We start from the raw sequence: 54,470 nt of genomic DNA on the forward strand, positions 1-54,470 counted from the left end.
ACGGCTGGTGCCGTCGGGCATCACGCCCTTGCCCTGCGTCGCGCGGATCGCGGTGCAGAGATTGGTTTTCTGGCTGAGGCAGCTTTTGCACTGCCGGCATTCCGGCGTGTAGAGTGGGATGACGTGATCGCCCGGTTTCACCGAGGTCACGCCGGGGCCGATCTCGCGGATGATGCCGGCTCCCTCATGTCCCAGGATCGACGGGAAGATTCCCTCGCTGTCGAAGCCGTCGAGCGTGTAGGCGTCGGTATGGCAGATGCCCGTCGCCTTGATCTCGACCAGGACTTCGCCGGCCTTCGGGCCTTCCAGATCGACCTCGACGATCTCGAGCGGCTTCTTGGCTTCGAAAGCAACGGCGGCACGTGTCTTCATCGGTAGCTCCTCAAATTCTCATCAGGCGCCAAGAAGTAGTCCTGGCAGCCCTCGTAACGTTCATTTCTTGCCCATGCAGGCGTCTTCAGCCTGGGTATAGGCCTCCGTCTTCTCCTCCTTTTTCGCAGGACGCTGCCGGCCCAAGGCGTCGGTGGAGCGCGCGCGGAGATAGACGTAGAGATCGTCCATGTAGCAGGCGACGTTCGGGTTGTCGCCGAAGGCCGGCATGACGTTCTCCTGCGCGGCCGAGATGTTCTTGCGGCCGGAGGCGACCACGCCGAGGAAGTCGCCGTAGCTCATCGACTTCACGGAATCCCTCAGCGCCGGCGCGTATGTCGATCCCATGCCGTCGGGGCCGTGACACACGTGACAGTCCGAATGATAGCGGCGGTATCCGGAATAGGTGAACCAGTCCACGGTGCCGTCGGCCGAAATCTTGTAGGTCGGGTTTCCGTCCTTATCGAGCCACTTTCCGTCGTCTTCCTTCTTCACGGCGGTCGGGTCGCCCGGACCCTCTGCGACCGCGCTTCCTCCGGACACAACGAAGATCATCATCACAGCAATGACAGAGCAGATTTGACGCAAGAGATTGTTCCTCGGTCGGCATTCGGTGGAGACGAGCCGGCGCGTGGAGCGATCCACGCGCCGGAGCGATGCTGACGGGTTTAGTTCGGCAGCGAGAACACGGTCAGGGTACCGCCGAGCGCCGTGTAGTTGCTGAGGGCCGCGTAGCCGCCGACCGCACCGAGGCCTGCGGTCGGGTCGGTCAGGCCTGCCGCCAGTCCGATGCCGGCCCAGCCGCCCACGCCGGAGAGAATGGCAATGTATTGCTTGCCATTGTTCTCATAGGTGGTGACGTTGCCGATGATGCCCGAGGGAGTCTTGAACTTGTAGAGCTCCTTGCCGGTCTTGGCGTCGACCGCCTTCAGGTAGCCTTCGAGCGTGCCGTAGAACACCACGCCCCCGGCGGTTGCGAGCGCACCCGACCAGACCGAGAACTGCTCCTTGTTCGACCAGACGATCTTGCCGGTCTTGTTGTCCCAGGCGATGAAGTTGCCCATGTGGCTTTCGCCCTGCGGCGGATACATCGAGAGCGTCGCACCCACATAGGGCTGACCCGCGGTGTAGCTCACCTTGAACGGCTCATAGTCCATGCAGACGTGGTTGGTCGGAACGTAGAACAGCTGCGTGTCCGGCGAGTAGGCTGCCGGCTGCTGGTCCTTGGTGCCGAGCGCGGCCGGGCAGATGCCCTTTGTGTTCTTGTCCTCTCCGCCGTGCTCGGTCGAGTATTGTGCGACGACCTTGGGACGGCCGTAGGTCGGCGAGTTCTTGTCCATGTCGACGCCGCTGGTCCAGTTCACCTTCGGGTCGTACTTCTCGGCGACCAGCAGTTCGCCGCTCTCGCGGTCCATCGTGTAGGCGAGGCCGTTGCGGTCGAAGTGCGTCAGCAGCTTGCGGTTCTGACCGTTGATCTGCTGATCGCTGAGGATCATTTCGTTGACGCCGTCATAGTCCCATTCGTCGTGGGGCGTCATCTGGTAGACCCACTTCGCCATGCCGGTGTCGGCATCGCGGGCGAAGATCGCCATCGACCATTTGTTGTCGCCGGGACGCTGCTTCGGGTTCCAGGTCGAGGGATTGCCCGACCCGTAATAGACAAGGTTCAGAGCGGGATCGTAGGAGAGCCAGCCCCAGGTGCAGCCGCCGCCGATTTTCCACTGATCGCCCTGCCAGGACTTCAGCGAAGAGTCCGGGCCGACCGGCTTGCCGAGCGAGGTCGTCTTCGCCGGATCGACCTTGATCTGATCGTCCGGGCCCGTGGAATAGGCGCGCCAGACCTGCTTGCCGGATTTGAGGTCGTATGCGGTGACATGGCACTGCACGCCGAACTCGCCGCCGGAGATGCCGACCAGGACCTTGTCCTTGACGACCAGCGCGGCCGACGTGCCGGTCTCGCCCTTCGCGGGATTGCCGTTGGTCGCCGACCAGGCCACCTGGCCGGTCTTGGCGTCGAGCGCGACGAGGTTGGTGTCGGCCTGATGCAGGATGATCTTGCCGTCGCCATAGGACAGGCCGCGGTTGACGGTGTCGCAGCACATAACGGGGATGACGTTGGGATCCTGCTTCGGCTCGTATTTCCAAACGATCTTGTTCTCTTGCGAAAGGTCAATGGCGTAGACCTTGTTCGGGAACGGCGTATGGACGTACATCATGTTGCCGATGATCAGCGGGCCGCCTTCGTGGCCACGCAGTACGCCGGTCGAGAAGGTCCAGGCAACTTGGAGTTTCCCGACATTCTGTGCGTTGATCTGGTTTAGCTTCGAATAGCGGGTATTGGCGTAGTCGCCCGCCGGCATCACCCAGTCTTTCGGGTTTTGCGACATCTTGATCAGCTCGTCATTTGCTGAAGCGCTGCCGACGGCGAGAGCCGCCGCCGAACCAAGACAGGTCGCCAGAAGCACCTTGCGCATAGTCATTCCTCCGTTGGTCTCGTTTATTATTTCCGAAGCATTGCTCAATCGCCGGGCTTCTCGTCCGGCGTCTGCTCGTGCAGGGCGGTCACGATGGGGACCAGAAACGATGCTGTGCTGTTTCCTCCTCCTGATGAGAGCCACGGGTCCACGTGCAGGAGCGGCCCGTTCTTGTTGTTCCTGCCGCAATCCCTAACGGCTTCGCCATCGGGAAACTTGCCCAAGAGCGAAGGCGGTTTGCTCGACAGCGCACGGAGGTGAAGATTTTGATTTTGCAGTAGCGAATTCAGCGGCTTCGGTGCGCCCTCGAGGCCGGCCTCGGCGCTCAGGTTCCCCTTGACGGCGCTGCAACTAAGGCGGAGGATTAAGTTTCAAGAGTGGCAATGGAACGATGGCGCTCGTTGCAAGAGACCGCTCAAATGCGAGGTAAACGTCACGCAATCACGGCTGAGGGCTCCGGCAGCGCTGGTTGCGATTCGCGCCGAACCTCCGGATCAAATCAGTGGCTGGATTAATGTCCGACACCATTCACACGCTCTCGACGACCGGAATGACGCCGAAGCGGCAGATCCAGAGCTGGATCGACGGGCTCACGAGCCTGTGCGGGCATTTCGACGTCGATCCGCTGGAAGCGTCCTCGCTCGAAGGTCGCATCGATTACACCACGGTCTCGCGCCTGAAGCTCTGCCAGATCGAGGTCAGCCAGCATCGCATCGCGCACACGCTGGCGCGCGCCAAGGCCAATGAACACCCGTACATAAAAATCCACTTCCAGACCTACGGCGTGTCTTATTTCGAACAAGAAGGCCGTCACATCGAGATCAATCCGGGCGACATCATCGCCTATGACGTCTCCTGTCCACATTCGATCATCAGTCCCGCCTTTACCCGTCACGACGTGGTGATCGTGCCGAAGGCGCTGCTGCGCGACCGCGGATTCCCGTCGCAGCGGATGCCGGCGTGCAAATTGACGGCGAAGACGGGGACCGGGCGGATCGCCCACGATTTCGTCCATGCCACCTTCGACGAGGCGGCAAAGCTGTCGGCCAACAGCGCGGTCGGCGTCGCCGATTCGCTGATCGACCTGTTGCTGCTGCCGCTGCGCGAAGCCGACACGATGTTCGATCGTGTCGGGCCCGAAGCGATGTATGTGCGCGCGCAGTTCTTCATCCGGGAGCACTTGCGCGACCCGGATCTGTGCATCGACCAGATCTCGGCCGAGCTCGGTTGCTCCAAGCGCTATCTGCACATGCTGTTCTCGGAGCGCGGCACCACAGTGAGCGACTACATCTGGCAGGCGCGGTTGCAGAACTGCCGCCAGGAGCTCGAGGCCCACGCCGGCAAGACCATCACCGACGTCGCCTTCTCCTGGGGGTTCTCCAGCTCATCGCATTTCAGCCGGGTGTTCCGGAAATACTTCGGCGTGGTGCCGTCCTCGATCCACAAGGCACAGCAGGGCGCTGCGAGCTCGGGCGAGCATTAGACGCGGTTTTTCCAGAAGCGGCGAGGCCGTCCTTCCGATGCGCCCAACTTTCTGATCAGGCCGGCTCGAGGCCCAACGACTTCGCGCTCTCGATCCAGATCGGCAGCTCGCGCTGGTACAGCGCATTAGTCTCCTTGAAGCCGATTGCGGGCTCGAGCACGAAAGTCGAGAGAACCTCCTTCACTTTCGGATCGGTGTTGGCGGCGACGCAGAGCTCGGCCAGGCGGTCGACGACGGCTTGCGGCGTCGCCTTGGGCACGGCCCAGCCGGTAAATCCGCTCACGGTGAAGAATTTCGACGTCGCGCCCTGCTCGGGAAGGGTCTTGATCGCGGGGATCGCATCGACCTTCTTCGAATGCACGGCGAACACCGTGCCGCGGTCGCTTTGCAGGACCGACTGCGCGGCCGTGTAGCTGCCCATCGCGGCATCGAGGGTGCCTTCCAGCATTCCCGTCCACATCGGCGCCTCGCCGCGATAATGCACCGGCTCGATGTTGAGACCATACTGCTTGTTGAGCTCGTTGACGGTCATGTGCGGGGCCGAGCCCGCGCTGTAGGTGCCGAAATTCACCTTGCCGCTCTTGCGCGCGAAGGCGACGAAATCCTCCAGCGTCTTGACCCCGGTTTTCGGGTTCGCGACCAGCAACAGGCCCGCGCCGGGAATGACGCTGACGAGCGTCAGATCCTTGTCCATGTCGTAGCCGGGATTTTTCATCACCACCCGGTTCATGATGTAGGTGGTCGAGATCGAGCACAGGATGGTGTGGCCGTCGGGCTCGGCGCGGGCGACTTCCGCCGTCCCGATCGCGCCGGAGGCGCCGGGCTTGTTCTCGATGACGACGGTCTTGCCGACCTGCTTGGAGATGAACTCGCCATAGGCGCGCGCGAGCAGGTCGGTCTGGCCGCCGGCGGGATAGCTGCAGATCATGCGAATTTGCCGCGCCGGCCAGCCGCCCTGCGCCGATGCGCCGCGCGCGACGAACGGCATCGCCAGTGCACTGGTACCGGCGGCGATGAAGTGGCGGCGATCGAGCTTGGCGGACATGATTCTCTCCCTGATTTTTGCCGAACCTACTGCATCAGGCCGTCGCTGCCATGGGCCGCAGGCGAGACAGATTGGCGCATTGGCTCGCACTGCGTTCGGGCCGCGGGAGCCTCACCGCTGGATGATCTTCGTCCAGACATCGCCGAGGATCGCGGGCTCGCGCGGCGGCAGATAGGTGAGGCCGGCCTGCTTGCCGAATTCGGCGATCTTGCCCGAAGCCGTGAGCTCCGTCAGCGCCTTGTTGACGGCCGCGATCAGCGCGCCATCGCTGGCGAGCCCGACATAGCCGCGATTGGCTCCGATCGGATAATAGTAGCCGGACGCCGTGATCGCCGTGTCCGGGTGCGCGGCGCGATGGGCGTCGAAGCGGGCAAGATCGATCAGCGTCGCGTCATGGTCGCCGCGCTCGAGTCCGCCGAGGAGATCGTCGCGGCCGGGGACGAGATGGGTGATGTTGTCGATCAGGCGCCCCTTGTCGAAGGTCATCAGGATGGCGTCGCCGAGCGATCCGCTTTCGATGGCGAGACGAAGGCCGGCGAGATCGCCGATGTCGCCGACCTTGCGCCCACGGGCCTTTGGCCCCAGCACCACCGTCATCGGCGAATAGATGTAGGGCTGGCTCGGCGCGAGCACGCCGAGCGGGACGCGGCGCCGCCGATCGTCGCGCGTGGCGCCGGCGAAACCCGGCAAGCGCGCCGTCTTCATCCCGGGTGCGACAAGCGAATCCTGCGTCAGCGCGTAGCCGCCGACCAGCGAGCAGCGCCCGTCCGAGAGCAACGCATTGGCCTCGAGCTGCGGGCTCGAATCCTCATCCAGCCTGCTCTCGAACCACTGGATCTTCAGCGGGCGTCCCATCCGCTCGGCGATCGCCTGCGCCAGCAGCACGTCGAAGCCGGCATCCGGCTTGTCGTGGCGATGCACCGAGAGCGGCGGCCGGTCCTCGTCGAGACAGACCTTCAGAGGATCGTCGGCTGCGAGAGCGACCGACGCCATCGCGGACAGAACGGCCGCAACGCTCCAGGCAACGCGCCGGCCCCTCATGGCTTCCTCCGGCTGGAGACGAACGCCCAGAGGTTTCCGATCTCGTCGTCGCTGAGAATGTCGGCCCAGGGTGGCATCTTGTTGTTCTTGCCGTTCTTCACCGTGGTGACGAAGCGCGTCTTGTCGTCGGGAATGGCACGCAGATCCGGCGTGACGGTGCCGGAATTCATCAGATTGGGGCCGTGGCAGTGGGAGCATTTCGAGGCGTAGGTCGACTTACCATGGTCGATCTGCGCCTGCATGGTATTGCCGGTGGTGTCATCGGCGCGGGCGGTCGCCGCATGCGCGACCGAGAGCACCGCGACGGCGGCGATCATCGCCGCCGTCTTGTGAGAGATCACTTTCAGCATCGTACCCGTGTTTACTGCTTGACCGCAAAGACCCACAGCGAGCCGCCGGGCGGCACGTTGGCAAGCCGCTCGTCGCCGGAGAACAGCGAGTAGACGCCGCCATAGCCGCTCGTCACGGCGACATACTGCACGCCGTCCTGCTGCCAAGTCACCGGCTGTCCCTCGATGCCGGAGCCGGTCTGGAACTGCCAGAGCTTCTTGCCGGTGTCGGCGTCGAAGGCCTCGAACTCGCCGGTCAGCGCGCCAGAGAATACGACGCCTCCGGCCGTCGAGAGCACGCCGGAGAAGCGCGGAATGTCGCTCGGCGCTTCCCATTTCGATTTGCCGGTCATGGGATCGATAGCCTTGAGATGGCCGCGCGGCCCGTCGCCGTATTCCCAGAGGTCGGTCAGGTCCATGCCGAGGTACCATTCGCCCTGCTTGTAGGTGACGGGCTCGGTCTTGTACCTGCCGCCGAACGCGAGCGTGTTGGCATAGGCAAGGCCGGTCTGCGGATTGAACGACATCGGCTCCCAGTTCTTGCCGCCGAGGATCGAGGGATAGACCGTCACCTTCTTGCCCTCGCGTGCGTCCTTCGAGATGTCGGTCTCGATCGGACGTCCGGTCTTCATGTCGATGCCGGTCGCCCAATTCACCTTCACGTAAGGATTAGCCGCGAGCAGCTTCCCGTTGGTGCGGTCGAGCACGTAGAAGAAGCCGTTGCGGTTGGCATTCATCAGCGTCTTGGTCGGCTTGCCCTCGATGTTCACGTCGGCGAGCACCATCTCGGCCACGGCGTCGTAGTCGAACGGATTGTTCGGCGAGAACTGGTAGTGCCACTTGATCTTGCCGGTCTTGGGATCCAACGCCAGGACGGAGCAGGTGTAGAGATTGTCGCCGGGGCGCACCGCCGAGTTGAACGGGCCGGGATTGCCGGTGCCCCAATAGATCGTGTTCAGCTCGGGGTCATAAGAGCCGGTGATCCAGGTCGAGCCGCCGCCGAGCTTCCAGGTGTCGCCCTTCCAGGTGTCGCCGCCGGGCTCGTCCGGCGAGGGGATCGAATGGGTCCGCCAGAGATGCTTGCCCGTTGCCGGATCCCAGCCGTCGATGAAGCCCCTTGTGCCGAACTCGGCGCCGGAAATGCCGGTGATGACGACGCCGTCGGCAACGAGCGGCGCCACCGTCATCGAATAGCCTTCCTTGATGTCGGCAGCCTTCTGCCGCCACAGCTCCTTGCCGTTCTTGGCGTCGATGGCAATCACGTGGGCATCGAGCGTCGTACGGAACAGCTTGCCCTCGTGAATCGCGACGCCGCGGTTAATGATGCCGCAGCAGACGATTCGCGGCGTCTCCGCCGGATATTCGATCTTGCTCTTCCAGATCTGCTTGCCGGTCTTGGCATCGACCGCCATCGTGGCATTGTGCGAGGTGACGTAGATGACGCCCTGATAGACGATTGGCTGTGATTCCTCGCTCCGATCGTCATTGAAGCTGTAATTCCAGATTGGGACGAGATTCTTGACCGTATCCTTGTTGATCTGCTTCAGCGTCGAGAAGCGCTGGAGATTGTAGCCCATTCCGTAATTGAGAACGTTCGATGTGTCGGTCGCACCCTTGACCAGCTGCTCGGTGGTTTGTGCATTTGCACAGGTTGACGCAAGCATGACGAGGCTCGCGGCCATCGCAAAGCGTTTCATCCGTTCCTCCCAAAATGCGCGCCTTTTGACGCTGCGGCTGCAACACTCCGTCGGAAACCAAAACGCGTCAATACGAAAGTCGTAACTGCCGTGCCGATATCGTCGGCGGTCACCTGACGGAAACCTGACAAAGGCAACTCCAACTTGTGCGCAGACGCTGAGAAATTCCGCGACGCGAAGCACTATTGGGAGCAGGGCAATGCATCTCTACCGGTTGTGGCGCGCGCAAGTTGCAGGTCCGGACTTGAACCGAGAGCCGCTTGCGGGTTTATCTCGGCTCTGCCCCATTGATCTGGGGGCTATGTCAGGGAGGTCTCGATGATTTCGGCTCGCTCGATTGCCCTTGCACTTGTGATTGCACTTTCGGCCGGTCCGGCGTGGTCGGCCTCCGGCAATGCGGTCAAGTTGTTCGACACCGACAATGACGGCACGCTCGATCTTGCCGAGGTGAAGAAGGTGGCCGCCGCCTCGTTCGCAAAGCTCGATCCCGATCGCGACGGCACGCTCGATGCGCGCGAATTGCGTGGACGGTTGAGCGCGAAAGAACTCGCCGCGGCAGACCCCGACCGCGACGGGACCCTCACCCTCGACGAATATCTGTCGGTGGTCGAGCAGCGTTTCAACGCAGCCAATCCCGACAAGGATGGAACGCTGGATGCGAAGGAGCTGAATTCGCGTGCCGGGCGCGCGCTCGTACGATTGCTCCGGTGAAGCGCCGCAAGCGGAACGGGCATGACGGGCGTAACGTTTGCGATCATTCCGGCCTGACGCTCGGGAACATCGGGCTGCTCGGCCTGTTTCTCCGCATGTCCTGCCGGCGCCGGGGCTGCGCTGCGGGAGAAAAGGAGATGCAAATGAATACGAAGCGTTCCCTTCTTGCTGCCTGCGCAATCCTGACGCTGAGCGCCGGGGTTGCGGTCGCCGGTCCCTGCAACACCGGCAGCGCCAGCACCGACAAGACCGACAAGGATGCCGGTTCTGGCCCTGTCACCGTGGGCTCCGCGCAATCGCACACGTCCGGTTCGGCGAGCGATAGCAGCCAGCATCCGCCGACCAGCACGATGAACCGGGCCAGCGGTGAATCGCCGGCGTCGTCCGAGGATGCGCAGCGGCAAATGCAGAGCGAGCCGACGGCGGCTCAGCGCGCCGCGGGCGCCAAGCCGAATGCCGAAATGGCCGACAAGGACTGCTGACGGCACCGTTGTCGATTGGACGCGCGGTGCATTGCACAAGGCGGTGTCTCGCTGGTCGTGTTTGACCAGGAGGGAACTTGCTTTGTCCGAGAGAGAAATTGCGGCCGCGAAGTATCGGCACAGACGTGACGGCAGTCGAATCGAGGCTTGAACTGCACTCGACGCAGCCCTAGGTTTTTCGCCGCGCGATGTCGCGCTCAATACCTTGGGAGACCCGAATGGCTTGGAAAGCTCCGAAGATCGTGGAAGTGCCGGTCGGCATGGAAATCAACATGTACGCCTGCGCCTCGCGCAAGTAAGACCGACGACCTGCCGCGGCTTCGATGGCAAACGCCGTCGGAGCCGTGGCAGTGTCGGATCTGCGCCTCGCCGTGCTCCATGCTTTGCGGATCGCGCGAAAGCCGCACGTGGAGGGGCTTCAATTCTTTCCCCGCAAAATTTCGACCGTGCTCTGCGGCAGTGTGTTACGCTGACGCCCGGTCAGCGCTGCTGCCGCATCACAGCGGCGCGCGCCTTTGGGGCACGGGATGGGCGGCAGAGCCTGCAAGTTCTGGACGGTGATCGTGTGCGCGATCGTGCTGGCGCCGGCGCGCAGCAGCGCCGAGGCAGGTTTTGATACCGAGCACATCTTCGGCTTCATGATCGGCACCGATATCGGCAATGTCGGCGAGCGCGAATTCCAGACCCAGACGACGGGGCGCTTCGGCAAAGGCGGGGGCGCTTATCGCGCCCTTGAACATGAGGTCGAGATCGAGGTCGTGCCGCTGCCGAATTTTCGTGTCGAGGTCGGCGGCACCGCCAGCTTGCACCACATCACCGGCGTCCCTGATATAGACGACCGCCGCCAGTTCAACTTCCAGGGCATCTCGCTTGACCTGCGCTATCGCCTGCTCGACCGCGAGCGCGCACCATTCGGCTTCACGATTGCGGCCGAGCTCCACGGCGACCGCATCGACGAGACCAGCGGCGCGAAAGGGCGGATGTACGGCACCGAATTCACGCTCGCCTTCGACCGCGAACTCATTCCGAACTTCGCGATCGGCGCCCTCAACCTGATCTACCAGCCGGAATGGGCGCGCTTCGAGATTGGAGGGGCATCCGAGAAGAGCTCGACGATCGGGGCCGCGTTTGCCGGCCTGGTTCGCGTGCGGCCCAATGTGCTGCTTGGCGGCGAGATGCGCTACTTCCGGCAATATGAGGGCATCGGCCTTAGCGAGTTCTCAGGCCAGGCCCTGTTTGTCGGCCCCACCGCCTATTTCCAGCTCTCCGAGCGTTCCCGGCTCACCGCAAGCTGGAGCATGCAGGCCTGGGGGCGCCCGGCCGGCTCAGGCGGCAATCTCGACCTCGTCAATTTCGAGCGGCATCAGGCGCGATTGGTGTTTGGCGTGAACTTCTAGCACGGAAGGTCGTCATGCTCGGGCTTCTCCCGGCTACGCGGCCGAAGCCGCTTCGGCGAGGCGACGGCCCGGGCATCCACGTTCTTTGTTCCACGAGGCAAGGCGTGGATGGCCGAGCCCGGCCATGACGAGGCTTCGGCGCTATGAAACTTCCCCCTCCTTCGCGCGTAGCTTCATGTGCTAATCTCTCCATCGCCCCCTTGCGAGAGGATCCCGGCATGAACCCGATTGACCTGGTGGTGACTGTGTGCGCGGTGCTCTCGCCTGCGACCTGCGAGGAGCGGCATCTGGTGTTCCACTATTCCGGGTCGCCGCGGCAATGCGCGATGGCCGCGCCGCCCTATATCGCGCAATGGGTCGGTGAGCATCCGAAGTGGCACGCGGTGAAGTGGCGCTGCGAATATCCGCACCCGAACGACAAGGCGTGAGCTGCCAGAATCGGTTCGAACGCTACTTGGTGCAGTCCTTCAGATCCTTGTCCGCAATCGAGAACACTGCATCCGCCTTGATCTCGATATCGCGGACGACGCACTGCCGTGCATTGGGGTAGCTGACCCTGGCGTCGTAGCGGCCGGGCTCGACGCCGGTGATACGCAACCGCTCGTCGTGGTCGACCTCCTTGTCCTTGTCATTCAGGCACTGGTTCGGACCCCAGTCGGTCTTGCCGGCGGGTGCGAGCTGGAAGCCGGAGATGGTCTCCGTCGTGAGATTCCAGAGCCTGATGCCCTTGCCCTTGGTCTGCGCGGCGGCTTCGCCGGCAAGCGTCAACAACGCGATCAAAGCAAGAACCCCACGCATCAGCCAGTCCTCCCAAAGGGCGCCGTCATTCCCTGATCAGGCGCTCGCGGTTCTTTGCCTTGTCGAAATTCTTGGCGCGGTCAAGGCCGTTTGGTGCGATCAGCTTTGCCGAGACGAGATCGGCGCCGTCGAAATCGGCGTCGATGACGATGGCGCCGGTCAGATCGGCTCCGCCGAGCTGGGCGTTTTTCAGTGATGCGCCGCTCAGATCGGCGCCCCTGAGGACTGCGAATTCGAGGTCGACGCGCGACAAATCGGCGTTGCGCGCGTTCAGCCGTTCCAGCTTGGCGGATCTCAGCACCGCGCGCATCAGTCCCATCGACTGGTTGCGCATATCGGCGCCGAGATTCGCGTCCGCGATCGAGGCGCCGACCAGGCTTGCGCCGGTGAGGTCGGCAGCGATGCGCGCTCCTGACAGGTTCGCACCGTCGAGACGCGCGCGGGCCATTTGCGAGGCGAACAGATTGGCGCCCTTCAGGCTTGCGCCGGTAAGATCCGCATCCAGCAGCCACGCCTGATCGAGGATCGCACCGTCCAGCCGGGCGTCTCGAAGTATTGTCTTGTTGAGCCGCGCGGCGCGGAGAACCGTGTTGGACAGGTCCAGCCCCGAGAGATCGAGACCCGACAGGCGTTTGCCGGTGAAATCGGCAGGCTGCTTTGGGCTCGCTTTGGCCAACATGGCCTCGACCTCCGGCCTCGTCATTTCAGCCGAGACCATCGCGGGGGAGGTGAGGTCGACGCCACGCATCATGTCCTGCGCGCCCGCCGTCACCGCAACGAGTGCGAGGCTAAGCGCTGCAAGACCAAGCGTTGCGAAGGCGACTGTTCGTGTCATCATCAGCTCCGCCGCCCGCTAATCTAGCACGTCCGCCAGGCGACCGGCTATGAGGCATCTCGCTCAGTGCGGTCGCCTTGAGTTCGTTGCGCGAGGCCGGCCTTTATCGCCGCAATTTCGGCTTCGCCGCGTGTGTCGCGCGGGATGCCGATAGGCACCTCGGCCACGATCCGCGCTGGTCGCGGCGATAGGAAGAACAGCCGGTCGCCCAGGCGCACGGCATCGTCCAGGCTGTGTGTCACCAAAAGCGTCATCACCGGCCGGCTCGCGACGAGCGTTGCAATTTCATCGCGCAAGCGTCCGGCGAGAGCGTCATCGAGCGATGCCAGCGGTTCGTCGAGCACCAGAATATCCGGCTCGACGGCAAAGGCGCGGGCGAGCGCCACGCGCCGGGCCAAACCCAGCGAGAGCTCACCGGGATAGTGGTCGCGATGCGCTTCCAGCTCCAAAATCCTGAAGAGCTCGGCGAGCTTGGCATCAGCGACATCGGGCGCAGCCAGCCGCACATTCTGCTCGACCGAGCGCCACGGCAGCAGGCGCGGCTCCTGGAACACCATGCCGATCCGTGCCTCCGGCGGTCGCGCGACGTGGCCCGCAAAGTCGTGGTCCAGTCCCAGGATGATACGCAGCATCGTGCTCTTGCCGCAGCCCGAGGGGCCGATCAGCACGCCGACCTCGCCGGATTGCAGCGCGAACGTGACGGGCGCCAGCACCTCGTGCGTTCCGCCCGCGGCACTCCTGAAAGTCTTGCCCGTGATATCGACCTCAAGCCGCACGGGGCCGCCACCTGTTTGCGCGGGCTTCGAACGGCTGCACCAGCAAGGTTTCTATGACGAGCACGACGGCGGCGAAGGTGAGGGAATAGGCCAGCAGCCGCGGCGTGTCGAACAGCTGGAAGGCGACGCCGATCTCGAAGCCGACGCCGTTCGGCCGCCCCAGCAGCTCGGCGACGAGCACGATCTTCCACACCAGCGACAGGCCGGAGCGGGCCGAGGCCGCGATATAGGGCGCCAGTTGCGGCAGCACGACGTGGCGGAAGGCGCGCCAGCGCGGCATTGCGAACACGCTCGCCATCTCGTCGAGCGAACGGTCGAGCGCGCGCGTGCCCTCGCGCAGGGTGACGATGGCGGTCGGCAACTTGTTGATGGCAATCGCCGCGATCGCGGCGGCCTCGGTGAGGCCAGCCCAGATATAGGCCAGCACGATCACGACCAAGGCGGGCAGGTTGAGCAGCAGGATCAGCCAGGGATCGCCGAGCCGGTCGGCGAGCTTCACCCGGCCCATCAAATAGCCGATGGCACTGCCGAGCGACATCGCGAGTGTGAAGGCGAGCGCGACGCGCGCCAGCGTGGCGCCGAGATGCAGGAACAGCGCGCCGCTTGATGCTTCCGCGATCATCACCTGAAGCACCGCCGGCGGGGAGGGCAGCTTTGCGCCGCCGACCGCGAGCGCGGCAATCCACCAGATCGCGAGGAACAGGGCGAACGACAGCAGGCGCAGCACCTCAGTCTCCGGGGACTGCATGATAGAAGGTGCCGGGGTCGAGCTCGGCTGCGGGGCCGACGAGGTCGCGGCCGCCGATCTCGGCCAGCACGCGGTAGAGTACGCGCGCGTCCTTTTCCTCGTCATCGATGCTCCGGCGCGGAATGCCGTCGCGGTAGCGCTCGCGGTAGGTCCTGAGCAGGGCGGGATCCGTCGTGCCGGTGAGCGGCGCGACCTTGTCCCAGGCCGCATCCGAGGTCGCCAGCAACTCCTTGGCCTTGCGGGTCATCGCGATGAAGCGCGCGACGGCCTCCTTATGGCTCGCGGCCCAGCTCTCATCGAAGACATAGCCGACCGCGGCGACCGCGCCTTTGGCACCCAGCTTCGGCAAGATGTCCTCGATGCCGGTCAGGCGCCTGAAACCCTTGGCCTCGAGCTGGGCGCAGAAATTCCAGAAGTTGAGGCTCGCATCCATCTCGCCGTCCAGCGCCTTGGCGGCGATCAGCGGCGGGGCACCGTAGACGATGGTTGCTTCCGACTTGAGGTCGATGCCGTCCTGCTTCATCCGCGCCTGCAGCAGCAGCCAGCTCTTGTCGATCGCCCCGCCGGCGACCGCGAGCTTGCGGCCCTTGAGGTCGGCGAGCGTCTTGATCGGCGATGAGGCCGGCACCATCACGGCGCCGAGCGCGCTGGAATAGGGATAGAAGGTGAGCTTCGCACCGAGCGTGCGCTCGCGCGACACCCACAGCCAGTCCGACAGGATGATGTCGGCGCTGCCGGCGCGCATCGCGATCTTGCCGGCCTCGGTGCTCGCGAGCTCGGTGACCTCCAGCGCCAGGCCGGCCTCCTTGTCGAGGCCGGCGCTTCGGATCGCGGCCAGCTCCCACGAGAATGTTCCGGTCTTCTGCACCGCAAGGCGGATTGTGTCCGCAGCGCCGGCAGGTGCGGCTAGCGCCAGCACCGTTGCGAGCGCCCAAATTCGCGCCAAAACTGTCATCACCTTGTGAGCCGTTTCCTCTGACAGAGTGCTTTTCAGCACAATACGCATAGCATAGCCTTGGTCGCAACCAGCGGGAGGACGCGCATGGATCTGGCCGGACGGCTACGACCGATTGTCGCCGCATTGACGGCGCTCGCTGCCAGCGTATGCGTGGCACGGGCCGAAGAGGCCAATGATTATCCCACCGCGGCGCGCGCGGAATACGTCTATGGCTGCATGAAGGCCAACGGCGAGACGCGCTCCGCGATCGAGCAATGTTCCTGCTCCATCGACGTGGTCGCCTCGATCATACCCTACGAGCGCTATGTTACCGCCGAGACCGCGCTCAGCATGTCGCAAGTGCGCGGCGATCTCGGCGTGCAGTTTCGCACCTCGGAGCAGGCCAACTCGGCGGTGAATGACTTAAGGCGCGCGCAGGCGGAAGCCGAGGTGAGGTGTTTTTAGCTATCGCGGCACAGACGGTGCGATCTTCCTTCTCCCCTTGTGGGAGAAGGTGGCGCGAAGCGCCGGATGAGGGTTCTATCGGCATATTCCAGCATGAGAGGCAGGTGGGCGCGGAAACATACCCCTCACCCGTCTCGCCGCTACGCGGCGATCCACCCTCTCCCGCAAGGGGAGAGGGGGCTTCAGCGCAAGTCTGACGAAACTAAGTCCCCGGTTTCTCCACATCCCATTCATTGCGGAACACATGCCCGTCCGTATCCCGGGCCTCCGCACGAAAGCGCTTGGCGCCGTTGGAGACATAGGTGAAGCGCAGGTTGGGATCTTCCGAGATCGAGATGCCGCCTTCCATCGACAGCACGGGGCTGTCGTCCTGCGTCAATCTGAGCTGGTTGATGAAGAAGGCGGGGATATAGAGCTGCGTGACCTGGTCCATCTGCAGGCCGGAATTGTTGGGATGGCCGATCATGATCTGCGCTTCGCGCAGCCGGCTTGCCGGACCCTCTTCACGGGCGAATTGCCGGTAGCGCATTTGGCCGAGCCGGTTCTTGGCTTCCTCCACGTTCTTTGCAGCCGGCGCCGAGCAGCCGCCGGAGGCCTTCACATAGACTTTGGAGACGTAGAGCTGGCCGTCGCTGAGCTCGGCCACCGCATGCACGTCGGTGTAGTTGTTGACGCGCACACGGGTCGAGATCTCCGTGACATTGGCGTCCGGGCCGAGTTCGAACTTCGCGGCCATCGGCGCGGGATTGCGGTCGATCACCAGCGTGATCGAACGGATGCGTCTGCTGTCGCCGGGCGACAGCTTGCTGCGCAGCGTCACCGGCACGATGGCGGCATCCTCGGCGCGATAGGGCATCTCGATGCCGATGACCTCGGCGCCGTCGTTCATCGGCCGGTTGCTGAAGATGTCCTGCACCAGGCCCGGCCAGGGATCGTAGGCCTCGTCCGCCTGCGCCGGCACGGCAAAGGCGATGCCGAGGAGCAGGGCAATCAGGGGCAGGCGGCGTGTGCATGCCGTCATGGTCATGCTCCTCGGTTTAGGTGAAGCTGATCTCCTGCCAGCGTAGCGCGCCCGCTATTCCCATTCAATTTCCGAAAATGCTGCAGTTGCGTTGCGGGCGTTGTAGTCCTCGAACAGCTGCCAGTGCGGCCGCTCGTCCGCCGCCGCCTTGTCCGCAGCGGCGCGGATCGGCGCGCCCCTCTTGTTCAGGGCGCGGACGTCGGACAGCAACGTTGACAGGTAACGTCGTTGATCGCTCAGCGCCGCTGGCCAGTCGCTCACAGGACCGTGACCGGGAACAACGCGCAGCGCCGGGATCGTCTCCAACTCTTTCAGCGTGGCGAGCCAGCCGCGAATGCTGCCGTCCATCACCGGAATGTGGCCGAGAAAGACGAGATCGCCGGCAAGCAGGGTTTTGGTGCTCTCGTCGAACACGGTCAGATCGTTGTCGCTGTGCCCGGCCGGCCAAGCGCGCAAGGTCAAGCGGCGCGAGCCCAGATCGAGCGTGAGCGTGTCCGTTACGAGCAGGGTCGGCGGTACGATCTTCACGGGATCGATCAGCTCGGGGCCCATGAGGCGCCTGAAATTGTCGAGATAGAAGGGCCCGCGGCTCGCCAGCGCCTGCGGCAGCTTGCTGTGGCCGACGAAGCTGGTTCCCTCCCCCATGAAGGCAGCATTGCCGAAGACATGGTCGGGATGGCCATGGGTGTTGATGACATAGCGGATCGGCTTTTGCGTGCGCGCTCGTACCGCCGCCAGCAGCGCCTCGCCTTCGCGCAGGCTGCCGCCAGTGTCGATCACGGCCACCGCGTCGTCTCCCACGATGAAGCCGACATTGGCGATGCCGCCTTCATTCTCGCGGCTCATCAGCGCGATGGCCCCGGAGTGTACGAAGATTCCCGGCGCGACTTCGCTCACAGGCAATTCGGCCGCCCCAGCGCGTGCTAGCGTAGCTGCTACCAGGGACAAGGCTGCGATCACGAGAGCGATGCGAGACACTTTTCCGCCTCAGTTCAAAGGATTGGCCTCATTGCACTGCAACAAAGCAAAGCCGGCAAAAGTTGGCACACGTGGCGCGTCATGCGTTGCATGGATAACATTCAAACAAAACGAGGAGGAAGCGCGATGACGCAGGCCGGACGACATCGTCGCTGGTGGTTTTCACTCTGGATCGTGATCGCATCGTGTGCCTATGGCGATCTCGCCATCGCGCAGACCAACGAGACCGGAGATCTCTCATTCGAGCTGGTCGACCCGAAGGTGCTGCGCGTCTGCGCCGACCCGCGCAACCTGCCGTTCTCGAACGAGAAGGGCGAGGGCTTCGAGAACAAGCTCGCCGAGTTTCTGGCGGACAAGCTGCAGAAGAAGCTGGACTACGTGTTCTTCCCGCAGGCCGCCGGCTTCGTGCGCATGACGTTGGGTGCGCATCGCTGCGACGTCATCATGGGCTACCCGCAGGGCGACGACCTCGTGCAGGGCACCAATCCCTACTACCGCACGACCTATGCACTGGTTGCCAAGACCGGTAGCGGGCTCGAGGACGTCGACACGCTGGAGGACGCACGCCTGAAAGGTAAGCATATCGGCATCGTCGCCGGCACGCCGCCGGCGACCAATATGGCGTTGGCAGGCCTGATGGGCGATGCAAAGCCCTATCAGCTGATGATCGACACGCGCTTCGACAATTCCGCGCAGGCGATGATCGACGACCTCGCTGCCGGCAAGATCGACGCCGGCGTGCTCTGGGGACCGATGGCCGGCTATTATGCGAAGAAAGCCGGCCCCTCGCTGCACGTCATGCCGCTGGTCAAGGAGACCACCGGGTCCAAGCTGGTCTATCGCATCGGCATGGGCGTGCGACCCGCCGACCAGAACTGGAAGCGGCAGCTCAACCGGGTGATCCAGGAGAACCAGGGCGAGATCAACAAGATCCTGCTCGATTTCGGCGTGCCGCTGCTGGACGAGAGCAACCGGCCGCTCGGCGCGGAGACGGCCAAGAAGGCGCCATGAGCCGGCCGCTTGCCGCTGCGTTCGTCGTTGCCTTGCTCGTGGCCCCGGCGTCGGCGCAGCAGCAGGAGCCGTTCGAGCCCGAGGGATATCGTACCGACAATTATCGCGCGCCGGTGCCGGCGACGCTCGCTGGCGCGCGCGTGCTCACGACCGGCGAGGCGGAGGCGATCTGGCGTGCGAACAGCGGCACCTTCGTTGACGTGATGCCGCGCGCGCCGAAACCAAAGAACCTTCCTGTGAGCACGGTGTGGCGTGACGCGCCGCGCAGGAACATTCCGGGCAGCTTCTGGCTGCCGGACACCGGCTACGGCAACTTGCCGCCCGCCATGGACGATTATCTTCAGCGTGGCCTCGCGCGCGCCTCACGCGGCGACAAGGCCGCGCTGCTGGTGATCTATTGCCTCGCCGATTGCTGGATGTCCTGGAACGCGGCGAAGCGTGCGCTCGCTTACGGCTATGCCAACATCGCCTGGTATCCTGACGGCACCGACGGCTGGGAGGGCGCGAAGCTGCCGACGGAAGAGGCGCAGCCGGAGCCGCGGCCGGAGCAACAATGATGCAAGCAGGAGAGATCAGGCGCCAGCGCCGTTACTTCTGCTTCTGCAACTTCGTCAACGTGCCCGTACCGTTGGTCTCGGTCGCAGAATAGCTCACCCTGTCGCCGGCATGGACGGCATCCAGCATCGCCGCATCCTTGGCCTTGTACTCCTGGAGCGCGCCGGCGCTGCCTGTGCTGGCGCCGACCGTGCCCTTCTGGGTCTGCTGGATCGAAATCGTTCCGTTGAGCCGATCGATCCGCGTGATCATCCCGGTCATGTCGTCAGCAAAGGCGCTGGTTGCGAGCATGCTGAGGACCGCAGCGCCCGCAAACATGATTCTTGTGGTTCCCATCGAGGCCTCCCGACGTCTTGAGTTCACGTCGACAAGCCATCATAAATCGATTTGGTTCCGGCACATAGCGCGGCGAAAGGTTAACGTTGCCGGAGCGATTGCGGGAACTTTTCGTGAGCGGTCAGCGTAACTGACACTATTCCATTTCCTGCTGGATGACGCGTCCGAGCGCGAACAGGCGCTGGTCGAGCGAGGTTGGAACCTCGCAGACGAAGCGCACCACCTTGTTACGGTCCTCGAAGATCCGGGTCTTCCAGATCAGCTCGTTGCTGAGCGCCTGGACCTTGGCCTCGTCACGCGGTGTGGCCCCTTGCAGGGCCTGGAGCTGAATTGCCTCCTCGCGGATCTTGTCGGCGGCATCGCGCTGCTTGCGGCTGACTCGCTCGAGTCCGTTCATGACCTGGGAGCGCTGGGCGTTGAGCGTGTCGAACAGGCCGGCGAACAGCAGCTTTGCGTTCGCGGTCTTGTCGGCAGCGGAACCCGCGAGAAACTCCTTCACCAGCTTTTCCGCCTCATCCAGTGGCGTCTTGCGCGCCGCCAGTTTCGCAACGAGCGCGCTGATCTTGGCGTCGTCCTTCCATTTGTTCTGGACGTCGTCGAGCGGCGGACCGCCCCACACGGCCGCCAGCGAGATCTCGGGCACCTTCGCCTGGGTGCACGGCCAGTCCGGATAGCGCGGATCGGCGGCGTGCGCCGTCGTGCTCGCGACAGCGAGCACCAGTAGAGAGGTGACCAGAACCCGAACAATCATCCTTCGCCTCCCGCAGGCCCGCGTCGCGCCAGCCCGCGCGAGGGATCATAGGCCAGGATCGCACCGATCATGAAGACGATTGTGCAAACCGCGACCACCGCCAGCGAGATCCAGTTGATCTGGCCATACAGCGCGAAACGGATCAGCTCGACCGCATGGGTGAACGGATTGGCCTCGCACAGATAATAGAGATAGGGGTTGCCCTCCTGCACGCGCCAGAGCGGGTAGAGCGCGGAGGAGGCGAAGAACATCGGGAAGATCACGAAGTTCATGACACCGGCGAAGTTCTCCAGCTGTTTGATGCCGGACGAGATCAGCATGCCGAGCGAGCCCAGCATCAGCCCCGACAGGATCAGCGCCGGCAGCACGGCGAGATAGCCCTGGGGCGGCGGGGTGATGTCCCAGAGCCAGGCGATCACCAGAAACGCATAGACCTGGAGCAGCGATACCGCGGTTCCCGCGAGCAGCTTGCAGAACAACAGGAAACCGCGCGGGAGCGGACTCACCAGGAGCGTGCGCATGTTGCCCATCTCGCGGTCATAGACCATCGAAAGCGAGGATTGCATGCCGTTGAAGAGCTGGATCATCGCCATCAGTCCCGGCGCTATATAGACCTCGTAGAGGATGTAGGTCTCGTAGGGCGGGATGATGGAGATGCCGAGCACCTGGCGGAAGCCGGCGGCAAAGATGAACAGCCACACCAGAGGCCGCACCAGCGCCGAGACGAAGCGCTCGCGCTGATGCAGGAAGCGCAGGCCCTCGCGCCAGACGATGCCGCTGAGGCAGGTCATGTACTCGGCGAACGAGAAGCCGCGCGGCGCCTCGCGCGTCGTGATGCTGCTCATGCGCCGCCTCCAGGCATGGTTTGCGCGCCGGTCAGGCGCATGAAGGCGGTGTTGACGTCCTGCGCGCCGGCTTCCGCGACGACGCGGTTCATCGGTCCCTGCGCCAGCACCTTGCCCTGGTGCAGCACCACGAGATCGTCATCGGGCATGATCTCGTCGAACAGGTGCGTGGCCCAGAGCACGCCGATGCCTTGCTCGGTCACGAGCTGCCGCACGTGGCTGATGATGTCGGCGCGCGCCTTGACGTCGAGGCCGACGGTCGGCTCGTCGAGCAGCAGGAGGCGCGGCCGGTGCAGCAGCGCCCGGGCGATCTCCAGCCGCCGCATCTGTCCGCCCGAGAGGTCGCGCACCTTGCTTGCAGCGCGATCGGCAAGGCCGATGCGGCCGAGCAGCTCGGCACTGCGCGCCGAGGCCTCGCGGCGGCCAATGCCGTGCAGGGCGGCGTGGTAGAGCAGGTTCTGCGTCAGCGACAGGTCGAGATCGAGCGTGCGCGGCTGGAATACGACCCCGAGCAGCCGCAGCGCCTCGCCGGGGCTCTTGCTGACGTCATGCCCGAAAATGCCGACGCGGCCGGACTGGATGCCGAACAGCCGCGTGATCAGCGAGAACAGCGTGCTCTTGCCGGCGCCGTTGAGTCCCAGCAGCGCCGTGAAGCTCGCGGGCTGCACATTGAAGGACACGTCCATCAATGCGCGCCGCGGACCATAGGCATGGCTGACGCCGTCGATCGACAACGCCGGCACCGTGGCTCCTTCGGGTCTCGGCGTCTCCTGCGCTTCGGCGATCGGAGCGGGGCTGGTCATGGCGCGATCGCAACGCCCCAGGGCAGCTCGCCGACCTGAATGGTCTTGATCACCTTCTGCGCGGCGACGTCGATGACGGAGACGTCGTTCGACACACCGTTGGTGGTGAGCAAATATTTCTCGTCCGGCGTGAACGCCATGTGCCAGACCCGCTGCCCGACCAGGAGATATTTCGTCACCTTGCGCGAGGCGACGTCGACCACGGCGATGCGGTTGGCGGGGCCGAGCGCGACGAACGCGGTTTTGTCGTCCCTGGTCATGCCGATGCCGACCGGCTGGATCGCCTCCTTGCGCAAGCCCGGAATCTCGAACGTGACCTTGCCGATCACCTCGTGCTTTTTGGGGTCGATGATCGAGACAGTGCCGCCGATCTCCGAGGACACCCACACCTCGGAAGAATCATGCTTGTACTCGGCGTAGCGCGGCCGCGCGTCCACCAGCACGTTGGCGACGATCTGGCGCGAGGCGGTGTCGATGAAATGCGCCATGTTGGTGGTTTCCGAGGTGTTGATCAGCGTCTTGCCGTCCGGACTGATGGTCATGCCCTCGGGCTCGACACCGACCTGGATGTCGCCGAGCCGGGCGCGCTTCTCGAGGTCGATCACCGTCACCGTGTTGTCGTTCTCGTTGGCGACGTAGAGCATCTTGCCGGCGGCATCCTGCGCGAACAGCTCGGGGTCGGGACCGGAGGGCAGGCTGTCCACCACGGTTTGCGTCTTGGCGTCGATTACCTGGATGGTGTCGTCGTCGCCGACCGCGACCATCACGAACTTGCCGTCGCGGGTAAGGTCGATGCCGCGCGGACGCTGGCCGACCTTGATGGTCTTGGTCACGGTCCAGCTGTCGGTATCGATCACCGAGACCGTATTGCTCTTCTCGTTCGAGACATAGGCGATGAACGCATGCGCTGGGGCTGCCGCCAGCGCCAATGCGGAGAGAAGTCCAACACGCCACATCCGCGACATCTGCATCCTCATTTCAGCTTGCATTTGCTCTCCGGGCGATCGTAGCCGAGCGTGTCGAGCTCGGAGACCTGGTGCAGGAATCCTTCCTGCGGCGACACCGACACCACCATGCGGCCGTCGACCAGGAGGATCGGCTGGCGCAGCTGCAGGTTCCAGTCGCGCAAGGTCAGCCGCGTGCCCTTGAAGGCGGCGACCGAGAAATCCGGGCCCTTGATGAAATCGGTGACCTTCCTGACCTCGCCGGAATTGGTGCGCGAGGTGGCTTCGCCGATCATGCGCACCGCCGTCCAGGCCTGCATGTCGCGCGCGGTCATCCGGCGCAAATTCAGCTTGATGAAGCGGTTCTGCATCTGGATCGCGCCCCACTGATCCTGCGATGCGTCCCAGCTGCGCGGCACGAGGCCGGCGGAGCCGGCGACCGGGCGCGGATCCCAGGTGCGATAGGGCAGATAGGCGCCGAACACCTCGCTCTCGTCGGCGGCGACCAGCACGTCATAGGCCGGTGCCTGCTGCGTGAAGACGGGGATCTGACGCTGGATCTGCGCCACGCCGCTATCGGTGCGCCGCGCCCCGCCCTTGTCCTCGAAGGTTCGCTCCTGCACGATCTTGGCGCCGAACCGCGCCGCGGTGCGCCTGATAGCATCCGCGAACAGCTTGTCCTCGTCGTGCGAGCCGACCACCAGCAGCCAGCGCGACCACTTCTTCCACACCAGATATTGGCCGAGCGCGTCGGCGAGCATCGCACGCGTCGGCGCGGTGTGGATGACGTTGGCGCGGCAATCGGTCTCGCGCAGCCGCTCGTCGATCGCGCCGGCGTTGAACAGCAGCGTGCCGCGGTCGCGCAAGGCGTCCGCGACCTTCAACAGCGCATCGGCGGGCAGGTCGGCGATGATGAAGCCGTTCTTCTCGGCGAGCGCGGTCGCAGCCTGCGCCACGTCCTCGCCTTCCCTGATGCGGCGCTCCTCCAGCGTGAAGCGCTGGCCGGTGAATTTCCCGGTGGTGTTGTTGTCCTCGATGGCAAGGCGCGCGCCGGCGAGGCCGTCGTTCTCGGCAGGCTGCTCGGCCAGCGACAGCGTTGATCGGGTGCCGGCGATTGCGAGATAGCCGACGCCGATCGTGACGGGATCGGCCGCAAGCGCGCTCCTCGCGGCAAGACCAAAGCCGATCAGGCCGGCCAACCATCGGATCATGTTTCCTCCAGACGATCTCCCCGGCTTGACCGCCGGTGAAGAATTGTCTCTGCTTCAAGCATGACCAATTTGTCAGGCCGTGCAACCCCGCATTTCGTCCCCGCGCGCGCGAAGCCGGGCATCACGATCATGCGAGCATTGTTGGCAACCGCAGCATTGCTGTGGACGGGGGCGGGCGCGCTCGCCGATCCACCGAAGCTCGCGGTGTTCGATTTCGAGTTGGTCGACACCAGCCTGCCGGGCGAGTTCTACGGCTCCAAGCCGGAAGAGGCGCGGCTCATGCGCATCAGCGAGCAGCTGCGCAAGGAGCTGGCAGAGTCGGGCCGGTTCCAGGTGCTTGACATCGCGCCGGTACGGGAGGCCGCCCGTGGCGCGAACCTGCAGGCCTGCGGCGGCTGCGACCTCAAGCTCGCCGGCCAGCTCGGCGCCGATCTGGAGATCACCGGCCTCGTGCAGAAGGTCTCCAACCTGATCATCAATCTCAACATCTATCTGCGCGACGTGAAGACCGGCAACATGGTCGCGGTCGCCAGCGCCGACATGCGCGGCAACACGGATGAATCCTGGTCGCGCACGATGAGCTATCTCATCCGCAACCGCCTGCTGGCGCCGAACTACGGGAAGCCGTGAAGGGGTTTTCCCTCTCCCCTTGTGGGAGAGGGTGGCTCGCCGCGTAGCGGCGAGACGGGTGAGGGGTTTCCATCCCCACGAATGGTCGTGCGAGCGGAGAGAACCCCTCATCCGGCGCTTCGCGCCACCTTCTCCCACAAGGGGAGAAGGAGAAAGACATCACCCCTTCAGCCTCTCCGCATGCCAGTGCAGGTGATCGCTCATGAAGGTCGAGATGAAATAATAGCTGTGGTCGTAGCCCGCCTGGCGCCGCAGCGTCAGCGGGATGCCGGCCTTGGCGCAGGCGGCCTCGAGCAGCTCCGGCCTGAGCTGCTCCTTCAGGAAATTGTCGGCCTCGCCGACGTCGACCAGGAAGCCGGAGAACTTGGCGCCGTCCTCGATCAGCGCCACCGTGTCGTGATTGCGCCAGGCCTCCTTGTTCGGTCCGAGATAGCCGGTCAGCGCCTTGATGCCCCAGGGCACGAGTGAGGGCGCCACGATCGGGGCAAAGGCGCTGGCTGCGCGAAAGCGGTGCGGGTTGCGCAGCGCCACCGTCAGCGCGCCATGGCCGCCCATCGAGTGGCCCATCACCGATTGCCGCCTGGCTTCGACCGGAAAGCTCTCCGCAACCAGCTTCGGCAGCTCGTCCGTGACGTAGCTCCACATGCGATAATTGCGCGCGAACGGCTCTTGCGTGGCGTCCACATAGAAGCCGGCCCCGAGGCCAAAATCATAGGCGTTGTTGGCATCGCCCGGCACATCGGGCCCGCGCGGTGAGGTGTCGGGCGCGACGAAGATCAGGCCGAGCTCGGCACAGGCCTTGCGGAATTCGCCCTTCTCGGTGACGTTGGCATGCGTGCACGTAAGACCGGAGAGATACCAGACCACGGGCAGCTTGGCCCCGTCCGCATGCGGCGGGATATAGACCGAGAACACCATGTCGGTTCCGGTCACCTGGCTGGCATGGCGATAGACGCCCTGCACGCCGCCATGGGATTTGTTGGTCGAGACAGTCTGAATCGTCATGCCTAAGAGCTCCGTGGCATCTCACCACACCAAGATTGCAACGCTTGTGTGACCGAATTCGTGGCGTGGTCAGGCGACACCGCTGTCGATCGCCAGCCGCACCAGCTCCACCGAGGTCTTCACCCCGAGCTTCTGGCGCATGATGGACGAGGTATTGGCCACCGTCTTGTAGGACGATTGCACCAGCCACGCGATCTCGGACAGGCTCTTGCCGGCGCTGAGCAGCCGCAGAATCTCCATCTCGCGCGCGTTCAGCTTCGACAGCGGGTTTTGCGCCAGCGTGGGTCCGGCGAAGGCGATGCTGCGCGCGATCGCGGTCGGAAGATAGGTGCCGCCGCTTCCGACGGCGCGGATCGCCTCGACGAGGTCGTCGGGGTCGCCGGTCTTGGAGACGTAGCCCTTGGCGCCGCACTCGATCGCACGCGCGGCGAAGGCGGGGTCGTCATTCATGCTGAACATGATGATGCGCGCCTCGGGCGCGCGCTCTAGGATGCGGCGCGCGAGCTCGAAGCCGGAGACGGTTGGCAAATTTATGTCGATGATGCAGAGGTCGGGACGTTCGACGATGAAGACGCACTCGCCGTCCTCGGCGTCGGCGGCTTCCAAGATTTCGATCTCGCCTTCGTCGGCCAGCACGGCACGGCAGCCGGAGGCGACGATGGGATGATCGTCGACGATCAGAATGCGCATAGGCGTTCCCCGCGACAGCCCGTTCCCTTGGAGCTTGCCTGTTCTGCGCCGCATGAGACTGACCAGGCAAGACGCGCGTCTCGTGTCGGCTCATGCAACCCGGCTGGGATTGCTGTACGCTTCCGATTAGATATCGGGCGGTTCGCCTCTGTCAACGTCGTCGGACAGGCGCCAACCCTTCGCGAGGCACGAGCGAGACCAATGTGGCAGAATCTTTCCTTGCGCGGGCGCATCAATCTCTTGCTGGCGCTGCTGCTGGCGCTGGGGCTCGCGGTCAATATCGGCCGGCAGATCGCCGAGGCCGGCCCGCGCGTGCAGGCCGAGGACCAGAGCGTGATCCGCCTCGCGCGCGAATTCATCGAGATGATCGTTGCCGATCTCAACGAGGCACCCGATCCTGATGCCAGGCTGAACCAGATCGCCCGCGATCTCAGCCGCCTGCGCCATGTCAGCATCGCGCTGCACGATTCCGGAGGGAACCCGCTGACGCCCCGCCGGCTTGGCTCCGATGTCGACACGCGTGCCCCGCCGGCCTGGTTCGTCAGCCTGGTCCATCCGGAGCAGACCGCGGTCAGCGTGCCGGTCTCGATTCGCGGCAAGCCCGGCTCGCTCGTGATCACCTCGCATCCCGACGACGAGATCGCCGAGATCTGGGACGGCATCGTGACCCAGCTCGAGGTCGGCTCGGTAATCGCGCTTGCGCTGTTTTTCCTGATGATGAAGGTGGTCGGCCGTGCCCTGGCACCGTTGCAGTCGCTGGCGGACGCCATGGGGAAGCTCGAAAGCGGACATTACGAGGCCCGCGTCGCGCCGGGCGGCGCGCCGGAGCTCGCGGCGATCTGCACCAGGCTCAACCATCTTGCCGCGACGCTTGGTGAAGCGGTCGAGGACAAGCGGCGCCTCGCCGAGCGCGCGGTGTCGCTGCAGGACATCGAGCGCAAGGAGATCGCGCGCGAATTGCACGACGAGTTCGGACCCTATCTGTTCTCGCTGCGCGCACATGCGAGCGCGCTGGCGAAGCAGGCGGACGGACGCGAGCCGAGTGCCGATGCCGTACGCAAACATGGCAGCGCCATGCTGGAGCAGATCAATGCACTCCAGCAGTTCAATCGCCGCGTGCTGGAGCGTCTTCGGCCCGTGGGCCTTGCCGAGCTCGGCCTGCGCCAGGCGCTCGAATCCCTGTCGCGGCTGTGGCGGGAGTCGCGTCCCGACGTGGCGATCGAGACTTCGATCTCGCCGGCGCTGGGCCCAACCGGCGAGACCGCCGATCTCACCATCTACCGCATCGTGCAGGAGGCGCTCACCAATGTGTTCCGCCACGCCGGCGCGACCTCGGTCAGTGTCGTCATCGAGCCGGTCGAGCAGGCCGGCGGCCGCTTCTGCGCCCGGGTGCGGGTCAGCGACGACGGCCGCGGCATGGAGCCAGGCCAGAAGCTCGGCTTCGGCCTCGTCGGCATGCGCGAGCGGATCCTGGCGCTCGGCGGCACGCTCAATGTGGTCTCGGGTGAGGGCGGTGTGACCGTGGAAGCGCTGGTGCCGACAGCGGCAACCTGATCGCATCCAAAGCGATCGGGAAAAATTCCCGATTTGGTCGGGAAAATGGGTGTGGATAGGGTCCGACCTTTTGTGGCTGGCGTCCCCATTGCGGCCGAATAAACTCGTCCCGACCAATCGGCGGAACATCAAAACAGTCGGTGGTCACGGATGGGAAGGCGGGGATGGGCAAGGTTGTTTCGTTCAAGCGTGCTTTGTTGATGGCTTCGGTGTCGACCGGGCTGGTATCGGGCTTGGTCTATGCGACCCCTGCCGGGGCCGCGCCGGACGAGGAGACCAACGTCCAGAACCTGCCGCCGGTCGAGGTGACCGCACCACCTTCGGCAGCGCGGCGCGCGGCGCCGTCGCGACCTGTTGCGCGCGTGGGGGCGCCGGGATCGGCCGCGCCGAGGACACGCCTTTACGTCTATCCGACCTCGCCGGGCACCGGCCGGGGTCTCGATGTCGACAAGGTTCCGTCGGCGATCAATGCCGTCGATGCCAACCAGATCAGGCGCACCGGTTCGCTGAACGTCACGGACGCGCTGCGCGACAACATCGCCGGCATCAACATCAGCGAAGTCACCGGCAATCCGTTCCAGCCGGATGTCGAATTCCGCGGCTTCGTCGCTTCGCCCGTGACGGGCACGCCGCAAGGCCTTGCGGTGTACCAGAACGGCGTCCGCATCAACGAGGCCTTCTCGGACGCCGTCAATTGGGACCTGATTCCGACGGCCGCGATCAGGTCGGTGACGCTGGTGACCAACAATCCGGCCTTCGGCCTCAATGCACTCGGCGGCGCGATCAACCTGCAAATGAAGGACGGCTTCACCTATCAGGGCGCCGAACTCGACCTCATGGGCGGATCGTTCGGCCGCATCCAGGGCTCGGCGCAATGGGGCAAGCAGGTCGACCAGAACTTCGCCGTCTACGGTGCGCTCGAAGGACTGCGCGACAACGGCTTCCGCAATTTTTCCCAATCGACCGTGCGGCGCTTCTACGGCGATGTCGGCTACAGGGCCGGCGACAGCGAATTCCACGCCAATATGGGCGTGGCCAAGAACGATTTCGGCGCCAGCGCCACGGTCCCGGCCGAGCTGCTCGACAGATATTGGGGCGCGACCTACACCACGCCGCAGACCACCTCCAATCGCGTCGGCTATCTCAACCTGACCGGCAAGGTCGACGCGACGCCGACCTGGACGCTCGAAGGCACCGCGCGTGTGCGCAGGTACGAGCAAAAGGTGGTCGACGGCAACCCGACCGACGTGGAGGAGTGCGCTGCAGATCCGGCGCTGCTCTGCTTTGGCGACGACACCTCACCCGCCTACGGCGCGGGCGGCGTGCAGCTTGCCAACCCATTTGCGCCGGGCACGATCCTCGGCGCGATCGACCGCGGCTCGATCCGTTCGACCACGTTCGGCGTGTCGGGGCAGGCCACCAACACCGACCAGTTGTTCGGTCATGACAACCGCTTCGTGGTGGGCGCAACCTATGACGCCAGCGTCACGCGCTACAACGCCTCCTCCGAAATCGGCTCGATGGGAGAGAACTACGTCGTCAGCGGCAGCGGCGTTTTCCTGGGAGCGACTCCTGTGGCGGACCCCGTCGCCGGCCCGGTCTCGCTGCGGACCGTCAATCAGTATAACGGCCTCTACGCGATGGATACGTTCAACGTCACGGATGCCTTCGCCATCACGGGGGGCGGCCGCTTCAATGCGGCGCGGATCACGTTGGAAGATCAGCTTGGGACTGCGCTCAACGGCGATCACACCTTCACGCGTTTCAATCCGATCATCGGCGGCACCTACAGGATCACGCCGGAATTGACCGCCTATGCCGGCTACTCCGAGGCCAACCGCGTCCCGACGCCGCTCGAGCTCGGCTGCTCCGATCCGGCCCGTCCCTGTCTGATCGCGGCGTTTCTGGTCTCCGATCCGCCGCTCAAGCAGGTCGTCTCCAAGACCGTGGAGGCCGGTTTCCGGGGCACCAAGGAGTTGAACATCGGCACCCTCGGATGGAAGATCGGCGGCTTTCGCGCCACCAACCACGACGACATCATGGCGGTGCCGGTCGTTGGCCGGACTGGTTTCGGCTATTTTTCGAACGTAGGCCGCACCCGGCGGCAGGGGCTCGAAGCCGAAGTCAACATCAAGTCGCCCACGCTGCAGTTCCAGGCGAGCTACGCCTTCGTCGATGCGCGCTTCCTTGATCCGCTCGAGCTCGGCTCGGAAAGCCCGTTTGCCGACGACACCTCCGAGACCATCCAGGTCAGGCCCGGCAACCAGATCCCCGCAATCCCGCGCCACCGCGTCAAGGTCGGCGTCGACTATGCCGTGACCGACGTCTGGAAGGTCGGCGGCAATGCGCTGTTCGTCTCCAGCCAGTATCTGGTCGGCGACGAGTCGAACCAGTTCGCGAAGCTGCCGTCCTACACGGTGTTCAATCTCCATACCTCCTATCAGGTCGCGAAGAACGTCCAGCTCTACGGCCGCGTCGACAACATCTTCGACAAGCGTTACGTGACCTACGGCCAGTTCTTCGACCGCGACGCCTTGCCCAACTTCACCAATGGCGGCGCGGATTTCACCGACCCGCGCTCGCTGAGCCCGGCAAGGCCGCGCGCGTTTTACGCGGGGTTGCGGGTGACGTTCTAGATTTTCACTCCACCTTCACGCGCTCGAGCGGAGCCGCAGCGACGCTCGCCTGCTCCCGGCCTTTGGCCGCACTCGCGCGGTGGCGTCGCTGCACCAGATATTGATCGCCGAGCACGCCGACCAGGATCACCGTTCCCATCACCGCGAAATTGAGCGAGCTCGGAATCCCCAGCAGGTTGACGAGATTCTGCAGCACCTGGAGCAGCACGGTGCCGAGCACGACGCCGATGATCGAGCCTTCGCCGCCGCGCAAGGAGCAGCCGCCGAGCACGGCGGCGGCGATGGCGTAGAGCTCGTAGAACGAGCCGTGCACCGCCGGCGAAATCGAACGGGTGTACATCGCGATCAGGATCGCCGAAAACGCAGTCAGCCCGCCACAGATGACATAGGCCGAGATGATCACGCGGTTGGTGCGAATGCCGGAGTAGCGTGCGGCTTCCTCGTTCTTGCCGACGGCAAGAAGATAGCGGCCGAACACCGAGCGGTGAAGCACCACCCAGGCGATCACGGCCACCACGGCGAGCGCCACCACGCTGTGCGGCAGCGGGAATCCGAGCACGTTTGTGCGGCCGGCGGCCAGCCATTCCAGCATCGGAAAGCTCGCGCCGAAGCCGAAGCCCGCCGTCGCGTCCTCGGTGTAATAGCGCGCCGCGCCGCGATAGATCAGAAGGCCGCACAGCGTGACCACGAAAGCCTGGATCCGCATCCTGGTCACCAGCGTGCCATGAACCAGGCCGATCACGAGCCCGGCCGCGACGATCATCGCGAGGGCTACGACCCAGTTGACGTCGTGATTGACGATCAGGTCGATGAACAGGACGCCCAGCAGTGCGATCACCGAACCCACCGACAGCTCGATCCCGCCGATGATGATGATGAAGGCTTCGGCGATGGAGAAGATGCCGAACAACCCGATCTGGTTGGCGGTGTTCGAGAGATTGCCGACGTACAGGAATCTCGGATTGATCAGGGCGACAACGGTCCCGACCACCAGAATCAGAACGAGAAGGCTCAGGTCTTTCTTGCTCAAGGTCCCTCCGCCGTGATTGTGTGGCCAACGGCAAGCTGCAGCACATTGTGCTCACTGAACTGGCTGCGATCAAGGAAGCCCGAGATCGCGCCTTCATGCATCACCGCGAGCCGGTCGCTGACCCCGATCACCTCCTCCATGTCGCTGGAGATCATCAGGATCGCCACCCCGGCATCGGTCAGGCGGCGCAGCATGCCGTAGATTTCCTGCTTGGCTCCGACGTCGACCCCACGCGTCGGCTCGTCGACGATCAGCACCTTCGGCCGCATCGACAGCCATTTGGCGAGCACGACCTTCTGCTGGTTGCCTCCCGACAGCGAGCCGACGGCGGTCTTGACGTCGGGCGCGCGGATTTTTAGGCGCTCCCGCTGACGCACCGCGTTCTCGTTCTCGCGATCCGTATCCACCAGCCAGAAGCGCATATAGGACGCCAGATCCGGCAGCGAGATGTTTTCGGCGATCGAGACGTCGAGCAGCAGGCCGGCGCCCTTGCGGTCCTCCGGAACGAGATAGATGCCTTGCTCGATGGCGGCCCGTGGGCTTGCGATACGGATCGGCTCGCCATCGAGACGTATCGTGCCGCCACGCAGTGGGTCGATGCCGAAGACGGCGCGGGCGAGCTCGGTGCGGCCGGACCCGACGAGACCGGCAAGCCCGAGGATCTCGCCGCGGCGGACCGACAGGCTCACGGCCCGGCCGGGATAGGTGTCGGTGACGGCATCGACGATCTCCAGCACGCTGGCGCCGGGCGGCGCGGCCGGCGGAACGTAGAGCGATTTCAGGTCGCGGCCGATCATCAAGCGGATCATCGCCGCCGGAGAGAGCTCCGCACGCGTCAGCGCGCCGACCACGCGACCGTCGCGCAGCACGACCGCACGGTCGGCGCACTGCATCACCTCGTTGAGCCGATGCGTGATGAAGATGATGCTGACGCCGTGGGCTTTCAGGCCGGCCACGGTGCGCATCAGGCGGTCCGTCTCGGCGAGCGTCAGGCTCGAGGTCGGCTCGTCCATGATGACGAGACGAGCGTCGAGCGAAAGCGCCTTCATGATTTCGACCAGCTGGCGCTGCGCCAGCGACAGGTCGGCGAGCGGCGCATCGGCCGCGAAATCGCAGCCCAGCCGCTCCAGCAGCGGCGCGACATCGGCATACATCCGTTTGCGGTCGATCAGCCGCAAGGGCCCGCCGTGCACGGGCTCGCGGCCGATGAAGACGTTGCCGGCGACATCGAGATTGTCGAACAGGTTCAGTTCCTGATGGACGAAGGCGATGCCCGCCTTGATCGCATCCGCCACGGTGAGCGAAGATCGCGCGGCGCCATCGACACGAATAAAGCCGCCGCTGGGCTCCACGACCCCGCCGAGCACGCGCATCAGCGTCGACTTGCCGGCGCCGTTCTCGCCGATCAGCGCAACGACCTCGCCGGGCGACACCTGGAGACCGACGTGGTCGAGGGCGACCACGCCTGGATAGCTCTTGCTGATGTCGACCAGTTCGAGAAACGGTTCTGGCATGGCAGGCTGCACGGCGGGCAGCGCGGATCTCTCCTATTTCTTCAGCATCTGCTTCATCGAGGCCATGAACTCGTCGACATTCGCCTTTTCGATGACCTTGCCGGGCACGATGATGATACCGTTAGCCGGAATGCCGGACTTGTTGCCGCCGATGTAGTTCGCCATCAGCTTCATGCCCTGATAGCCCCATTCGAACGGCTGCTGCACCACCGTGCCGACGATGCTGCCTTCCTTGACGCCACCGAGCGTAATCGGATCCTCGTCGAAGCCGATGATCTTGATCTTGCCGAGCTTGCCGGCCTCCTTGAGCACCTCGTAGATCCGCGGTGTGTTGTAGGAGTAGAAGCCGACGAGGCAGCTCACATCGGGCATGGCGGCGAGGATGTCCTCGACGTTGCGCTTGGCGCGGGTCTGGTCGATCTCGTCGCCGCGAACGTCGACGAGCTCGACCTTCGAGCCTTTGAGCGTCTCCTTCACGCCTTCGATGCGCTCGCGTGCGTTGTCGGCGCCGGGTAGGCCGACGAAGCCGACGCATTTGCCGCCGTTCGGCAGCGCCTTGACCATCAGCTTTCCTGCCTCCTTGCCGAGGTCGGTGTTGGAGGAGCCGATATAGGCCACGCGCTTGGATTTCGGCGCGTCGCTGTCGGTGGTGAACAGCACGGTCTGGGACGCAACCTTGTTGAGATGCTCGGTCTGGTTCTTTGGATCGACTGCGCTGACCATGATGCCGGCGGCACCGGCGGCGACGAGGTCGTCCATCACGCGCTGCTGCACGGCGGCCGCAGCCTGTTCCGGATATTTGAACTGGAGCTCGTAGTTGGGCAGCTCGCCCTGCGCCTTCTTCATCCCGGCCTCGGCGATCTTCCAGAAGTCGGACGCCCCGTTGACGACGAAGGCCAGAACCTTCTTGTCCGCCGCATCCGTCGGGCCGACACCCGCTGCGATCGCGAAGGCAACAGACACACCTGCAACCAAGAGACGCTGCATATCATTCCTCCCCTAAGGCGGTCGGCCCTTTTTGATGGCCAACTCTGCTTGAACCCAGATTGGGCGCATGCCTCACCCCCAGCGGCACGGCAATCAGCCGCTACCCGCATCGTTGCGGCAGAGGCGGGTCACCAACCCGGCCGGCGAGGTGAAATGAGGCACGTACCTCAAGCTAGCAGAAGCCCGCCGCGCACGCAATTGGAAGCAACGGTCTGGACGTCAACCGCCGCGCTCAGGCTGGTGTCGCCGGTCCCACGGCAGCCTTTTCGGGCAATCCGCAAGCCGGCCGCGCCTTTAACCGATTGGAAACCATCGCAAATGATCTGAAAATTGTAACGAAACTCTCCGGCCGTCTCCGCGTCGGTTCGCCGGAGGGCCCGTGATGACTGAGCAGCAGTTGAGAGAGCAGGAATTCCAGATTGCGCGGTACCGGCATCTGGAACGCGAGGTGACCGATCCGCTTGCAGCGTGTCTGCTTCACAGCATCATCGAGGAGCTCGAGGCCGAGCTGCGCAAGCAAAGACCGGATTGGCACGGGCCCGATCATTAACCGTTTATTGGCGCTAATGATGCCAATTGTCGGCGTGGGAATACCAGGGGAGGCTGCTCCCATGCTGAAGGACGGCACCTACGCCGCTTGGTACAAGACGCCCATCGACCAGGGTACCGGGATCGTCCATGTCGCAGACGGCCAGATCTGGGGCCGTGACAGCCTGATGACCTATCACGGCACCTGCCAGATCGATGGAGATCGCTTCACCGCAACCGTATTGACGAAGCGTCACACCGACGGACGCGCCACCGTGTTCGGCAACGATCAAGAGCTGACGTTGACGATCGAGGGAAGCTGCCCTGGCAAGATCGCGACCTACACCGCGACAGCACCTCAGGCGCCGGGCATGATCCTCCACGGAACGCTCATCCTCAGGGAACAACAGCCGCCCCCACCTGAACCACCAGGGCAGATGCCGGCATTCAATCCCGACAAGCTGCCGAAATTGCCGAAGCGCTCGCGCTGATCATCGCGACGAAATCGCACGTCGTCTCGACTGGCCGCCGGCCGGCTCCGAATCCAGCTCATCTGCAGCGCTTCGTCATTTTTCCTCCGGCCATCCCCGGGCGAGTATCGCCGCCTGTTGCAAGGTGATGCTTCGGACCAGCGGGTCCGCATGACGGTGCACGAGTTGCCAATCCGTGCCGTCCTTGCGGTAGACTTCGGTCACGCGCAGCGACCAGTCTTGAGCCGGCAACCCGCCCACCTCGGCGCGCTGGCGCTCGACCATGACGAGAGCGACGAGCGCGTCGGATGCATAGGTTTGCAAAACCTCAAGTTCGGTTTGGCCTTCCCTGAAGTATCGGGAGAGGGCAGCCAGACGCTGGGGACTAGCGTCGAATCCCCGACTCGTAGGCCCGCCAAAGGGCTGCATCAGCGTGAAATCGGGCGCGATGCGGACAAGCTGGGACCAGCGGTCCACATCGCCACGCATGAAGGCGGCATTCTTCTCGCGGGCGCGTTCGATGAGGCCTGCTATCGCGTCGCTTCCAGCGGCCGCATCGGCCGAAAGCTGACCGGACAGGGGAATTGCTGCGGTAGCGGCCATCATCGAGCGCCGCGATATCTTTTCCTGCTCGCATGGCCACCTGTTCAGCCCGGACGGTTTGTTGGTCATTTCTCAGCTCCTGATCGAACGACTAGGCCCATGCATGAAGCCTTGATCCTAATGAATCCAGCGATATGATTTCAGCAACATGCTGAACCAAATTGATCTATCCAGGATTGATCTGAATCTCCTCGTGCTCTTCCGCGTGGTCCTGGAAGAGCGCCATGTCGCGCGTGCAGCCGCTCGGCTGAGCCTGACGCCGTCGGCTGTCAGCCATGCGCTCGGCCGGCTCCGTCTTCTGCTGAACGATCCGCTGTTTCTGCGGACCCCGAAGGGGGTCGTTCCAACGGAACGGGCCTTGGATCTTGGAGAGCCGGTGGCCGAGATCATCGCGCGCGTCGAACAGCTGATCGGCTCGGCCACACCGTTCGACCCGGAGCAAAGTGGCCGTCGATTTACGATTGGCGCTCCCGATGCCGTACTGGTCTCAGCGATCGGTCCGCTGTTGCAATCGATCGCGACTGCGGCGCCCCACATTGATATCGGGCTGATCCACCTGATGCCTGCGCCGCGCGGTGGCGCAATCGGGGAGCCTTGGCAGCAAAGCCTAGACATGCTCGAACGACGCGAGCTCGATATCGCAATGCTGCCGCTGCCGGCGGTATCACCGCGTTTCGAGGCGCGCAGGCTTTACGAGGAGGAGTTCGTGCTGGCCATGCGCAAGGGACATCCCTTCGCAAAAGCGCCAACCCATGCTGCGTTCGCGCGATCACAGCACCTGCTGGTCTCTCTCAGTGGGGAACCGCGCGGTTTCGTTGATGAGATGTTGGCAAAGCGCGGCCTCGAACGCCGCATCGCTTTGACTGTTCCGAATTTCATGATGGCGCTTGCCCAGCTTTCCGGGTCTGATTTGATCGCCGCATTGCCGCGCCGACTGGTGGAGCAGTACGCCAGCCGTTTCGGCCTCGTGTTGGTCGAGCTGCCTTTCGCGCGCAAACCGGATACGATCCGGGCCATCGCGACCAAAGCGGCTATGAAAGACGCGGGCATCGCGTGGCTGATGCAGATTGTGGTCGGTTCAATCGGAGCAGGCCGACGCTAGAATCCGGTTTGAACTCAATAGGCGTTCATCTCGGCAAGGGAACGGCATTTTGCTGCCGCGCCTGCGGTGGCGGATCTGGGACCTCCTGCACCCGCTTCTCAAATCGCCCGGAACTGTTCATTGTGCCGGCCCGAAACGAAAAGAAGTGGAGCAGCATCAATGACGGAGGGGGTCTCGCGCCGCCGGTTTGCCAAGCTGGCGGGATTGTCCGCAGCTGGGATTGCGAGTCCCCTTGTCGCCGAAGCCAAGCCGGCTCGGCCGCCGCGCAATGCAGGCGGTTTTCCGGCGGGCTTTCTCTGGGGCACGGCGACCTCGTCCTATCAGGTCGAGGGCGCGGTCGAGGAGGACGGGCGAGGGGCCTCGATCTGGGACAAGTTCGTCCGCATCCCCGGCAAGATCGAGGACGGCACCACCGGCGACCGCGCCAACGAGCACTATCACCGCTACAAGGAGGACATCGCCCTCATCAAGGAGCTCGGCTGCAAGGCCTATCGCTTCTCGGTGGCCTGGCCGCGGCTGTTCCCGGACGGCGACGGCAAGCCCAATCCGAAGGGGCTCGACTTCTACAATCGTCTCGTCGACGAGCTCCTGAAGAACGGCATCGAGCCGTGGCTGACCCTTTATCATTGGGATCTGCCCCAGTCGCTCGAGGACCGGTTCGGCGGTTGGCGTTCGACCGAGACCTGCAAGATCTTCGGCGACTACGCGGCCTATGTCGCCGCGCACCTCACCGACCGCGTCAGGAACGTGTTCACGTTGAACGAGAGCGGGCGCTTCGTCTATTTCGGTTACGGCGTCGGCATCGACGCGCCGGGCTTGAAGCTGCCGCAAGCCGATGTCAATCAGATCAGGCACAACAGTGCGCTGGCGCACGGGCTCGCGGTGCAGGCGGTGCGAGCCCATGGCCGCCGCGGCACCAGGGTGGGGCCGGCGGAGAACATCGATGCCTGCGCGCCTGCCTTCGACACGCCGGAAAACGTGCGGGCCGCGGAGACCGCGCTGCGCGAGATGAATGCCGGCTATCTCAACGTCATCATGACGGGCCGCTATACCGACGCCTTCCTGAAATACGCCGGGTCCAACGCGCCGAAATACACCGATGCGGAGCTCAAGATCATCTCTTCGCCGGTCGATTTTCTCGGTCTCAACATCTATGCGCCGCAGAACTACGTGGTGGCGTCCGACCAGGGCGCGGGCTTCAAGCCGCTGCCGATCCCGAAATCGTTCCCGCACATGAATTCTGACTGGCTGCGCGTCGGGCCCGAGACGATCTACTGGGTGCCGAAGCTGGCGGCGAAGATCTGGAAGACGGATGCGATCTATATCAGCGAGAACGGCACCTCCGGCGACGATGTGGTGTCGCCCGACGGCAAGATCTACGACACCGACCGCATCATGTATCTGCGCAACTATCTCGCCCAGCTCCAGCGCGCCACCGACGAGGGCGTGCCGGTGCGCGGCTATTTCCTCTGGAGCCTGATGGACAATTTCGAGTGGGTGTATGGCCTCAACAAGCGTTTCGGGCTGTACCACGTCAATTTTGACAACCAGGTCCGCACCGCAAAACTCAGCGCCAGCTTCTACCGCAACGTGATCGCGAAGAACGCGGCGGGGGTGTAGCTGCTTTCTTCCCTATCGAGCCGTCCGAGATATCCTGAGAGATCGCCATGCCCGCGCTTGTCCCGGGCATCCACGTTCTTCCTGCCCGGAGCAAAGGGTGGATGGCCGGGACAAGCCCGGCCATGACGTCGCTGAGGCTTTCGTGTAGCGGAAAATCTGGGTGAGGGCGGGAGAAACCGTGTAGCGCCGCGCATTGACTCTCTTCTTCCCCTTATTCAAAACCGTTCTGAACACCCATAAACAAGAGGACGACGCCAATGCCTGACGCGCTGATCATTGATGCCTGCCGCACGCCGCGGGGCATCGGCAAGGCCGGCAAGGGAGCCCTGTCGGGCATTCATCCGCAGCAGCTCGGGGCGACCGTGCTGCGCGCACTCGCCGACCGCACCGGCATCGATACCGTCGACGTCGATGATATCGTCTGGGGCTGCAGCGCGCAGGTGGCAACGCAAAGCGGCGATCTCGGCCGCATGTCGGCGCTCGATGCCGGCTACGACGTGCGTGCCAGCGCGGTGACGCTGGATCGTTTTTGCGGCAGCGGCATCACCAGCGTCAACATGGCGGCAAACTCGATCATGGCCGGTGCTGAGGATCTCGTCATCGCCGGCGGCTGCGAGATGATGTCGATGGAGGGACGCCGCGGCGGCGGTCCGATGATGATGGACGGCGGCAATCTGCGCCTGCGGGCACGGCATCCGCAGTCGCATCAGGGCGTCTGCGCCGACGCGATCGCGACGCTGGAGGGCATCACCCGAAGGGACGTCGACGCGCTCGGGTTGGAGAGCCAGAAGCGCGCCGCGCATGCGATCGCGAACGGCCACTTCAAGAACAGCCTCGTGCCTGTTTACCGCGAGGACGGCAGTCTGGCGCTGGATCATGAAGAATACCCACGGCCGCAGACCACGATGGAAGGCCTCAGCAGCCTGAAGCCGGCATTCCCCGCCGTCGCGGACTACGCGCTCGACGACAAGGGCACGACCTATCGCGGCCTGATCCTGCAAAAGTACCCTGATCTCGAAATCGACTTCGTGCATCACGCCGGCAACTCCTCCGGCGTCGTCGACGGCGCTGCTGCGATCCTTTTGGCCTCGCCCGCTTATGCCAAGGCGCATGGCCTTAAAGCCCGGGCCCGCGTGGTCGCGATGGCCAACATGGGGGACTCGCCGACCCTCATGCTGAACGCACCGGTGCCGGCAACGCGCAAGGTGCTGGCCAAGGCGGGGCTCACCATCGACGATATCGACCTGTTCGAGATCAACGAGGCCTTCGCCGTGGTGGCGGAAAAATATATCCGCGACCTCAAGCTCGATCGGGCCAAGGTCAACGTCAACGGCGGCTCGATCGCGCTCGGCCACCCCATCGGCGCCACCGGCTCGATCCTGATCGGCACCGTGCTCGACGAGCTCGAACGGCGCGACCTCAAGCGCGGTCTTGTCACCATGTGCGCCGCCGGCGGCATGGCGCCGGCCATCATCATCGAGCGCGTCTAGCCAATCGCCCACTGACTTTCTCCCCATTTTTACGGGGAAGAAGACCGGCGACCAGCGATCCGACCCTTATTTTTCAGGGTGAAACACGACCGGCCTCTCATAAAGAGGCCGGTCGTCGCTTGTCGAAAGCGGCGAATCAGTTCTAGCAAGGTTGCGTGCGGGCCTTTGAAACAAGGCAAAAACCGCTGCCCGAGGCTTCCTCCGCTCTGGAAGTAGCTAAAAAGCAGGGTTTTTTGTCACAGCAGGCCAGAAAAGCCCGTAATTTCGCGACAAAACTGTGCAGAAGGCTATAGGCCTTCAACGGTTGGTCTAATATGCAACCGGCAACGAATCAGAGGAGACACGATGCCGACCCAGATGTCCAAATCGCAATTGATCGAAAAGATTGCGACCGCCACCGAGCTTTCCAAGCGTGACGTCAAGAACGTCATGGAGACGCTGACCGACGTCGGCCACAAGGAGCTCAAGAAGAACGGCCTGTTCCTGGTGCCGGGCTTCGCCAAGTTCGTGGTCATCAAGAAGCCCGCGACCAAGGCGCGCAAGGGCACCAACCCGTTCACGGGTGAAGAGATGATGTTCAAGGCCAAGCCGGCCCGGAAGATCGTCCGCGCCCGCCCGGTCAAGGCCGCCAAGGACGCCGTGGGCTAACAACGCAAAGGCCCCCTCGAACGAGGGGGCCTTTTGTCTGGGGCTGCCGCGAGGGTTCGAGACGGAGGGCTCAACCCTTGCGGCGCTTCACTCGGACCGTAGCAGGCTGAAGCCGCGGCTCGGGTCCTGCGAGCGTATCGCGAATCCGGTCGATCGCGCGATCGAGCAATTGGCGCAGCCGCTGCGTCTTCCGCGACCGCTTCGCTCTTTCCAGCAGTTTCTTCATCGCCTTTACTCCGCCGCTTCCTTGGCTTCAGCCGGCTCGAGCGCCGCGGCGATGGCTTCGTCGACGCGCTCCAGCCAGATGAACTCGAGGGTGTCCCGCGCGCTCTTCGGGATGTCGTCATAGTCCCGCTTGTTGCGCGCCGGCAGCATCACCCGCTTCAGGCCGGCAGCAGCCGCAGCCACCACCTTCTCCTTGATGCCGCCGACCGGCAGCACCAGGCCGCGCAGCGAGATCTCGCCGGTCATCGCGGTGTCACTCCTCACCGTGCGGTTGGTGAGCAGGGAGGTCAGCGCCGTGAACATCGCAACGCCCGCGCTCGGCCCGTCCTTCGGGGTTGCGCCCGCGGGGACGTGAACGTGGATGTCGCTCTTCTCGAACGCTTGCGGATCGATGCCGAGCTGAGAGGCCCGGCTCTTCACCAGCGTCAGCGCAGCCTGCACGCTCTCGCGCATGACGTCGCCGAGCTGGCCGGTCAGGATCAGCCCGCCCTTGCCGGGCACGCGCGTGGCTTCGATGAACAGGATGTCACCGCCGACCGGCGTCCAGGCAAGGCCGGTGGCAACGCCCGGAACGCTGGTGCGCAGTGCGATCTCGCCCTCGAAGCGCGGCTGGCCGAGCACGGTGGCGATGTCCTTTGCCGTCACCGTGACCTTCGCGGCCGTGCCTTCGGCGACCTGCACCGCGGCATGCCGGAGCACCTTGCCGATCTCGCGCTCGAGGTTACGCACGCCAGCCTCGCGGGTGTAGCCCTTGACGATCAGCTTCAAGGCTTCCGGCTCGATCTCGGCCTGCTCGGCCGAGAGGCCGTTGGCCTCCAACTGCCGCCGCACCAAATAGCGCCGCGCGATCTCCAGCTTCTCGTCCTCGGTGTAGCCGGCGAGGCTGATCAGCTCCATGCGGTCCAGCAGCGGACCCGGGATCTGGTCGAGCATGTTGGCGGTCGCGATGAACACGACGCGCGACAGGTCGAAGGGCACGCCGAGATAATTGTCCCGGAACGTCCCGTTCTGCTCGGGGTCGAGCACCTCCAGCATCGCGGCGGACGGATCGCCCTGCACGCCACGGCCCATCTTGTCGATCTCGTCCAGCATCATGACGCAATTCCGCGCGCCCGCCTTCTTGATGCCCTGGATGATGTTGCCGGGCAACGCGCCGATATAGGTGCGGCGGTGACCGCGGATCTCGGCCTCGTCATGCACGCCGCCGAGGCTGACGCGCACGAAGGGGCGATCCATCGCGCGCGCGATGGATTGGCCGAGCGAGGTCTTGCCGACGCCGGGCGGGCCGACGAAGCACAGGATCGGCGCCTTGCCCTGCGGGGCGAGCTTGCGCACCGCCAGATATTCGATGATCCGGCTCTTGATCTTCTCCAGGCCGAAATGGTCGGCATCCAGGATGGCTCGCGCCTCCTTGATGTCGATCGGCTTCTCCGCGGGCAGCGCCCAGGGCAGCTCGATCAGCCAGTCCAGATAGGTGCGGACCATGCCGGCCTCGCCGGCGGCCTCCGGCATGCGCTCGTAGCGGCGCAGCTCCTTCTTGGCATGCGCTTCCGCCTCCGGCGGCATGTTGGCCTTGGCGATCGCAGCCGTCAGCTCGGTGACCTCGGCCTGCTTGCCGTCGCCTTCGCCCAGTTGGCGCTGGATCGTCGCCATCTGCTCGCGCAGGATCGCCTCGCGCTGCCGCTCGTCGAAGGAGGCCTTGGTCTGCTGGCCGATTTCGTTGCTGATGCGCAGCACCTCCAGCCGCTCGGCCAGGTGCTTCGACACCTTCTCCACGCGAAGAGCCAGGTCGATGGTCTCCAGCACCTCCTGCTTGTCCTGCGGCTTGATGTCCATGAACGACGTTGCCAGATCCGCCAGCGCGCCGGGCGCGCTGGTGCCCTGGAACATCGCGGCGAGCTCGGGCGGCGCCTGCGGCAGCAGCTCGATCGCCTCGATGGCCTGGCGCTGCAGGTTCAGCGCGCGGGCCTCGATCTCGGGCGAGGTCGTGGTCGGCTCGGGGATCTGCTGGAAGCGCGCGGCCGGGAACGGCGTCCCCGGCAGGAAGTCGAGGATGCGCGCGCGCTGCACGCCCTGGCAGACGATGTGATGGGTGCCGTCGGGCGCGGTGATGTAGCGCACGATGTTGGCGATGGTTGCGACCCTGTAGAGGTCGTCCGGCCCGGGGTCATTGGTCTCGGGGCTGCGCTGCAGGACGATGCCAATCGGCCGCTGCTCGCGCAGCGCCTGCTGCGCGGCGGCAATGGACTTCGCCCGGCCGATCGTGATCGGCGCGATCGCGCCGGGAAACAGCACCATCTCGCGCACGGGGACGATGATCAGCGCGTCGTCGGGGATCTTCACGTCGTTATTGCTTTGTTCGTTGTTCATCTGTTCGGTGGCCATGATCGACCTCAGGATTTCGCGAGGCGCAGTGCGACGCAGCCGTCCATCACGAAGCGGCTGATGGCGTAACGGCCGAGGGGCAATGCAATGCGGCGCTCAAAACGCCCTTGCGGCAGCTCGAGCCGATGGATGCGGGCGTTGCGAAGCTCCGGCGGGAGGGTGCGCTGACCCGAGATGACGAGCACGCCGTCATGGATGACGGTCTCGACATTGTCCGGATTGACGCCGGGAAGCGCGACCAGGATCAGGAGCTCGCGCTCGGTCTCGAGCACGTCGATCGGCGGCTCCCAGCAGGCTTCCTGGCGGCCGAACTGCTGGCGCAGCCGATCGGCGCGGGTCAGCGAGTCCAGGGCTTCGGACAGCATCCAGTCGAGGGGATTTTTGGGTTGCATGATGCAGGCTCTGGGGTGGGAAAGCCTGCATATGGGGCCGGTTCCAAGGAAATCCAGTGCGGAAATCCAGTGCAGTGGCGCTGACGTGTTATGCGCCGCCGTGCGATCAAGGCAAGCGAACGCCGCGGCGTGGCCGCGACGTTCCGTTCATTGGCAGGGGGTCAGGCTGCGGCGCGGTACTCTTGTTCCGCTTCGAGGTTGATCACGGAGGTGGCGAGCTCGGTCAGCGTGCGATCGGTTGCCTCTTCCTCGTCCAGCGTCTCCTGGAGCAGCCTTGCGGCGTCCTGCATGCCGAGCTCCTCGGCCCAGGTGCGCAGCGTGCCGTAGCGGGAGATCTCGTAATGCTCGACCGACTGCGCTGACGCGAGCAGTCCGGCATCGAGCGCCGGCGCGCCCTTGAACTCCTTCATGATCTCGGCGCCCTCGTCGGCAATGCCGTTGATGGCCTCGCAGGGCTTGCCGCGCGCCGGCTTGCCCAGCATCTTGAAGATCTGGTCGAGCCGTTTGACCTGCCCTTGGGTCTCGCGCAAATGCTTGTTGAAGGCGGCCGTAAGCTCCTTGGAATTCGCGGCCTTGGCCATCTTGGGCAGGGTCTTGATGATCTTGTTCTCGGCGAAATAGATGTCCTTCAGCGTCTCCAGAAACAGGTCGCTGAGCATCTTCGGCGCCTGACGCGGCCGGCGCGCCGCGGTCTTCTTTGTCGTGCGTTTCTTCGCTCGTTTAGCCATACGTCCTCCTCATGAGGTAACACGGGAAGGCCTCGCCCTCCTCAATCCTCGGGCGATCAAAGCCGCTCCATGAACGAAAGTTCCAAACTGCCACCCGCGAGAGCTAGGTCGGGCGCTTGTAGGGATCTTCCTGGCGCTGCCGTGCCTCGGTGTTGCGATCGAGCTGCGCCCGCTCGCTGCGGCGCAAGTTGCCCGCCTTCATCACGCCGTAAACGAGCGCCCCGCCGAGCACGAACGCTCCGATGAACCAGAGCCAGAGCATCTGGGCCGAGGCGTGGCCCAGGAGCATGCTAATGCCGCTGTCGCTCATGATTGGTCTCCACGATTGTCCATTGCTATCACGCTGAGCTAAGTCGGCGGTCGAAACCTCGTTCCATGCGACCGCAGCCGGAGACGTCAGACCGGGTCGGTCAGCGGTTGCCGCACCGCTTGCGCTTTCGGCTCGCCGCCCCGGGCGGTGAAGTCTCCGGCTTCGGTGGAAGTCCGCAGCCATTTCGTCACGTCGCTGATTGCTTCCCGCGGCGAGTGGCCGAACTTGCGCAAGCCGCGAAAATATTCGAGCTGAAGGTGGGCCGACGTGCCGCGCTTGGGGATCGACTTCAGATGCTGGATGTCGTCTTCGATGCCGAGATGGTCGACGTGGGGTGCCACCATGGCGATCACCGAATCGAGCCAGCTTCTGAACGAGACCGGCTCGAACGAGACCAGGTCGATATAGGTGCCGTCGGTTCCGTAGCGCTGGGCGCGCCAGCGATTCTCCTCCACCAGCGCGCGGTGCACGGCCGAATAGGTGGCGTTCAGCTCGGGATGGTGGACGGCGTGGCGGACCAGCGCGCGGAACAGCGCCGCGATCGCCACCGAATCCGCGATCGCCGTGCAGCAATCGGTGATGCGCAGCTCGAGCGTCGGATGCTGCAGCGAGGGCCGCAACGCCCACCAGACATAGGTGGCGTTGGGGACGATGCCGGCATCGACCAAGGTCTTCACGTAGGTCTCGTATTCGGAAAGGTTCCGAAACATCTCGGGAAAGCCGGTCCGGGGCAGGGCATCGTTGGCGGCATTGCGGTAGCCCAGCAATCCTGTCGGGTAGCCGCACCAGAACGGTGAGGAGGTCGAGAGCGCCAGCAGCAGCGGCAGGAACGGCACCAGGCGGTGCATGATCTCGACGCGCAAATCGGGCTCGGGGACCTCGACATGGACGTGCAGTCCGCTGATCGGGTTGCCGAGGCCGACCATCCCGAGATCGCTGATGACCTTGCTGTAGCGACGCTTGCGCGTCATGCGCTGCTGCTGCGGCTGCGCCAGCGGGTGTGTGCCGGCCGCGATGATGCCGACGCCGTGGTCCTTGCCGACCTCGGTGAGCACCGCGCGATAATGCGTGAGCTCGGCCAACGCATCGGCCGAAGACGTCAGCGGCGGGGTCGCCACCTCGATCTGCGATTGCAGGATCTCGGTGGTCAGCCGCTCGCCGAGGCGCTTCTGCGCCGCGGCCATGTAGGGCTTGGGCAGCTCGGATCGCGGCGCCGCGGACTGGCGGTTGACCAGAAAATATTCCTCCTCGATGCCGAAGCGGTAGCGGTGCATCGCCTACGCCGCCCCTTGTGCCTTGGCGTGGCGGCGAACCGCGTCTCCAAAAGCCGCCAGAATGCGCGCCGAGGCGTGGTCGGAGCTCGCCCAATAATCGGGATGGAAAAGCGTGCCGAGCGCAAAATCGCTGGCGCCCTCGACGCTGACGGCCTCGATCGAGCCGTCGTCAGCGACGGCCTCCGCGACGAGACCCGGTGCGAGATCGGCGATCAGGAAGCTGTGCAGCGAATTCACTAGAATCGAATCCGCGCCGCAGATCTGCTGCAGGACGCCGCCCTTGCGCAAGGCCACCTTCTGCCGCAGCCGATAGCGGGCATCCTCGTTGTCCGCGTCGGGCGTGCCATGGCGTTGCTCCTCGGGCAAATCGTCTGGCTCTTTCGCCAGCGTGCCGCCGAAAGCGACGTTCAGCTCCTGGAAGCCGCGACAGATGAACAGAGCGGGGATGCCCCGCGCCAGCGCCCGCGGGATCAGGCGCAGCGCGACCTCGTCGCGGAATTCGTCGAACGGGCCGTCACGCTTCTCGTCGACCGTTTGTCCATAGGGGGACGGATGGACGTTGGTCTGTCCGCCGCCGACGAAGAGGCCGTCGAGCCTGTCCAGATAGGCATCGATGTCAGCCTCCGGCGCCGCGGGCAGAATCCGCGGCACGGCGCCGGCGACGAGGCCGATCGCATTGACGCAGACCATCGAAACGGCGGCGAGCTGTTCGCCGCGCGCGACCATGGAATCGGAGAGAATGCCGATCTGCGGTGCGCCGCTGCGCCCCTGCCACTGCCCGCGCGAGGCGCTACGCCGCCACTGCTGAAGGCCGTACGCCACGGCATCCGCTGCGCTGCCGAATTGATGAATCGCCGCCTTGAGCTCTCTGACGTTTGTCCCTAATCGAAGTGCCCAACGGCTGCAGGCAACGGGATCGTGCGGATCAATTCTGGAACGGGGCTCGTGCAATTGCTTCGGCTGCTTCTGTTCGTGTATCGATGCACAGTGAAACGGCAATCGTCGGGAATGGTTGCTTTGCGATTGCACCGTTCGATCTCATTGCCTCCGCACCAGCCTTAACTTTTGTTATGGCTCTCGCGCGTCCTCGGCATGCTGCTCGCCGCCTATTCCGTGCAGTTCGCCATCAACGGGTCGGCCCGGATCGGCCTGCCCCAGTAGCTGCGACAATCTGTTAACCTGTCGCTATCCCGTTCGGCCGGAGTGTCACGGGATCCGGGACGCTTTCGCTTGCACTGTCATGTTGCTTTGACGTAACTCGGTCCAATAAGCCCTCGACAGGAAATCGACATGTCGATGACAGCGAACGAGCTCGGCAAGAGACAGGCCATTATCGACGCCTGCCGGCGCATGAACGCGCTCGGCATCAACCAGGGCACATCGGGCAATATCAGCGTCCGGCATGTGGACGGCCTCCTGGTCACGCCGACCAGCGTGCCCTATGAGGCCATGCGTCCGGACCAGATTGTCTTCATGGCCATGGACGGCTCGCACGCGCCCGACCAGAAGCCGTCGAGCGAATGGCGCTTTCATCGCGACATCCTGAAGTCGCGGCCCGACGTCAACGCCGTCGTGCACGCCCATCCGACCTATTGCACCATCCTGGCGATCATGGGCATGGAGATCCCGCCCGTGCATTACATGATCGCGGCGGCGGGCGGCGACAGCATCCGCTGCGCGCCCTACGCGACGTTCGGAACGGCGGAGCTGTCCGAGCACGCGGTGCGGGCGCTGGAGGGCCGGCTCGCCTGCCTGCTCGATCATCACGGCATGATCGCGATCGGCAAGACCCTGGACAAGGCGATGTGGCTGGCGGTCGAGGTCGAGACGCTGGCGCGGCAATATCACGGCTGTCTGCAGATCGGACAACCGCCGCTGCTCCCGAGCGACGAGATCGAGCGGGTGCGTCAGCGCATGGCCGGCTACGGCCTGTCGGAAGGGTAGGGCGGGCCAGACGGTGTTAGTGCGGATCAAACATCTCGTGGATCGCAAGAAGACGAACCGCACCATGGTTCGGCTGCGCGCCCTGCTGCGCAGCAACGAGTTCTACCTGATCCCGCTGGCGCTCGTGATCGGCACGCTCGCGGGCGCGGTCGTGACGCTGATGGCCCACATCGCGCAGATCGCGCATGTCGTGATCTACGGCATTCCCGTTGATGTCCACCTGTCCGCCCACGCGAGCGTCAGTCCCTGGGCGGCATTGATCGCGCCTGCGCTTGGCGGGCTGTCGCTCGGAATCATGGAATGGTCGCGGCGGCGCATGAAGATATCGAACGCGGTCGACCCCATCGAGGCCAACGCGCTGCGCGGCGGCAATCTGTCGATGCGCGACAGCGTGGTGGTGTCCAGCCAGACCCTGATTTCGAACGGCTGCGGCGCCTCGGTCGGCCTGGAGGCCGGCTACACTCAGATCGGCTCCGGCATCGCCTCGCAGCTCGGCAAGTTCTTCAATCTCCGCCGCAACGATCTGCGCCTGATGGTCGGCTGCGGCGCTGCTGCGGCGATCGCAGCGGCGTTCGGCGCGCCGATCACCGGCGCTTTCTATGCCTGCGAGCTGATCGTCGGCGTCTATGCCGTAGGCAGCGCCGCGCCGATCCTCGCCGCCTCCCTCGCGGGCGCCTTGACCGCGCAATGGCTGGGCGGCGCGCCATACTCGCTGGAGATTCCGAAGGTCGGCGCCGTCGGCGTCGAGCAATATCTGGCGCTGATCGGGCTCGCCCTCATCACCAGCGGCGTCGGCATCGCCGTGATGCGCTCCTCGCCGATGTTCGAGCGGCTGTTCGCGTGGATGCCGGTCTGGCTCCGTCCTGTGATCGGCGGACTCATCGTCGGCGGCTTCGCCATCATCACGCCGCAGGTTCTCGCGGCCGGCCATGGCGCCATGGTGCTAGATCTCTTCCACGACATGACGATCGGCCTGATCGCGCTGATCATCGCCTTGAAGGTGACGGCCTGCCTGATCTCGCTCGCCTCGGGCTTCCGCGGCGGCCTGTTCTTCGCCTCGCTGTTCGTCGGCAGCCTGATCGGAAAGTTCTTTGCCGCGGTGCTGCTGCTCATCAGCCCGAACTTCGCGATCGATCCGCTGGTGGCGATGCTGACGGGCATGGCGACGCTCGGCGTCGCCATCGTCGGCGGCCCGCTCACGATGTCGTTCCTCGTGCTCGAGATGACACGCAACGTCGACGTCACCGCCGTGGTGCTGGCCGGCTGCATCGTGACCTCGATCTGCGTTCGCTTCATGTTCGGCCATTCCTTCTCGACCTGGCGCCTGCATCTGCGCGGCGAGACCATCCGCAGCGCCAACGACGTCGGCTGGCTGCGCAATCTCACGGTCGAGCGCCTGATGCGCTCGGACGTCGGCAAGGTGCCCTCGACCACGACGATTGCCGCCGCGCGCCGCGAGTTCGCGCTCGGCTCGCGGCCGGGAATCGTCATCGTCAACAATGCTGACGAATATATCGGCCTCGTCCTGCTGCCCGATTTGTTCTCCAGCGACCTCGACACCATCGCCGACGACATCCAGGTGATCGAGCTCGCCCGCCTCATCGACATCGTGCTGATCCCGGAAATGAACGTGAAGTCGGCGATGGCGGTGTTCGACGAAGCCGAGGCGGAGATGCTGGCGGTGGTCGATTCCACCGACAGCCGCAAGGTGGTCGGTTTCCTCACCGAGAGCTTCGCCCGCCGCCGCTATGTCGAGGAGATCGACAAGGCGACGAGAGGCGTGCTGGGGGCGCTGTCCTAGGCGAGGTTACCGGGCGGGTGGCGCATCGACGAGCCAGGCCACGATCCGGCGGACCAGCGGCAGCACCACGAGCAGGGTCGGGAAGGCGACGAGCCAGGACAGTCCCCAGGCGCCCGGCCAGGTCGCCAGGAACGCCAGCGTTGCCCCCAGGCTCCGCAGCGTCGAAATGACCGATACCACCGCCGTCATGAGGGTGGACAGCACGAATGGCATCACGATCGGCGCATAGCGCGCCGGCAGTTTGCGAACCACGATCATCTGGTTTCTCTACGAAAGGACGCGTCGATCACGTTGAACCTGGAAAATGGCATCGATCCCGACGGCGTCGGTTGATGCGTTGGTTCACGTAAACGCTTACGGCGACCGAAAACGGCGCGGCCGTTCATTAACCGCTCAGGTTGGCTGGTTCAAGCTGGGTCTGATCGTTCGGGATTTACAATCGTTCAAAGCGTGGCAGATCGCCGCGATCATGAAACCATTTCAGTGGTTTGCGGATTATAGATCGTTTGCTTATGTTTCTTTGGGCGAGAACAGAGGAAATTCGAACATGAGTATTGGACCCGTGATTTCCGGAGCCGGCCGCAACACGATCGTGGTCGCGCTCGCTGGCCTCGCCCTGATTGCGGCTTCCGCATCCCCGTCCGCAGCGGCGTCGGCCGGGAGCCCGGCTGTCAAGGCGGCCGTTGCCGGCCAGGCTGCCTCCGACGTCACCGATTTCAGCGCACACCGGCGTCGTTACTATCGACGCGGGCCGAATGCCGCGGGTCTCGCCTTCATGGGCATGGCCGCAGGTCTGATCGGAGGCGCGATCGCCGAGAGCCGCCGCCGCGAATATTATGAAAACCGCTATTATTATGGCTATGGCCCGCGTTACTACGGCGGCCCTGGTTACTACGGCGGTTCCGGCTACTACTACGATCCGGGCTATCGTTACGCACCGTACTGAGCGCTCCAGGTCTCGACGAGCTCAATCCCGTCTCTCGTAGCCCGGATGGAGCGAAAGCGTAATCCGGGGCTGCGCGCTCGGCATCTTGCGCTGTCCCGGATTACGCTGGCGCTCCATCCAGGCTACGGGACCGAGGTGTGTCGCGGCGCTGTCAACCCGCTCGCGCGAAAATATTCCACTTTACCGAAATTCGGAAATGGCGTATGTATCGCCCATCCCGGCTCAATCTCGAGGGGCGATCATGAGGTCGTCATTGTCGCGAGCCGGGCTTGCGGTGGACGCGGCAGCGTCGTGTACGAGAGCTGAGGGCAGGGCGGATTGCTCTCCGTGAGCCCGAGGCTTCGTACGGACGAGCGGCGCCGTCAGGTTCGTCGCGCCGGCATTTCGATGGCAACGTGCACAACGCCGTCGAACCCTGCGGCGCCAACGAACCGCGCGTACGGCAAAACCGTGTGGTCCTGGCCGTCGTTGCTACGGCCAAGCTCTGGCGAATGCGGCCCTCGCGTCAACCGGCGCGGTGCCGGCGACTTTCGCGGGAGTGAGGGAGGCCAGAGGGAACTCGGCTCCCGGGAGAGCGCGGCATAAGCCGTCCGACCATCGCGCAGGGAAGGCCGTGTGTTGGGCTTCACCTGTATGCTGCTGTGCGGTTCTTCCTGCGTGTGCTCTAGCGCAGCGGACCGCGGGTGCCGCCGGCACCCGGCCTTCCCTGCGCCCTCTTGGCTATGAGGGCGGCGAGACGAAGCAAAGCTCGGGCGAAGCAGCCGCGAGGCCGAGTACGCACGTCTGCGTCCACACATTCGGTGTCATCGCCCGGCTTGACCGGGCGATCCAGTACTCCGAGACGCCAGTGATTGAATCGAGAGGCCGCGGCGTACTGGATTCCCCGCTCCAGTGCGCGATTGCGTACAAGGCGGGGAATGACAGTGTTACTTGGAGAACGCACCATCGCCTCATCTTCGTCGTTCCGAACGCAGCACCACGCTCAGCTCTCGTGGCCCGGACGCAGCGCATCCGCGCCGGCGCCCCTTTGCCCGGCAATTCTGCCGGTGGACTCACCTCCTGCAATCCGGTTCAATGGCACCGAGCTTTCAGGCGATCGGGCACGCCGGGTGGCGTGCCCCAACTTATACGAGAGCCTCCCGCGCCACTTGCGCGAAACGGTCGGGAGTGCTTTTTGCTGAAAGTTCCCCGTGGGCGCATCGCCCCCGATCCAGAGAGATGAGATGAGCAAACTCGTTATCCGCGCCGGCGACTTCACCTTCGATGCCCGTTTCGAGGAGCAGGCGGCGCCCAAAACCGTCGCCGCCTTCCGCAAGGCGCTGCCGTTCGAAAGCCACATCATCCATGTGCGCTGGAGTGGCGAGGGCGTGTGGATGCCGCTCGGCGACCTCGACTTCGGCGTCGGCTACGAGAACCACACCAGCTATCCCGCCCCCGGCCAGATCATCCTCTATCCCGGCGGCATCAGCGAAACCGAGATCCTGCTGGCCTATGGCGGCGTGCATTTCGCGAGCAAGATGGGTCAGCTCGCCGGCAACCATTTCATCACGCTGACCTCGGGCCTGGAGAACCTCGCAACGCTGGGCAAGAGCGTGCTGTGGAAGGGCGCGCTGCCGATCCGCTTCGAGGAAGTCTGAGTGACCGAGCCCCGCTACCCGCGCGATCTCCGCGGCTACGGCCGCAACCCGCCGCATCCGCAATGGCCTGGTGACGCGCGGGTCGCGGTGCAGTTCGTCGTCAATTTCGAGGAGGGCGGCGAGAACAACATCCTGCACGGCGACCGCGCCTCGGAAGCCTTTCTGTCCGACGTGCTCGGCGCGCAGCCCTGGCCCGGCCAGCGCCACGCCAACATCGAATCCATGTTCGAATATGGCTCGCGCGCCGGCTTCTGGCGGCTGTGGCGGATGTTCAAGGAGCGGAGCTGGCCGACCACGGTGTTCGGCGTCGCCACCGCGCTCAAGCGCAATCCCGAGATTGTCGCTGCGATGAAGGAGGCGGGCTGGGATATCGCCAGCCACAGCCTGAAATGGATCGAGCACAAGGACATGACCGAGGCGCAGGAGCGCGCGGAGATCGCCGAGGCCATCCGCGTGCATACCGAGGCGACCGGCGCACGTCCGCTCGGCTGGTACACCGGGCGCTCCTCGATCAACACCAACCGTCTCTTGATGGAGGAGGGCGGCTTCCTCTATCTCTGCGACTCCTATGCCGACGATCTGCCCTATTGGGTCAAGGGCGCCAGCGGCAAGCAGCTCATCATTCCCTATACGCTCGATGCCAACGACATGCGGTTCATCAACCCGCAAGGGTTTGCCGAGGGCGAGCAGTTCTACACCTATCTGAAGGACGCCTTCGACGTGCTCTATGCGGAAGGCGAAACCGCGCCAAAAATGATGTCGGTCGGTCTGCATTGCCGCCTCGCGGGCCGGCCCGGCCGCGCAGCGGGCTTGATCCGCTTCCTCGACTATATCGGCAAGCACGAGCGCGTCTGGGTGCCGACGCGGCTTCAGATCGCGCAGCACTGGCACGAGAAGCACGCCCATCTTGCCGCCGACGCATTCGAGATCGGGTGAGATGATGTCGCAGATTTCACTCGCCGATCTCAACGCTGCAAGCACGGCCGACTTCGTCGCGGCGCTCGCCAACGTCGTCGAATATTCGCCGTGGATCGCCGAGCAGCTCGCGGCAAAGCGGCCGTTCGCCGGCATCAACGAGCTGCACGCCGCGCTGATGGCCGCGATCCAGAGTGCCGAGCCTGACGTGCAGCTGGCGCTGATCCGGGCGCATCCCGATCTCGCCAACAAGACGCAGCGCGCCGCGGGCCTCACCGCGGAATCGACCGACGAGCAGAACAGCGCCGGGCTCGACCGGCTGTCGGATGCCGAATATTCCGCGTTCGAGCGGGCCAACAACGCCTACCGCGACAAGTTCGGCTTCCCCTACATCGTCTGTGTGCGCCGTCACACCAAGGATTCCGTGCTGCTCGACTTCGAGGCGCGGCTGCTCAACATCGCCAAGACCGAGATAAGGCGTGCGATCGAGGAGATCGGCCGCATCTCGGCGCTGCGGCTCGACCAGCTGGTCGCCGCCGACGACAGGCTGAAGGTGCACGGCCGGCTCTCGACCCATGTGCTGGACAACCAGATCGGCAAGCCCGCACCTAGCATCCCGATCGAGCTCGTGGAGCTCGCGAGCCTTGGCGAGAATCGCGTCATCGCGCGCACGGTGACTAATGCCGACGGCCGCACCGACCAGCCGCTGATCGGCGGCCGTCCGCTGCCGATCGGCCGCTACGAGCTGCGCTTCAGCGTCGCCAAATATTACGCCGCGCGCAACGTGCCGCTGTCCGATCCGCCGTTTCTCGACGAGATCCCGCTGCGCTTTGCGATCAGCGAGCCGGAAAGCCATTACCACGTGCCGCTGCTGGTCACGCCCTGGAGTTACTCGACCTATCGCGGCAGCTAGAGCATGATCCGGAAAAGTGCGTAGCGGTTTTCCGACAAGATCATGCTTAAACAATAATCCAAAGCGCGATGACGATTCATCCTAGTCGCATCGCGCCTTAGACATGCTGTGCCGATGCGGCGGCTGACGCCGCGTCGGCCTCGGCGGCAGCGCCACCGCTCAATCCGTTGAAGAAGGCATTGAGCAGCACCGACACGACCGCGCAGAGCAGAATGCCGGACTCCAGCAGCGGGTGCAGATCGTGCGGCAGATTGCGGAAAAAACCGGGAGCAACGAGCGGTATCAGTCCAAAGCTGATAGAGATCGCTACAATGAACAGATTGTAGCGGTTGTTGCGGAAATCGACCGCGGCCAGGATGCGTGCGCCGGTGGCCGCCACCATGCCGAACATCACGAGGCCGGCGCCGCCGAGCACGACCAGCGGCACCGCCTCCACCAGCGCAGCGAGCTT

At 64.4% G+C, this 54,470-nt stretch carries 59 protein-coding genes and 2 pseudogenes (2 of these 61 cut by a window edge); 25 read left to right on the forward strand and 36 right to left on the reverse strand.

Annotation, left to right across the window (positions count from 1 at the left end):
- The 3 genes from I6F28_RS30615 to xoxF5 form a co-directional block, all read right to left on the reverse strand.
- A protein-coding gene (locus tag I6F28_RS30615) for an S-(hydroxymethyl)glutathione dehydrogenase/class III alcohol dehydrogenase (RefSeq protein ID WP_027574628.1) crosses the window boundary here: on the reverse strand, positions 1-372 show its 5' end (the start). Its footprint begins 738 nt before the window's first position; 372 of the gene's 1,110 nt are visible here — the first part of the coding sequence; it begins with the start codon at positions 370-372; its stop codon lies off the left edge, out of view.
- A gap of 60 nt (positions 373-432) precedes the next feature.
- Positions 433-924, reverse strand: coding sequence for a c-type cytochrome, methanol metabolism-related (locus I6F28_RS30620; RefSeq protein WP_036007993.1), 492 nt, complete (start codon positions 922-924; stop codon positions 433-435).
- Positions 925-1,037: 113 nt separating this feature from the next.
- Positions 1,038-2,843 (reverse strand): lanthanide-dependent methanol dehydrogenase XoxF5, encoded by a 1,806-nt coding sequence (gene xoxF5 / locus I6F28_RS30625; protein WP_036007949.1) that lies wholly within the window; start codon positions 2,841-2,843, stop codon positions 1,038-1,040.
- A 514-nt stretch (positions 2,844-3,357) separates the two neighbouring features.
- Here xoxF5 and I6F28_RS30630 point away from each other — a divergent pair.
- Entirely contained in the window at positions 3,358-4,326 is a 969-nt protein-coding gene (locus I6F28_RS30630) for a helix-turn-helix domain-containing protein (protein WP_025037738.1), read from the forward strand.
- A 55-nt stretch (positions 4,327-4,381) separates the two neighbouring features.
- Here the strand turns inward: I6F28_RS30630 and I6F28_RS30635 are convergent, their stop codons facing one another.
- The 4 genes from I6F28_RS30635 to I6F28_RS30650 form a co-directional block, all read right to left on the reverse strand.
- On the reverse strand, positions 4,382-5,371 hold the full coding sequence (locus tag I6F28_RS30635; protein ID WP_036007944.1) for a Bug family tripartite tricarboxylate transporter substrate binding protein: 990 nt from the start codon (positions 5,369-5,371) through the stop codon (positions 4,382-4,384).
- Between the two features lie 111 nt (positions 5,372-5,482).
- Complete coding sequence (locus I6F28_RS30640) at positions 5,483-6,412, reverse strand: substrate-binding periplasmic protein (RefSeq protein WP_225142624.1); 930 nt, start codon at positions 6,410-6,412, stop codon at positions 5,483-5,485.
- Positions 6,409-6,762 (reverse strand): c-type cytochrome, encoded by a 354-nt coding sequence (locus I6F28_RS30645; protein ID WP_036007938.1) that lies wholly within the window; start codon positions 6,760-6,762, stop codon positions 6,409-6,411. The genes I6F28_RS30640 and I6F28_RS30645 overlap by 4 nt, the downstream gene beginning before the upstream one ends.
- Positions 6,763-6,773: 11 nt before the next feature.
- Positions 6,774-8,438, reverse strand: coding sequence for a methanol/ethanol family PQQ-dependent dehydrogenase (locus I6F28_RS30650; RefSeq protein WP_128263279.1), 1,665 nt, complete (start codon positions 8,436-8,438; stop codon positions 6,774-6,776).
- Positions 8,439-8,756: 318 nt separating this feature from the next.
- Between I6F28_RS30650 and lanM the strand changes: the two genes are divergently transcribed.
- From lanM to I6F28_RS30675, 5 genes are all read left to right on the forward strand, one after another.
- Positions 8,757-9,149 carry a lanmodulin LanM gene (gene lanM, locus I6F28_RS30655; protein ID WP_036007934.1) on the forward strand — a complete coding sequence of 131 codons (393 nt, stop codon included), beginning with the start codon at positions 8,757-8,759 and terminating at the stop codon, positions 9,147-9,149.
- The gene (locus I6F28_RS30660; protein WP_225127670.1) at positions 9,146-9,631 is read left to right on the forward strand and encodes a hypothetical protein; all 486 of its coding nucleotides are present in this window, start codon (positions 9,146-9,148) and stop codon (positions 9,629-9,631) included. The genes lanM and I6F28_RS30660 overlap by 4 nt, the downstream gene beginning before the upstream one ends.
- Positions 9,632-9,849: 218 nt before the next feature.
- Positions 9,850-9,930, forward strand: a complete 81-nt coding sequence (gene pqqA, locus I6F28_RS30665; protein ID WP_008562446.1) for a pyrroloquinoline quinone precursor peptide PqqA — start codon at positions 9,850-9,852, stop codon at positions 9,928-9,930.
- A gap of 228 nt (positions 9,931-10,158) precedes the next feature.
- On the forward strand, positions 10,159-11,028 hold the full coding sequence (locus I6F28_RS30670) for a DUF6662 family protein (RefSeq protein WP_051056922.1): 870 nt from the start codon (positions 10,159-10,161) through the stop codon (positions 11,026-11,028).
- Between the two features lie 218 nt (positions 11,029-11,246).
- Entirely contained in the window at positions 11,247-11,456 is a 210-nt protein-coding gene (locus tag I6F28_RS30675) for a hypothetical protein (protein ID WP_036007926.1), read from the forward strand.
- Positions 11,457-11,478: 22 nt separating this feature from the next.
- On the opposite strand, the gene I6F28_RS30680 is transcribed toward I6F28_RS30675, so the two are convergent.
- The 5 genes from I6F28_RS30680 to I6F28_RS30700 are packed head-to-tail and all read right to left on the reverse strand — an operon-like array spanning position 11,479 to position 15,140.
- The gene (locus I6F28_RS30680) at positions 11,479-11,826 is read right to left on the reverse strand and encodes a hypothetical protein (protein ID WP_225131824.1); all 348 of its coding nucleotides are present in this window, start codon (positions 11,824-11,826) and stop codon (positions 11,479-11,481) included.
- 25 nt (positions 11,827-11,851) lie between these two features.
- Positions 11,852-12,661 (reverse strand): pentapeptide repeat-containing protein, encoded by an 810-nt coding sequence (locus I6F28_RS30685; RefSeq protein WP_036007988.1) that lies wholly within the window; start codon positions 12,659-12,661, stop codon positions 11,852-11,854.
- Positions 12,662-12,708: 47 nt separating this feature from the next.
- Positions 12,709-13,437, reverse strand: a complete 729-nt coding sequence (locus I6F28_RS30690) for an ABC transporter ATP-binding protein (RefSeq protein ID WP_109142936.1) — start codon at positions 13,435-13,437, stop codon at positions 12,709-12,711.
- Positions 13,427-14,164 carry an ABC transporter permease gene (locus I6F28_RS30695; RefSeq protein WP_036007920.1) on the reverse strand — a complete coding sequence of 246 codons (738 nt, stop codon included), beginning with the start codon at positions 14,162-14,164 and terminating at the stop codon, positions 13,427-13,429. The genes I6F28_RS30690 and I6F28_RS30695 overlap by 11 nt, the downstream gene beginning before the upstream one ends.
- Position 14,165: 1 nt before the next feature.
- Positions 14,166-15,140, reverse strand: coding sequence for an ABC transporter substrate-binding protein (locus tag I6F28_RS30700; RefSeq protein ID WP_109142937.1), 975 nt, complete (start codon positions 15,138-15,140; stop codon positions 14,166-14,168).
- A gap of 87 nt (positions 15,141-15,227) precedes the next feature.
- Between I6F28_RS30700 and I6F28_RS30705 the strand changes: the two genes are divergently transcribed.
- On the forward strand, positions 15,228-15,587 hold the full coding sequence (locus I6F28_RS30705) for a hypothetical protein (RefSeq protein WP_109142938.1): 360 nt from the start codon (positions 15,228-15,230) through the stop codon (positions 15,585-15,587).
- Positions 15,588-15,789: 202 nt separating this feature from the next.
- On the opposite strand, the gene I6F28_RS30710 is transcribed toward I6F28_RS30705, so the two are convergent.
- Together I6F28_RS30710 and I6F28_RS30715 are read right to left on the reverse strand one after the other, a co-directional pair.
- Positions 15,790-16,608, reverse strand: a complete 819-nt coding sequence (locus tag I6F28_RS30710) for a quinoprotein dehydrogenase-associated SoxYZ-like carrier (protein ID WP_225112026.1) — start codon at positions 16,606-16,608, stop codon at positions 15,790-15,792.
- 54 nt (positions 16,609-16,662) lie between these two features.
- The gene (locus I6F28_RS30715) at positions 16,663-17,586 is read right to left on the reverse strand and encodes a quinoprotein relay system zinc metallohydrolase 2 (protein ID WP_225127662.1); all 924 of its coding nucleotides are present in this window, start codon (positions 17,584-17,586) and stop codon (positions 16,663-16,665) included.
- 126 nt (positions 17,587-17,712) lie between these two features.
- On the opposite strand from I6F28_RS30715, the gene I6F28_RS30720 reads away from it, so the two are divergent.
- Together I6F28_RS30720 and I6F28_RS30725 are read left to right on the forward strand one after the other, a co-directional pair.
- Positions 17,713-18,597, forward strand: a complete 885-nt coding sequence (locus tag I6F28_RS30720; RefSeq protein ID WP_225142626.1) for a substrate-binding domain-containing protein — start codon at positions 17,713-17,715, stop codon at positions 18,595-18,597.
- Positions 18,594-19,154: a PQQ-dependent catabolism-associated CXXCW motif protein gene (locus I6F28_RS30725; RefSeq protein ID WP_225142628.1), complete on the forward strand. Its 561-nt coding sequence runs from the start codon at positions 18,594-18,596 to the stop codon at positions 19,152-19,154. Before I6F28_RS30720 ends, I6F28_RS30725 begins: the two co-directional genes overlap by 4 nt.
- A 31-nt stretch (positions 19,155-19,185) precedes the next feature.
- On the opposite strand, the gene I6F28_RS30730 is transcribed toward I6F28_RS30725, so the two are convergent.
- The 6 genes from I6F28_RS30730 to pedA1 all read right to left on the reverse strand — a co-directional run bounded on the left by I6F28_RS30730 (position 19,186) and on the right by pedA1 (position 24,042).
- On the reverse strand, positions 19,186-19,488 hold the full coding sequence (locus I6F28_RS30730) for a copper-binding protein (RefSeq protein ID WP_036007909.1): 303 nt from the start codon (positions 19,486-19,488) through the stop codon (positions 19,186-19,188).
- A gap of 136 nt (positions 19,489-19,624) precedes the next feature.
- Positions 19,625-20,239, reverse strand: coding sequence for a BAR domain-containing protein (locus tag I6F28_RS30735; RefSeq protein WP_225142631.1), 615 nt, complete (start codon positions 20,237-20,239; stop codon positions 19,625-19,627).
- On the reverse strand, positions 20,236-21,084 hold the full coding sequence (pedC, locus tag I6F28_RS30740) for a lanthanide ABC transporter permease protein PedC (protein WP_225142633.1): 849 nt from the start codon (positions 21,082-21,084) through the stop codon (positions 20,236-20,238). The genes I6F28_RS30735 and pedC overlap by 4 nt, the downstream gene beginning before the upstream one ends.
- Positions 21,081-21,887: a lanthanide ABC transporter ATP-binding protein PedB/LutE gene (gene pedB / locus I6F28_RS30745; RefSeq protein ID WP_225142635.1), complete on the reverse strand. Its 807-nt coding sequence runs from the start codon at positions 21,885-21,887 to the stop codon at positions 21,081-21,083. The genes pedC and pedB overlap by 4 nt, the downstream gene beginning before the upstream one ends.
- Entirely contained in the window at positions 21,884-22,852 is a 969-nt protein-coding gene (locus I6F28_RS30750; protein ID WP_057026749.1) for a YVTN family beta-propeller repeat protein, read from the reverse strand. The genes pedB and I6F28_RS30750 overlap by 4 nt, the downstream gene beginning before the upstream one ends.
- Before the next feature lie 8 nt (positions 22,853-22,860).
- Complete coding sequence (gene pedA1, locus I6F28_RS30755) at positions 22,861-24,042, reverse strand: lanthanide ABC transporter ABC transporter substrate-binding protein PedA1 (RefSeq protein WP_225142637.1); 1,182 nt, start codon at positions 24,040-24,042, stop codon at positions 22,861-22,863.
- A gap of 60 nt (positions 24,043-24,102) precedes the next feature.
- On the opposite strand from pedA1, the gene I6F28_RS30760 reads away from it, so the two are divergent.
- Complete coding sequence (locus I6F28_RS30760; protein ID WP_225142639.1) at positions 24,103-24,672, forward strand: DUF3280 domain-containing protein; 570 nt, start codon at positions 24,103-24,105, stop codon at positions 24,670-24,672.
- 159 nt (positions 24,673-24,831) lie between these two features.
- On the opposite strand, the gene fghA is transcribed toward I6F28_RS30760, so the two are convergent.
- Together fghA and I6F28_RS30770 are read right to left on the reverse strand one after the other, a co-directional pair.
- A complete protein-coding gene (gene fghA, locus I6F28_RS30765) occupies positions 24,832-25,677 on the reverse strand; it encodes an S-formylglutathione hydrolase (protein WP_225142640.1) in 846 nt (281 codons plus the stop codon).
- Positions 25,678-25,746: 69 nt separating this feature from the next.
- Entirely contained in the window at positions 25,747-26,367 is a 621-nt protein-coding gene (locus I6F28_RS30770) for a response regulator (RefSeq protein ID WP_036007891.1), read from the reverse strand.
- Positions 26,368-26,568: 201 nt separating this feature from the next.
- Between I6F28_RS30770 and I6F28_RS30775 the strand changes: the two genes are divergently transcribed.
- The gene (locus I6F28_RS30775) at positions 26,569-27,921 is read left to right on the forward strand and encodes a histidine kinase (protein ID WP_225142642.1); all 1,353 of its coding nucleotides are present in this window, start codon (positions 26,569-26,571) and stop codon (positions 27,919-27,921) included.
- Between the two features lie 164 nt (positions 27,922-28,085).
- On the forward strand, positions 28,086-30,557 hold the full coding sequence (locus I6F28_RS30780) for a TonB-dependent receptor (protein WP_225142644.1): 2,472 nt from the start codon (positions 28,086-28,088) through the stop codon (positions 30,555-30,557).
- A gap of 4 nt (positions 30,558-30,561) precedes the next feature.
- Here the strand turns inward: I6F28_RS30780 and I6F28_RS30785 are convergent, their stop codons facing one another.
- From I6F28_RS30785 to I6F28_RS30795, 3 genes are read right to left on the reverse strand one after another with little or no spacing between them, the layout of a single operon-like run.
- Positions 30,562-31,587: an ABC transporter permease gene (locus I6F28_RS30785; RefSeq protein ID WP_036007882.1), complete on the reverse strand. Its 1,026-nt coding sequence runs from the start codon at positions 31,585-31,587 to the stop codon at positions 30,562-30,564.
- Entirely contained in the window at positions 31,584-33,101 is a 1,518-nt protein-coding gene (locus I6F28_RS30790; protein WP_225142646.1) for a sugar ABC transporter ATP-binding protein, read from the reverse strand. The genes I6F28_RS30785 and I6F28_RS30790 overlap by 4 nt, the downstream gene beginning before the upstream one ends.
- A 33-nt stretch (positions 33,102-33,134) precedes the next feature.
- On the reverse strand, positions 33,135-34,088 hold the full coding sequence (locus I6F28_RS30795; protein WP_036007875.1) for a sugar-binding protein: 954 nt from the start codon (positions 34,086-34,088) through the stop codon (positions 33,135-33,137).
- Between the two features lie 382 nt (positions 34,089-34,470).
- Here I6F28_RS30795 and I6F28_RS30800 point away from each other — a divergent pair, with 382 nt between their 5' ends.
- Positions 34,471-34,638: a hypothetical protein gene (locus I6F28_RS30800; protein WP_225142648.1), complete on the forward strand. Its 168-nt coding sequence runs from the start codon at positions 34,471-34,473 to the stop codon at positions 34,636-34,638.
- Between the two features lie 61 nt (positions 34,639-34,699).
- Positions 34,700-35,107, forward strand: a complete 408-nt coding sequence (locus tag I6F28_RS30805) for a hypothetical protein (protein WP_036007872.1) — start codon at positions 34,700-34,702, stop codon at positions 35,105-35,107.
- A gap of 75 nt (positions 35,108-35,182) precedes the next feature.
- Here I6F28_RS30805 and I6F28_RS30810 read toward each other — a convergent pair whose 3' ends face one another.
- Entirely contained in the window at positions 35,183-35,758 is a 576-nt protein-coding gene (locus I6F28_RS30810) for a YybH family protein (RefSeq protein WP_057026611.1), read from the reverse strand.
- A gap of 79 nt (positions 35,759-35,837) precedes the next feature.
- On the opposite strand from I6F28_RS30810, the gene I6F28_RS30815 reads away from it, so the two are divergent.
- From I6F28_RS30815 to I6F28_RS30830, 4 genes are all read left to right on the forward strand, one after another.
- Positions 35,838-36,791, forward strand: coding sequence for a LysR family transcriptional regulator (locus I6F28_RS30815; RefSeq protein ID WP_225142651.1), 954 nt, complete (start codon positions 35,838-35,840; stop codon positions 36,789-36,791).
- Positions 36,792-36,950: 159 nt separating this feature from the next.
- On the forward strand, positions 36,951-38,411 hold the full coding sequence (locus tag I6F28_RS30820) for a GH1 family beta-glucosidase (protein WP_225142653.1): 1,461 nt from the start codon (positions 36,951-36,953) through the stop codon (positions 38,409-38,411).
- Positions 38,412-38,668: 257 nt separating this feature from the next.
- Entirely contained in the window at positions 38,669-39,901 is a 1,233-nt protein-coding gene (locus tag I6F28_RS30825; RefSeq protein ID WP_225142655.1) for an acetyl-CoA C-acetyltransferase, read from the forward strand.
- Positions 39,902-40,246: 345 nt separating this feature from the next.
- Complete coding sequence (locus tag I6F28_RS30830; protein ID WP_018320691.1) at positions 40,247-40,549, forward strand: HU family DNA-binding protein; 303 nt, start codon at positions 40,247-40,249, stop codon at positions 40,547-40,549.
- A gap of 70 nt (positions 40,550-40,619) precedes the next feature.
- Here I6F28_RS30830 and I6F28_RS30835 read toward each other — a convergent pair whose 3' ends face one another.
- The 8 genes and pseudogenes from I6F28_RS30835 to I6F28_RS37910 all read right to left on the reverse strand — a co-directional run.
- Positions 40,620-40,775 (reverse strand): hypothetical protein, encoded by a 156-nt coding sequence (locus tag I6F28_RS30835; protein WP_225142657.1) that lies wholly within the window; start codon positions 40,773-40,775, stop codon positions 40,620-40,622.
- A gap of 5 nt (positions 40,776-40,780) precedes the next feature.
- Positions 40,781-43,159 carry an endopeptidase La gene (gene lon / locus I6F28_RS30840; protein ID WP_225127643.1) on the reverse strand — a complete coding sequence of 793 codons (2,379 nt, stop codon included), beginning with the start codon at positions 43,157-43,159 and terminating at the stop codon, positions 40,781-40,783.
- 8 nt (positions 43,160-43,167) lie between these two features.
- Positions 43,168-43,551 (reverse strand): Hsp20/alpha crystallin family protein, encoded by a 384-nt coding sequence (locus I6F28_RS30845; RefSeq protein WP_024342525.1) that lies wholly within the window; start codon positions 43,549-43,551, stop codon positions 43,168-43,170.
- A gap of 161 nt (positions 43,552-43,712) precedes the next feature.
- On the reverse strand, positions 43,713-44,279 hold the full coding sequence (locus tag I6F28_RS30850) for a YciE/YciF ferroxidase family protein (RefSeq protein WP_036007836.1): 567 nt from the start codon (positions 44,277-44,279) through the stop codon (positions 43,713-43,715).
- Positions 44,280-44,382: 103 nt separating this feature from the next.
- Complete coding sequence (locus I6F28_RS30855; protein WP_036007833.1) at positions 44,383-44,589, reverse strand: hypothetical protein; 207 nt, start codon at positions 44,587-44,589, stop codon at positions 44,383-44,385.
- Positions 44,590-44,675: 86 nt separating this feature from the next.
- Positions 44,676-45,863 (reverse strand): carboxylate-amine ligase, encoded by a 1,188-nt coding sequence (locus tag I6F28_RS30860; RefSeq protein WP_225142659.1) that lies wholly within the window; start codon positions 45,861-45,863, stop codon positions 44,676-44,678.
- A gap of 3 nt (positions 45,864-45,866) precedes the next feature.
- On the reverse strand, positions 45,867-46,685 hold the full coding sequence (locus tag I6F28_RS30865; protein ID WP_346656754.1) for a gamma-glutamyl-gamma-aminobutyrate hydrolase family protein: 819 nt from the start codon (positions 46,683-46,685) through the stop codon (positions 45,867-45,869).
- A 6-nt stretch (positions 46,686-46,691) separates the two neighbouring features.
- A pseudogene (locus tag I6F28_RS37910) lies at positions 46,692-46,892 on the reverse strand (DUF3606 domain-containing protein); the annotation flags it as partial.
- Between the two features lie 45 nt (positions 46,893-46,937).
- Between I6F28_RS37910 and I6F28_RS37655 the strand changes: the two are divergent.
- The 3 genes and pseudogenes from I6F28_RS37655 to I6F28_RS30875 form a co-directional block, all read left to right on the forward strand.
- Positions 46,938-47,024: pseudogene (locus I6F28_RS37655) on the forward strand (MarC family protein); the annotation flags it as partial.
- A 129-nt stretch (positions 47,025-47,153) separates the two neighbouring features.
- A complete protein-coding gene (locus I6F28_RS30870; protein WP_225142663.1) occupies positions 47,154-47,807 on the forward strand; it encodes an L-fuculose-phosphate aldolase in 654 nt (217 codons plus the stop codon).
- Between the two features lie 13 nt (positions 47,808-47,820).
- Entirely contained in the window at positions 47,821-49,608 is a 1,788-nt protein-coding gene (locus I6F28_RS30875; RefSeq protein WP_225142665.1) for a chloride channel protein, read from the forward strand.
- A 6-nt stretch (positions 49,609-49,614) separates the two neighbouring features.
- Here the strand turns inward: I6F28_RS30875 and I6F28_RS30880 are convergent, their stop codons facing one another.
- Positions 49,615-49,866, reverse strand: coding sequence for a DUF2798 domain-containing protein (locus I6F28_RS30880; protein ID WP_225142667.1), 252 nt, complete (start codon positions 49,864-49,866; stop codon positions 49,615-49,617).
- Positions 49,867-49,912: 46 nt separating this feature from the next.
- On the opposite strand from I6F28_RS30880, the gene I6F28_RS37915 reads away from it, so the two are divergent.
- The 4 genes from I6F28_RS37915 to uraD all read left to right on the forward strand — a co-directional run bounded on the left by I6F28_RS37915 (position 49,913) and on the right by uraD (position 54,019).
- Positions 49,913-50,554 carry a hypothetical protein gene (locus I6F28_RS37915; RefSeq protein WP_463671677.1) on the forward strand — a complete coding sequence of 214 codons (642 nt, stop codon included), beginning with the start codon at positions 49,913-49,915 and terminating at the stop codon, positions 50,552-50,554.
- A 1,223-nt stretch (positions 50,555-51,777) separates the two neighbouring features.
- The gene (locus tag I6F28_RS30890) at positions 51,778-52,191 is read left to right on the forward strand and encodes a DUF3830 family protein (protein ID WP_036045261.1); all 414 of its coding nucleotides are present in this window, start codon (positions 51,778-51,780) and stop codon (positions 52,189-52,191) included.
- Entirely contained in the window at positions 52,192-53,127 is a 936-nt protein-coding gene (gene puuE / locus I6F28_RS30895) for an allantoinase PuuE (RefSeq protein ID WP_225142669.1), read from the forward strand.
- A 4-nt stretch (positions 53,128-53,131) separates the two neighbouring features.
- The gene (gene uraD, locus I6F28_RS30900; protein ID WP_225142711.1) at positions 53,132-54,019 is read left to right on the forward strand and encodes a 2-oxo-4-hydroxy-4-carboxy-5-ureidoimidazoline decarboxylase; all 888 of its coding nucleotides are present in this window, start codon (positions 53,132-53,134) and stop codon (positions 54,017-54,019) included.
- A gap of 97 nt (positions 54,020-54,116) precedes the next feature.
- Here the strand turns inward: uraD and I6F28_RS30905 are convergent, their stop codons facing one another.
- Positions 54,117-54,470 carry the final stretch of a nucleobase:cation symporter-2 family protein gene (locus I6F28_RS30905; protein ID WP_225142671.1) on the reverse strand. It continues 1,044 nt past the right edge of the window, so the window shows 354 of its 1,398 coding nt (coding positions 1,045-1,398); its start codon lies off the right edge, out of view; its stop codon occupies positions 54,117-54,119.

Source organism: Bradyrhizobium sp. NBAIM14, assembly GCF_020193895.1.
Classification (GTDB): Bacteria; Pseudomonadota; Alphaproteobacteria; order Rhizobiales; family Xanthobacteraceae; genus Bradyrhizobium; species Bradyrhizobium yuanmingense.

Excerpts from the sequence above, each read along its gene's own strand:
- I6F28_RS30620 (WP_036007993.1), bottom strand. The coding sequence starts at position 924 with ATGATCTTCGTTGTGTCCGGAGGAAGCGCGGTCGCAGAGGGTCCGGGC.
- xoxF5 (WP_036007949.1), bottom strand. The coding sequence starts at position 2,843 with ATGCGCAAGGTGCTTCTGGCGACCTGTCTTGGTTCGGCGGCGGCTCTC.
- I6F28_RS30630 (WP_025037738.1), top strand. The coding sequence starts at position 3,358 with ATGTCCGACACCATTCACACGCTCTCGACGACCGGAATGACGCCGAAG.
- I6F28_RS30635 (WP_036007944.1), bottom strand. The coding sequence starts at position 5,371 with ATGTCCGCCAAGCTCGATCGCCGCCACTTCATCGCCGCCGGTACCAGT.
- I6F28_RS30640 (WP_225142624.1), bottom strand. The coding sequence starts at position 6,412 with ATGAGGGGCCGGCGCGTTGCCTGGAGCGTTGCGGCCGTTCTGTCCGCG.
- I6F28_RS30645 (WP_036007938.1), bottom strand. The coding sequence starts at position 6,762 with ATGCTGAAAGTGATCTCTCACAAGACGGCGGCGATGATCGCCGCCGTC.
- I6F28_RS30650 (WP_128263279.1), bottom strand. The coding sequence starts at position 8,438 with ATGAAACGCTTTGCGATGGCCGCGAGCCTCGTCATGCTTGCGTCAACC.
- lanM (WP_036007934.1), top strand. The coding sequence starts at position 8,757 with ATGATTTCGGCTCGCTCGATTGCCCTTGCACTTGTGATTGCACTTTCG.
- pqqA (WP_008562446.1), top strand. The coding sequence starts at position 9,850 with ATGGCTTGGAAAGCTCCGAAGATCGTGGAAGTGCCGGTCGGCATGGAA.
- I6F28_RS30670 (WP_051056922.1), top strand. The coding sequence starts at position 10,159 with ATGGGCGGCAGAGCCTGCAAGTTCTGGACGGTGATCGTGTGCGCGATC.
- I6F28_RS30675 (WP_036007926.1), top strand. The coding sequence starts at position 11,247 with ATGAACCCGATTGACCTGGTGGTGACTGTGTGCGCGGTGCTCTCGCCT.
- I6F28_RS30680 (WP_225131824.1), bottom strand. The coding sequence starts at position 11,826 with ATGCGTGGGGTTCTTGCTTTGATCGCGTTGTTGACGCTTGCCGGCGAA.
- I6F28_RS30685 (WP_036007988.1), bottom strand. The coding sequence starts at position 12,661 with ATGACACGAACAGTCGCCTTCGCAACGCTTGGTCTTGCAGCGCTTAGC.
- I6F28_RS30700 (WP_109142937.1), bottom strand. The coding sequence starts at position 15,140 with ATGACAGTTTTGGCGCGAATTTGGGCGCTCGCAACGGTGCTGGCGCTA.
- I6F28_RS30705 (WP_109142938.1), top strand. The coding sequence starts at position 15,228 with ATGGATCTGGCCGGACGGCTACGACCGATTGTCGCCGCATTGACGGCG.
- I6F28_RS30710 (WP_225112026.1), bottom strand. The coding sequence starts at position 16,608 with ATGACGGCATGCACACGCCGCCTGCCCCTGATTGCCCTGCTCCTCGGC.
- I6F28_RS30720 (WP_225142626.1), top strand. The coding sequence starts at position 17,713 with ATGACGCAGGCCGGACGACATCGTCGCTGGTGGTTTTCACTCTGGATC.
- I6F28_RS30725 (WP_225142628.1), top strand. The coding sequence starts at position 18,594 with ATGAGCCGGCCGCTTGCCGCTGCGTTCGTCGTTGCCTTGCTCGTGGCC.
- I6F28_RS30730 (WP_036007909.1), bottom strand. The coding sequence starts at position 19,488 with ATGGGAACCACAAGAATCATGTTTGCGGGCGCTGCGGTCCTCAGCATG.
- I6F28_RS30735 (WP_225142631.1), bottom strand. The coding sequence starts at position 20,239 with ATGATTGTTCGGGTTCTGGTCACCTCTCTACTGGTGCTCGCTGTCGCG.
- pedC (WP_225142633.1), bottom strand. The coding sequence starts at position 21,084 with ATGAGCAGCATCACGACGCGCGAGGCGCCGCGCGGCTTCTCGTTCGCC.
- pedB (WP_225142635.1), bottom strand. The coding sequence starts at position 21,887 with ATGACCAGCCCCGCTCCGATCGCCGAAGCGCAGGAGACGCCGAGACCC.
- I6F28_RS30750 (WP_057026749.1), bottom strand. The coding sequence starts at position 22,852 with ATGTCGCGGATGTGGCGTGTTGGACTTCTCTCCGCATTGGCGCTGGCG.
- pedA1 (WP_225142637.1), bottom strand. The coding sequence starts at position 24,042 with ATGATCCGATGGTTGGCCGGCCTGATCGGCTTTGGTCTTGCCGCGAGG.
- I6F28_RS30760 (WP_225142639.1), top strand. The coding sequence starts at position 24,103 with ATGACCAATTTGTCAGGCCGTGCAACCCCGCATTTCGTCCCCGCGCGC.
- fghA (WP_225142640.1), bottom strand. The coding sequence starts at position 25,677 with ATGACGATTCAGACTGTCTCGACCAACAAATCCCATGGCGGCGTGCAG.
- I6F28_RS30770 (WP_036007891.1), bottom strand. The coding sequence starts at position 26,367 with ATGCGCATTCTGATCGTCGACGATCATCCCATCGTCGCCTCCGGCTGC.
- I6F28_RS30775 (WP_225142642.1), top strand. The coding sequence starts at position 26,569 with ATGTGGCAGAATCTTTCCTTGCGCGGGCGCATCAATCTCTTGCTGGCG.
- I6F28_RS30780 (WP_225142644.1), top strand. The coding sequence starts at position 28,086 with ATGGGCAAGGTTGTTTCGTTCAAGCGTGCTTTGTTGATGGCTTCGGTG.
- I6F28_RS30790 (WP_225142646.1), bottom strand. The coding sequence starts at position 33,101 with ATGCCAGAACCGTTTCTCGAACTGGTCGACATCAGCAAGAGCTATCCA.
- I6F28_RS30795 (WP_036007875.1), bottom strand. The coding sequence starts at position 34,088 with ATGCAGCGTCTCTTGGTTGCAGGTGTGTCTGTTGCCTTCGCGATCGCA.
- I6F28_RS30800 (WP_225142648.1), top strand. The coding sequence starts at position 34,471 with ATGACTGAGCAGCAGTTGAGAGAGCAGGAATTCCAGATTGCGCGGTAC.
- I6F28_RS30805 (WP_036007872.1), top strand. The coding sequence starts at position 34,700 with ATGCTGAAGGACGGCACCTACGCCGCTTGGTACAAGACGCCCATCGAC.
- I6F28_RS30810 (WP_057026611.1), bottom strand. The coding sequence starts at position 35,758 with ATGACCAACAAACCGTCCGGGCTGAACAGGTGGCCATGCGAGCAGGAA.
- I6F28_RS30815 (WP_225142651.1), top strand. The coding sequence starts at position 35,838 with ATGCTGAACCAAATTGATCTATCCAGGATTGATCTGAATCTCCTCGTG.
- I6F28_RS30820 (WP_225142653.1), top strand. The coding sequence starts at position 36,951 with ATGACGGAGGGGGTCTCGCGCCGCCGGTTTGCCAAGCTGGCGGGATTG.
- I6F28_RS30825 (WP_225142655.1), top strand. The coding sequence starts at position 38,669 with ATGCCTGACGCGCTGATCATTGATGCCTGCCGCACGCCGCGGGGCATC.
- I6F28_RS30830 (WP_018320691.1), top strand. The coding sequence starts at position 40,247 with ATGCCGACCCAGATGTCCAAATCGCAATTGATCGAAAAGATTGCGACC.
- I6F28_RS30835 (WP_225142657.1), bottom strand. The coding sequence starts at position 40,775 with ATGAAGAAACTGCTGGAAAGAGCGAAGCGGTCGCGGAAGACGCAGCGG.
- lon (WP_225127643.1), bottom strand. The coding sequence starts at position 43,159 with ATGGCCACCGAACAGATGAACAACGAACAAAGCAATAACGACGTGAAG.
- I6F28_RS30845 (WP_024342525.1), bottom strand. The coding sequence starts at position 43,551 with ATGCAACCCAAAAATCCCCTCGACTGGATGCTGTCCGAAGCCCTGGAC.
- I6F28_RS30850 (WP_036007836.1), bottom strand. The coding sequence starts at position 44,279 with ATGGCTAAACGAGCGAAGAAACGCACGACAAAGAAGACCGCGGCGCGC.
- I6F28_RS30855 (WP_036007833.1), bottom strand. The coding sequence starts at position 44,589 with ATGAGCGACAGCGGCATTAGCATGCTCCTGGGCCACGCCTCGGCCCAG.
- I6F28_RS30860 (WP_225142659.1), bottom strand. The coding sequence starts at position 45,863 with ATGCACCGCTACCGCTTCGGCATCGAGGAGGAATATTTTCTGGTCAAC.
- I6F28_RS30870 (WP_225142663.1), top strand. The coding sequence starts at position 47,154 with ATGTCGATGACAGCGAACGAGCTCGGCAAGAGACAGGCCATTATCGAC.
- I6F28_RS30880 (WP_225142667.1), bottom strand. The coding sequence starts at position 49,866 with ATGATCGTGGTTCGCAAACTGCCGGCGCGCTATGCGCCGATCGTGATG.
- I6F28_RS37915 (WP_463671677.1), top strand. The coding sequence starts at position 49,913 with ATGGCATCGATCCCGACGGCGTCGGTTGATGCGTTGGTTCACGTAAAC.
- I6F28_RS30890 (WP_036045261.1), top strand. The coding sequence starts at position 51,778 with ATGAGCAAACTCGTTATCCGCGCCGGCGACTTCACCTTCGATGCCCGT.
- uraD (WP_225142711.1), top strand. The coding sequence starts at position 53,132 with ATGTCGCAGATTTCACTCGCCGATCTCAACGCTGCAAGCACGGCCGAC.